Source organism: Candidatus Poribacteria bacterium (assembly GCA_026702755.1).
Lineage (GTDB): Bacteria > Poribacteria > WGA-4E > WGA-4E > WGA-3G > WGA-3G.
The window spans coordinates 1-57,671 of the sequence record JAPPBX010000031.1 but is presented as its reverse complement, the minus strand read 5'-3'; the positions used below and the strand labels follow the sequence as shown (position 1 = coordinate 57,671).

The following is a 57,671-nucleotide window of genomic DNA, read 5'->3' as shown; positions in this document are numbered from 1 at the left end:
TTTCATGACATTTGCGCAAAATACCATCATAGATATTATGGAAACGTAAGTAAATAACTCTATTATCACCATTTCTTCAAAGTCTTCCTACAATAAATAGTTAGGTAATACCCTCATCCTTGATCGACATGCCATTTCGCAAAGTCCGCCTCAATTTCCTCTGACCATTTGCGATCTATCTCGCCCGGCGTGTATACACTTTCCCGTAGTCGTTGATGCCCGAACCGATCTCGGGGAGCCACCTCCTCACCCTGTTCAACGACCTGTTGTGCGAAATGCGGCGAAATGAAAATAACGCCGCCACGTCTCCCTAAAACGATGTCTCCGGGTAGAACCGTCGCCTCAGCGATGCGAATAGGAATGTTAATACCGGTAAGCGTGACGTTCGCAATACTTGTCGGATCCACACCACGCACGAACGTAGCAAAATCTACCATTTTTCGCTTTTTTGACTTTTATTTCTTTTTATGGTATAATACCATTAACCCGTTTAAAGAGAAAGATAATTTGGTTCTGAGTCCTTAAGGAGACACTCATGGCGAATAACGCACCAATGACGCACGAAGACCATTGGAGTCGTCCAGTGGCTATGACACCCGATGGTCAATGGATTTCTTTACGAGAAGTGGTAGACGGAGCACCAACACAGGTTCCATTTAATTGCTTGTCCCTTGAGAAACAGTCAGAATTGGTCGCGGAACGCATTCGGCAAAGCCCCGAATTTGACGTAGGTATCCTGGGTCAGCGGATAGTGGACAAGAAGCACGCCATTGACGAAGTACAGAAACGAACATCTATAGGGCGCGCCTTAATTGACGTTGAGCAGCGCATGATTAGAATGTTACTCAAACGTGCGCTTGAAGGAAACCTTTAGTTCACAAAAAATAACAAAAGGTAAAACGTTGTCTCAAGCAAAAAACGACGCGTTGAATTGAACCTGATTTGAAAGTTCTCGCTATTGATTCCAGTTACGATAGGATTACACAAGCTTCCTACGACTATCGAAATCGGCATGTTTATCCTTATCTGGAAGCCAGAGGGTTTGAAATTGTACGTTGTCAGGGCAAATTGGCGTGTCGTTTTCACGTTAAACCGAAAGCATGTCAACAAGACATCATTTATATGACAGGCGTAGGACATGGGACTGAGACAACCTATATGGGAGAACATTACAACCCTATTTTTGATATAGGGAGTTATCAACCCCAGGAATCGGATGGCAAGGTTGTTCATTTTTTTGCCTGTCAAACTGCTGTTGGACTTGGTCCTGACTTTGTGACCCATGGATGCCTTGCCTACTTTGGGTACAATGAAGAGTTCATCGTTTTGATGCGTATTTCCGATGCTTTTTTTGACTGTGACTCTGAAATAGATCGGGCGTTTGCCGACGGTTTGACTGCAGAAGAAGTGTACAAACGCGTAATTGGGCACTATAATCAGAAAATACGCGAGTTGGAAAATGGAGGGCACTACCGTGAGGCAGCGGCTTTGGAACACAATCGTGACTGTCTTTGTGCCCCTTCAGTTGATCCAAAATGGGGAAATAAAAAAGCAAAACTCTTCTAACAGTAAATAGGTGAAAAGTCAAAAATGGACGTGTGAGATTTTGATATGGGGTGATCCATATCGTCTTCCCATCTTGAAGGTTGCCTCTCATCCTGAAAATCCTAAAATCCTGCAAATCCTGCTTCAGACATACTTCACTCCTGCTCCTCGCGCCATTTCGCAAAGTCCGCCTCAATTTCCTCTGACCACTTCCGATCTATCTCACCCGGCGTATACACACTCTCACGTAGCCGTTGATGCCCGAACCGATCACGGAGAGCCACCTCTTCGCCCTGTTCAACGACCTGTTGCGCGAAATACGGTGGAATGAAAATAACGCCACCGCGCCTCCCTAAAACGATGTCTCCCGGTAAAACTGTCGCTTCTGCAATTCTGATAGGGATATTAATACCGGTGAGTGTGACGTTCGCAATACCTGTCGGATCCACACCGCGCACGAATGTGGCAAAATCGGGCAACTCGTAGATACCATCAAGGTCCCGGATGCCACCCTCAATGACCATGCCAGTGCCTGTTTTCGCATAGATGGAATTGCCGAGGTTATCACCGGCGAAGGTGCCGTCCTTCACTTTGCCGAAGAGGTCGACGACGATGACATCATCTTGGACGAGCGTATCAATCACCCACGAGTTTTGACCGCCGACGCGTCCCTCCTTTTCGCCTTGTGTGGAGATGGCATCGTTGAAATCGGGGCGGACAGGCACAAACGCACACGTCACCGCTCTACCGACGAGAACTCGATCCGGGTGGAGGTTCATCCAATCGCCAGCGAATTGGAACTGATAGCCGTTGCCGTGGAGAACACCCCACGCCTGTTCAATACTGATCGCCTTCATCCGCTGAATGATATCATCGGGGACGCGGGGTCGTCCGTCAGGGAACCGGTCGCCTTCCCATAAGTGTGTCATCGCGAGGATGCTCTCTTTATCAATAAGTTGCACGTTAAGTCACACTCCTATACTTAGTAAAGTTTGCACTATTCGTGTCTATTTTCGTGGGCCGGTTCCTACTTCATCTGGCAACTTGAACCTCAGGCATTAGGCTTTTCCTTCTTTTTTATAGGGGCGACTGGTAAATCTACGTACTTGATGCCCTGCTTCATCTGCTTCTCCTGTTGCTTTGTCATAAATTCCATATACGTCTCCAAATCACCGAAAAGAGCGACGAGACGTTTTTTGGCCTCAAGGCATTCCTTCAAGATTTCGTCATACATGAGAGAGTTCCTCCAATATTGTCGCGGGGGTGTCGATGCAAGGCATTGCAAGACCTGCGTTGCGACAAACTTGTTCAATTTTCGGTCTTGTATGTGGGTTTGCAAGGTGCGCGAAATTCCACGTTGCTAAATATGGGATAGCGCGTATTGCCGAAACAGCTATATGGACAGCGTCGGTGAAGGCAATTTGCGGAAGAGCTCCCTGATCAACCAAATGTTGTGCAAAAGCTCGGTCAGAATTCTGTACAATCACAAGACTAAGCCCTTCAACCACTCTCTGCCTATGTAATGCTTGCTCGCTATCCCCCATTGATATTTCGGCAATAACATAGTTGGACAAAACGAATTCAAAACGGATGTCCTGCCAAAACTGCCGCGTGATTCTTTGCCGTTCCGCTGTCTTGACAGCACGACTGGGTCTAGAGACGAGGTAACTCGGAATCGTTGCGTCAATGTAAACCCGGGGGCCCTCTTTTTGAGAATTAGTTGTCATATTCTAAATGATAACACAAACTGTCTTGAAACACAAGAAGTAGACAGGATACTTACAGACCTGCGTTTTCCCACACCTGATCCAGTGATTCCGCAGTGGCTTTCGCCGCATCTGCGGGTTCCATACCGTTTACCTTTTGGCTGAAGGGTTCGGGTGTCACGGGTCCTTCATAACCGATGTCCGTCAGGATTTGCATCAATTCAGTGAGCGGGATCACGCCGGTTTCGGCGGGGAGACATCTGATGTTGTCAATCTGTTCGTCTGGGTCAATACCGGCGGGTGCATCGTTGATGTGGACGTAAACGACATCCGATACAGAGAGTTTGCGAACATCGTCGGTCGTGGAGCGACAGGTGTACCAGTGCCATGTATCGAACAGCAGTCCAACGTTCCCTGTGCCGACTGCAGCGGCAAGCCCTAACATCGCATCCATTGAATAGGCGAAGAGGTATTGGGAACCCTTGCGACTCGTCGCCGGTCCAATGAACTCAAGCCCGATGGAATGTCCGTGGTCTTTGAGAATCTCGGCGACAGCACGTAGCCGTTTGACGGAAAAATCCCAATTCTCCTGATACGTCATATCGTTTGAAGCAGGTCCTACAACGGTGGTTGTCCGGTAGCAGCCGAGTTCTGCGGCGAGTGCTGCACGTTCCGGCAGCTGCGCTAAACCGGCATAATAGTCGGCATCGGGACCGCGCCAATTGACACCGAATCCCCAACCTCCCATCGCAATGCCTGCCTCTGACCAGAGGTCTTTGACGTGTTGGACAGAGTGTTCTTGTGCGAGTTGGTTGGCTTCGTCGATGTTCAGGTCGAGACCTTCAAAACCGGCGTTTTTCGCGAGGTCTAAGCCTTCAGTCATATTTGCCCGGATGCCGATTGCACCGGTACTCAGGTTCTTAAACATAATTTCTCCTTGCTAGTTTTCCCGATCTAACATTACTCTGAGCTTTCTGAGACATCAGGAGTATCATAACTTTGGGCGGTTGCTTTTAGCTGTTCTGTGTACTGGTAAATATCGTCTATACTCCCAATTTCAATCCGTTCATGGTTTTTTCCCCCATCGAACAACCCCAAGTATTTTTTGGTACTGTTAAAATGAAGACGGCATATAGGTTTTCGCCTGTTATCATCTAGCAGGACTGACATATAACTCATTGTGTCCCGGTGTCCAATTCGATCTGGGGCAACCACTTCACGAATGATGGATTTAACGGTATAAAATCCCTCTAATTCTTCTTCGGTTGTTACAATACGAGACTCAACCTCTACCTCAATTGACTCATCGGATTCTTCAACTTCAACAGACTGTTCCGCAACTTCCCCTTTTGTGATTGCAGACTGCAAGCGTTGATTAATCTGTTCATTTAGAAACTGGTTCAAGGCACGCTTGACAATATCCGTGAACTGCTGAACCACTGCCTGCGTTTTTACACCGCTGTAGACAAAAGACAGGAAAAATCGAACAAAATCTTCGGAAGGCGTTTCCAATTGCTCAATCATCGTCTGCTTTATTTCTTTTGTATACTTCAAGTCGCTTGCAGCAGTAAGCGTTTCATTCAAATCAAAAGCGGGCTTGGTGAACCGCTTGAGCTCATTGACCAACGGCGGCTGAATATCAAGCATGTCGAATTCAAGGAAAGGCTTGGTATCCATTATGTTCGATTCTTCTAAATCGGTGTAAAATCGATACAGAACACCATCTGTCAATACAGCAATTCGAGCGTGAACCACTGAAAAGTAACGGTAAAGTTGTGAGGTATGAACATCAGACAAATCTTCACCGTACTTTTTGCACTCAATGAGCATGATAACTTCATCATCTTTGAAAATGGCGTAGTCAACCTTTTCACCCTGTTTTGTACCAACATCAGCAGTAAATTCGGGCACTACTTCTGTTGGGTTAAATACGTCATATCCCAAAAGGTTGATAAAAGGCATGACGAAAGCAGTTTTCGTCGCCTCCTCGGTCTGAATAACATCTTTTTGCTTTGTGATTCTCGCTGATAAATTACTGAGTGCTTCGATAAAATCCATTAATACCTCCTTTGGATTTTTTATTTTTCAGAATAAAACAAAAATTCTTGGTTAACACGATAGCCTCGCTGGCATACCTTAATCCTGACAATCTATCTATCCTGTGAATCCTGATTCAGACAGTTTCTCTCCGCGTAAAACTTTCGCAGCGACAGCCCACGGATAATCGGTATCCTCCGCCTTTGCGTCGCGGTACGTCGGAATCCAGACCCAGCGTTCTTCTCCAGAACGATTGGGATGACTGGAATGAAGCGTCAAATCGTGAAAAAAGACGGCACCACCTGCTTCAATCTCCGCTGTGACGGCAAGGTTCTCGTCAACCGCACCTGGACGGAGTCGATTCCCGAACCCATGTCCATCACTGGCATCGCCATCGTGGACAAGAGCGGATTTGTGAGAACCCGGAAAGAGTTTGAGGCACCCGTTTTCAACAGTCGCATCGTCAAGCGCAACCCAAATTGAGAGTTTATGTGCGCCGTACCAATAGGACCAATCTTGGTGCCAAGGGCTGGCGAAGGTCGTTGTCTCGCTTTTGAAAACTACCTTGTCGCTTAGAAATTCAATGTCCGGTGCATAAACGCTTTCTAAAATATCGAGTATCCGTTCATCACCGACTGCGGTTTGAAAGACAGGACTCCGCGCAGCTAAGCCGACATAAACACCGTGTCCAGCGACTGTGCCTGTTTCTGCTTTAACGGCTTCCAGAATGTCGATACATTCTAACTTGAGCCGTTGGACTTCACTTCGCGTGAACAGGTTCGGCGCGATAGCGAAACCGTCCCTTGAGAAATCGTTCCGAAGTGTTGTCGTGTCAAGGGTCATTTTTTATCCCTCATTCAGTTTCTGCAATCTGAACTTCGCGTCCTGTCTCAGCACTTGTGAGCAGACCTTCCATCATCTGTTGGACAATCAATCCATGGCGGAGGGGTGCCTTGCAGGTTACGTCATCTAAAATACATTCAATGAAATGATCAGCGATAGCATCCCACGACTTGCCATACTTACTCTTTGGAAGTTTCGCGTCTATGTTCTCAAATTCACCTTTTTTATCGGTTCGATAGAGTCGTAGGGGCTTCAGCGTCGCGCCTGCCTCTGTGCCGAAGAGTTCGATCTGAAATTCGTCGGGTTGGTGTGATGCCCAGAAACTTTCCACCTGCAAGCCGACACCACCTTCAAAAGTAATAAACCCACCAGCGTAATCATCAGAATCATATTTCTCGTAGATCTCTTTAGGGGCTTTCGTCCCTTTCCAGTAGCCGAGGCCTCGAGGTCCGAACTTCGCGCCAGCAGCACCGAGTACCGCAATTGGCTTTGGTAATCCGAGAATCCACCATGCCGAGTCAAGCACATGGACCCCCATGTCGCGAAATGCACCGCCGCCTTTCTGGATGAAACCGAGATTCCACGCCGGGATACCACTCCTACGCACGCTCCGTGCCCGCGCGTAATAGAGTTCTCCGAAATAATTATCGCGCGCAAGATTGCCGAGGTATTGGGTGTCATTCCCGAAGCGCGTAGAGAGCGACATCATATTAACGACACCTGCTGCCTCTGCTTCCGTGACCAGTTGTTGCGCTGCTTCCTCGGAATCGGCGAGCGGTTTCGTTACCATGACATGTTTGCCGTTCCGTACGGCTTCCAATGCTATTGGCACATGCCACTGATTCGGGGTGCCAACGAATACAGCGTCAATATCCTTCGCTTTACACATCTTTTTGTAATCTGTGTAGAATTTAACCTCGCCCGGTAGGTCCTTAGCGAAGTCTTTCATCCGGTCTTCGAGCAAATCGCAGAGTGCGACAACGTTGCCTCTCGGATTTCCGGCGAGTGCCGTTCCATTCGGTTTACCTATACCCATACCGACGACGGCAATTTGGACAGGTTTTTTTGCTGCCATGAAAAATGTCTCCAAATAATTTCGATAGATAGGAGTTTACGCAATATCCACGGATTCGTTTGTGGAATTTGCGGGGTGGACTGGAAAGTTGGAAGATTGGGGTCTATTCTTCCTTTCTTCCATCCTTCCACGCTTCCCACCTTTGCTCTCATCTCTCAATATCCGCTTTGTGTGTAAGTCCTGTCTAATTTTTAGTACGGCCTACCCCGTGAATTCAAGGGTGGACTCACTTCGTTTTTAACCGGCTTAATCGTCCGTAGATACGCCCAAATCGCTTTCAGATCCTCATCGTTCATTTGGGCATAGTGCTTCGTCGGCATCGGCGGAAAGATTTTCCGATTGCCCTCCACACCTTGATGAAGCCCAGTACGTATTGCTTGGATGAACATCTCCTCTGTCCAATCACCCAATCCGGTTTCTTTGTCCGGTGTCAAATTTGAGGAGAAACTTGTTCCAAACGGACCGGAGAAGGCACTCATTTGTGGTGACGTGAGGATAAAGATGCCTTGTTGCATCATACTGAAGTTGTAGCGCGGAGAAGGCGCGTTCGCTGGATGTCCGGCAAGGTACATGTCCATGTTATATTCGGCACCCGCACGCGGAGTATGACAATGCCCGCACGCGCCCACCGTGTCCACGAGGTATTTTCCTCGCTGCACCTTATCGTTCTGGCTTTCGACAGAGTTTATATTCAGCGCAATGATCGCACCGACAAAAAGCACTACCACAGAAAAGGTTAAGAGATTTCGCTGCATTCAATAGCTCTCCTTATAGATTCAAATCTCACCCTAATTTAGCATATTGCGCGAATGGGTGCAATAGAAAAATCTGAGTTGTAGGAGCGATCTCCTGATCGCGACATAAAAAAGCGCAGTCGAAAACAGTGCTTACATCTTTTGTAACAACTATTAAAAAACCATCTTAGAAACTATAAGATAACTTCACGTAGTAAAGTCCACCGTTGAAACCGAAGGGTGCAGCCGCCCGATCATACGTGAAAACTCCCGGCGAATCCGCAATCACTGTTCCAGTACTATCTATGAGGGTGCCACCACGTGCTTGACCGACCTCGTTTAAGTCAGGTACCTGATTGAGAAGATTGTTTGCGCCGAGCGTCAAGGTGAAGGATTCGTTGAGTTGATAGGCACTCTGAATATCGGCGAGCCATTTTCCACCGTAAGTTTGACGCTGGGCATTCTCTCCACTCCCTGCTTGCAGGGTATAACTCCCGAAGTAACGTAAAGCAGACCCAATTTTGAGGGATCCGATAGTGTAATCTGCTGTGAGGTTTATGCGTGTGTTCGGTTGCCATTCCTCAAGAATAGAGCGTTCTCGTTCTGGAAAGAGAATTTCCTCGAGACCGATTAGAATGGAACCCGGTGCTTCCACATCACCGATGACTTTGGTATCTGCCCACGTTAATGCAACTTTCAAATCGAGAAGAGATTCATCGTCAAAGGCGTGTACGTAACCTGTGGCTATATCAATGCCGCGAGTCCGCGTTTGCGCGACATTCGTAAAGACTTGTGCTTGACTGGCACCAGCTTGTGCTAAGGCAGGCACGGTATCTGCCCTGAAGCTGCCGCTTAGAACAATGCGGTCATCAAGGTCAATCTGGAAGGCATCAAGCGTCAACCATAGATTCTGAATCGGTTTGAGGACGATACCCCCTGAAACGTTGACTGAGGTTTCCTCTTTAAGTTCTGGGATGTTGAGTGCACGCGCAGTGTCGCTGTCATTGCGAAACGTCCCGACCTCGAAAGGTAGCAGTTCCGTCGTATTCCCATCGCCATCAGCGTCATTATTGTCAGCCTTGAATTGTGTGCTGATGTTGTTAAAATAAAGTTGTTGGAGTAAGGGTGCCCGGAAGCCTGTGCTACCGGCGGCACGCACCGCAATCTGTTCTGTTAAGTCGTAGCGAACCGTTGCTTTTCCTGTGACAGTAGCACCGAAGTCGCTATACTGCTCGCCCCGTACAGCAGCACCAACGAGCAGACCGGTTCCCGGTTGCCCGCTGAGATGGGATTCAAAGTCAGCGTAACCTGCAATATTTATCCGGCTTTCATCCACCTCGTTGGCTGGACGGAAGCCGGGAAAGACTTGGATACCACTGGCTGCACCTTCGGCACCGAGACCCGCGTTGAACCAAGAGACAGGTTCACCCGCTCGGATGCCGTAACTTTCCCGTCGAAATTCGGCACCACCGGCAAGGTTAATGAGGGAGGATTGATAGGTGAGAGGATAGGTAATATCTATATTGAAGGCAGTTTGATCGAGTCGAAATCCACCGGAATCGGCGGCAGTTGGACTCGCCGCCCCGTAGGAAGCGTTCAGTGAGTTGGAAATGAAAAAGTCAAACGTATTCAGACCGTGGTTCAGACTGAGATCAACATCTAAATCCGTTGAAGCGTGTTTCCACGCCATTCCCAATGCAACGGATACATCTTCAATGGCTGTGTTGATTTCCGGAAGAAATCCATCTGGATAAATCGCCTTCACGTTTCGACTGGTATCTTTGCTGTTGCGATAAAAGCCCGAGCTATTGTTTTGCCTTGTAGAATACCCACCGAATGAATAGAGCTCTAATGTTTCTGTCAGGGGTAGACCGAAATTGTAGACCCCAACTTTTTGTGAAGTGTCAGCATCCCCGACCCGAAAGTTTTTTCGATTGAAGTAATACTCACGCGGATCAAACCAGACCGGTTTTTTACCTGTTACATTTCCGTCCGCGTCTTTTACCTCAAGTTCGGCATCGGGCGGTCTACCTTGGTCTACTTCTACCCAATCGTACTGTCGCGTGCCGCTAATCCCAGCGCGGTTCGTGCGGTATCTGTCGCGCCACTCCACTGTTAGATTGAGGAAGCCGGAATCACCGACTTTCATCCCATAATTCCCATTTCCGTGCCACGTATCTCCGTCACCTTCGTAGGTCTGTCCCCAATAGAGGTTGACATCGCCTAAATCGACATCATCCTTTAAAATGATGTTGATGACACCGGCGATCGCATCGGAGCCGTATTGTGCTGCTGCGCCGTCACGGAGGACTTCGATCCGCTCTATCGCCGCGGATGGAATCGCGTTGAAGTCTGTCCCAGCGGTGCCGCGACCGACGGAACTATTTACGTGCAGCAGCGCACTTTTGTGGCGACGTTTGCCGTTGATGAGCACAAGCGTCTGATCAGGTCCTAAGCCTCGCAACGTCGCAGGACGCAACGCGTCGGTGCCATCGCTAATTGTTGAGCTTGGGAAGTTAAAGGAGGGAACTAACATCTGTAGGACGCGCCCCGTTTCGGATTGACCGGTGAGGCTAAGTTGTTCCCTGTTAACCACTTCTATCGGCACAGGTGCTTGCAAAACTTTCCTACCGATACTTCGGGTACCTACCACCACGACTGTGTCAACGATTTGGGTGGGAGCGAGTGTCACTGCCACTTCGGTTTGTCCTGCAGTAGTGTTGACCTGCTTACTCGAAAATCCGGTTGCTGTTACAGTGAGCGACTGCGCACCTGTCACGTCACTAAACGTGGCGACTCCAGAGTCATCTGTTGTCTGTTCTTGGTTTCCGGTTTGGACTTTTGCTGCTGAAATAGCGTTCCCGTTCTGCTCTTGAACGACTACCTTAAGTGCCGCGGCACTGGCAGTCATCGGTATTGCTGGGACGATGCTGAATAGCATAGCGACAACGCACCAGAAATACCGTTTATTTTCTGAAATTAACATCTCGTTTATTCTCGCTTATAGATAATAAAAATTGCAAAGTAAAGGATGTCTATAGTCCCAGTCGAGTTGTCATCCTAAAAATCCTTGAATCCTGAAAATCCTGATTCCGACAATTAATCCTCATACAGTTTGCGGTACAAAACCACTATGAGTAATCAATCTTCCTCAAAATAATATAGGCGCGGTTTGGGACCGCGCCTATATTGATTGAGAAACCATTTTAGAAACTATAGGAGAGCTTCGCGTAGTAAAGTCCACCGTTGAAACCGAACGGAGCAGACCGTCTCGAATACGTGAACACACCGGGTGAATCAACAATGACATGCCCCGTGCTGTCCGTTAGCGTTCCGGCGCGTGACTGTCCAATCTCGTTCAAGTCAGGTACCTGATCGAACAGGTTATTCGCACCGATTGTCAGTGAAAGTCCTTCGTTCAACTGGTAATTGCTCTGGATATCGGTGAGCCATTTTCCGCCGTAAGTCTGCCGTGCTGGATCGTCACCGCTTCCCTCTTGAACGGTGTAGCTGCCGAAGTAGCGCAAAGCACCACCAATCGTGAGGTCACCGATGATGTAATCCACACCGACGTTAATGCGAGTGTTCGGCTGCCACTCTTCAATCATGGAACGTTCCTGCGACGGGAAGAGAGTGTCCTCAAGTCCGACAAGAATTTCTGGCGCGTCCACGTCACCGATAACTTCGGTATCTGCCCATGTCAACGCAACCTTCAGATTAAGAAGAGATTCATTGTCGAAAGCGTGGAGATAACCTGCTGCGACATCAACGCCTTGCGTCCGTGTCTGTGCAACATTCGTGAACACCTGCGCGCTGCTCGCGCCTGCTGCAGCTAACGCTTTGACTTTATCGGCACTGAAACTACCACTCAGAACAATGCGATCATCGATTTGGATGAGGAATCCGTCTACGGTGAACCACAACTTCTCAAGTGGTTTCAACACAACACCACCAGAGACGTTGAAAGCGGTTTCCTCTTTCAGTTCAGGGATACCAAGTGCCCGTGCAGCATCGCTATCATTGCGGAACGTACCGACTTCAAGAGCAACCAGCTCAGTGGTGTTTCCATCGCCATCAATATCGTCAGCATCTACCTTGAATTGTGTACTGATGTTATTGAAGTAGAGCTGCTGTAGTGAAGGCGCACGGAAGCCTGTACTGCCGGCAGCACGGACTGCAACCTGTTTTGTCAAGTCATAGCGACCCGTCGCTTTTCCTGTGACAGTGGTGCCGAAATCGCTGTACTGCTCACCGCGCACCGCTGCACCAACAAGCAGACCGGTTCCGGGTTGCCCACTAAGATAGGATTCAAAGTCGGCATAACCTGCGATATTCGTCCGACTCTCGTCCACTTCATTATCGGGCCGGAAGCCGGGAAATACTTGTATACCACCAGAGGCACCGGGTACCCCAAGACCCGCATTAATCCATGAAAGCGGTTCACCCGCGCGGATACCGTAACCTTCCCTACGGAATTCGACACCACCGGCGAGGTTTACCAGTGAGGACTGGTAGTCGAGCGGGTAAGTAACATCTAAGTTAAACGCCGTTTGTGAGAGTTCAAAGCCACCAGCATCTGCGGAGGTTGGGCTGCTTGCACCGTAAGAGGCGTTCAAGGAGTTAGAAATGAGGAAGTCGAATGTATTCAACCCGTGATTGACGCTGACATCGACATTCAGGTCAGTTGCTTCATGTGTCCATGCCATACCTAAGGCGAGAGAAGTATCGCCAATATCTGTATTGATTTCTGGTAGGAACCCGTCCGGATAGATTTCAGTGACAGTTCGGGATGCCTGATTCGCTCTACGATAGAAACCCGCACTGTTGTTTTGGCGTGAGGAGTGTCCCCCGAAAGAATAGAGTTCCAACCCCTCGCCGAGCGGGAGTCCAAAGTTGTAAAATCCGATTTTTTGTGACGAATCGGAATCCCCGATGCGGAAGTTCTGTCTTTCAAAGGTATATTCGCGCGAATCGAACCAGACAGATTTCTCGGTTACAGTTCCATCATCGTTTTCAATTTCAAGTGTATTATCTGCAAGTCTACCTTGGTTAACTTCTGTCCAATCATATTGGCGTTCCCCTGTGAGACCTGCCCGGTTGGTGCGTGCTCTCTCGCGCCATTCAGCGGTGAGATTGAGGAAACCGGAGTCACCGACTTTCATACCGTAGTTGGCGTTTCCGTTCCATGTGTCACCATCGCCTTGGTATGTTTGCCCCCAATAAACATCGGCATCACCTGTGTCAACGTCGTTTTTGAGTACAATGTTGATAACACCGGCGATCGCATCGGAACCGTATTGTGCTGCTGCGCCATCACGTAGCACTTCAATCCGCTCTATCGCCGCAGACGGAATCGCGTTGAAGTCTGTTCCGGCAGTCCCACGACCTACAGATGTATTTACGTGCAACAATGCGCTTTTGTGGCGACGTTTGCCATTGACGAGCACAAGCGTCTGGTCGGGCCCCAAGCCACGCAATGTTGCCGGACGCAATGCGTCTGTACCATCACTAATTGTTGAACTTGAGAAGTTAAAGGAGGGGACTAACATCTGCAGAACACGTCCCGTTTCGGATTGACCTGTAATACTAAGCTGCTCTCTGTTAACAACTTCTATCGGGACGGGTGCCTGCAAGGCTCTTCTGCCGATACTGCGAGTACCTACCACCACAACGGATTCAATCGTTTGGATGGGAGCAAGCGTGGCTGTCACTTCGGTTTGTCCCGCAGTGGTATTGATCCGTTTGCTCGAAAATCCGATTGCTATTATTGTTAGCGACGCTGAACCTGTTACATCGCTGAACATAGCGATTCCAGAATCATCTGTTGTTTGTTCTTGGTTCCCGATTTGCACTTTTGCTTCCGGGATAGCGTTCCCATTCTGGTCTTGAACGACTACCTTAAGTGCTTCGGCACTGGCAGTCATCGGTATTGCTGATATGATGCCGAGTAGGATGGCGACGACACACCAGAGATGCCGTTTATTATCTGAAATTGACATTTCGTTTATCCTCGTTGTAAGTTGATGATAATGAGAAATACAGCGCATAAACAATGGTTTAATTATGATTTATTTTTATAGTGAAATGCAAATTAAAATTCCGAAAATGTAAAATATCAGTTTTTTTACCAATAAACTTTGTTTTTATGCTAAAATCATAAAAAGTTTGTACGATTTTTAGCGATAGGACACGGCGGAACATGCACGGCTTGATGATGAACTATCCATTGACGCTTGCGCAGATTTTGGAGCATGCACATCGTATACACGGCGATAAACGGATCACCACGCGCCTGTCCCATCAGATGTTCCATCGTTATAGTTATACTGCATTATACGAGCGTGTGAAGCAATTAGCAAACGCTATCACGCAATTGGGCATCGTGCAGCCGGGCGATAGGGTAGCAACCTATGCATCCAATACGTATCAACATCTGGAACTTTACTATGCGATTCCGTGCCTTGGTGCCGTGCTGCATCCGCTCAATGTTCGCCTCTCCGCTGCACAATTGGCTCACATTACGCATGAAGCAGAAGACAAAGTCATTTTTGTAGATGGAGCGTTTGCTGGGCAGTTTGAGGAACTACGGAATGAGATTAAATGTGAACAGGTTGTCTATTTTAATCAGATGCCTACACCTTCCGCTGTCTTTTATGAGCAGTTCCTCTCTGAAGCCGACCCAGCGTATACATGGGATATTCCAGACGAAAACTGGGCGATGGGTCTCTGCTATACCAGCGGAACGCAAGGCGAGCCGCGGGGTGTTCTCTACACGCACCGCTCCATGTTCCTTCACACGCTCGCTGTAAATCAAGCCGATGTCTTTGGACTGACCGAGGCAGACGTTGTTCTGCCGCTTGTCCCAATGTTCCATGCGATGGCGTGGGGACTGCCTTACGCCAGCATGTTTGCCGGGGCGGATCTCGTACTACCCGGTCCTACATCTCTTTGCCTCGCTGACCTCATTGCAAAAACAGGTGTCACCGTCGCTGCAGGCGTGCCAACGGTATGGGCGGCGGCTTATCCCGAATTCCGCAAAAGGCGGCGAGACATATATTCATTGAGGCGATTGATAGTTGGCGGCGAAGCGATGCCGCCGACACTCATTGAGGCTTACGAAAAGGAACTTGGGATTGAGATTTGTCACGCGTGGGGAATGACAGAGATGTCCCCGACTGGTACCTTCTCAAAACTGCGTAGGCGGCATCAAAATTTGTCCGATGCTGAAAAATGGCGGGTTAAAGCGAAACAGGGTAGACCGGTCCCAGGCGTTGAACTTCGCATTGTAGCTGAAACATCTAACCAACTCACCGAACTCCCTTGGGATGGTAAAACAGCTGGAGAACTACAAGTACGGAGTCCGTGGACAGCAAGCACCTACTATGGGAGTAAACCGACAGACGAACACTTCACCCCCGATGGATGGTTAAGGACTGGTGATATTGCGACGATTGACGCGCAAGGCTACATGCAGATTGTGGACCGCGCGAAGGCACTCATCCGAAGCGGTGGAGAATCTATTTCAAGTGTTGCCTTGGAGACTGCCCTCCTGAAACATCCTTATGTCCTTGACGCAGCGGTTATCGGGATGCCTAACGAAAAGTGGGGTGAACGTCCACTCGCTGTCGTCGCCCTTACCCCGGTAAGTGCGGTTTCTAACCGCACCGATGCGGACATTGCCCTTACCCCGGTAGGTGCGGTTTCTAACTGCACCGATGCGGACATTGCCCTTACCCCGGTAGGTGCGGTTTCTAACCGCACCGATGCGGACATCTCAAACACCCTCAAGCAGCATCTCGCCCTTGAGTTCCCGAAGTTCTGGATCCCTGACCACTTTGTCTTTGTTGATGAAATCCCAAAAACGGGTGTCGGAAAATCTGATAAGCAAACACTCCGTAAACGACTGCTAAGTGCAGAAACAAAGGAGAAACTGCCATGAGAATGAAAGCCGCTATCTACACAGGCATTGAAGAAATTGAGGTTCGTGAGGTTGAACGTGATGAACCCCCTCCAGGGTTTGTCCTCGTTGATACAAAGCAGACCGGTATCTGCGGAAGCGATCTGCATAGTTATTTCGGGAATTGGGGGCAATCGCATGAGCACGCCGCCGGGCATGAAACGTGTGGTGTGGTCGTGGCACTCGGTGACGGTGTAACGAAGTTCGACATCGGGGATAGAGTCGCTGTAGAGTGTTTTTCGCACTGCGGTACCTGCACGTACTGCGAAACCGGGCAGTACAATCTTTGTCTCAATAGAGGCGGGATCTCTCCGAAGATGCACGGCGGGTTTGCTGAATACACGTCAACACACCAATCTGGGTTGTTTAAATTGCCGGAACGAATGACCTTTGAACAGGGCGCGCTCGTTGAACCACTCGCTGTCTCACACCGTGCGATAGCGCGCTCGGGTGCCAATTCCCGGGACACCGTCGCGATTATCGGTGGTGGGACTATCGGTCAATTCTGCTTAGCGGATGCGGTTGCTGCGGGTGTTAAAGAGACGTTGATTACCGTCAAATACGAACAACAGGCAGAGTTGGCAAAAGCACTTGGGGCAGATCACATCGTCAATGTTGGAGACACCGATGTGCAAGAATACGTCAAGGATGTCACAAATGGCATCGGTTTTGATGCGGTCATCGAAACGGTAGGTGGTGCGGAAAACTTCAACATTGCCACAACGATTGTTCGGAAGCAAGGGTCAGTCGTTCTCGTCGCGGGGTACTACAAACCGCTTGAGGTGAATCTCTCCACTATCGTTTGGTCCGAGGCATCCATTACGGGTTCTAACTGCTACGGTTATAGCGGCATGGAGACCGACTTTGAAGCGGCAATTGAGTTGATAGATTCCGGCAAGGTCGATGCCACGAAATTGGTGACGCACTACTATCCGCTTGAGGAAATCCGAGAGGCATTCCGCGTATCTGCTGATAAGACCTCTGGCGCGATTAAAGTCCATGTCTGTCAAGATTAACATCTCCTTCGCTGGCGAGTGTTTTTGCTTGGGTGTTTCTTCTGGAAACCTCGCCTTTCCTAATGTCTCCTTCGCTGGCGAGGTTTTCAACCTCGCCTTTCCTAATCGTAAAAAGGTTTAACACAATGCAGAACGGAAATCATACGTTGAGCACCGAAGAAAGGGAACAGTTTTGGCGGCAGGGTTACCTCGGTCCTTACAAACTCTGTAGTCCTGAAGATATGCTTGACATGCAACCAGAAATTGAGAAAATTCTTGAAACGCCACCACCGGATCATAACCAAGTGGTGCATAACCGCCATCTTGATTCTCCGTTGATTCATCAACTTGCCACGCACCCGACTATCGTCAAACGGATGGCGGCACTCTATGGTCCAGATCTGCTCCTCTGGCGGACGAACTTTTTCGTCAAGGAACCGGGTGCAAAAGAGATTCCATGGCACCAAGATTTCAACTATTGGCCCCTTGAACCACCCATCATTATTTCGGCGTGGATCGCTGTTGATTCAGCGACGTTAGAGAATAGTTGTCTCCAGATCGTCCCTGGTTCACACCGAAAGGTAGTCCCACATGTGAAGGCGACTTCAGACATGGCGTTCAATCAGATGGGTGATCTCGAATTCATTGATACCAGCACTATCGTCAACCTTGAGATGCAACCCGGCGAATTTGTGCTCTTTAATGAGCGTACCTTGCATCACTCGGAAGCGAATCGTTCTGACAAGCGGCGTATCGGTTTGGCTGTCCGAGTCATCCTCCCTATTGTCAAAGTTTTCGATTGGGATGCCCCTGAACACAAACTCATTGTCGTTCACGGTGAGGATCCAGTGCAATTTAATAATAGGCAATAGACACCGAATAGCACATCTACTAATCTGTATAAGATTAATACTACTACACGCCGCTGGCGAGGTTTAAAACCTCGCCAGCGAGGAAGTTGTGTAAGTCCTGTGAATAAAGGAGAAATGTTAAAATGAATCGTCAAATTACCCTCGCTTCCCGGCCTGTAGGGTATCCCAAGGAATCGGATTTCAACTTAGTTGAGGTGCCTATTCCAGCACCCGAAGATGGGGAAGTATTGGTAAAGACCATCTACCTCTCGGTTGATCCGTATATGCGGGGACGGATTAATGCCGCGAAATCTTACGCCGCGAATGTAGAAATTGATGAGATCATGATCGGCAGTGTTATCGCTCAGGTTATGGCATCGAAGCATCCAAATTTCGAGGAAGGCGATATCGTGAATGCTGGCATCGGGTGGCAGGAATACGGCATCGCTGCTGGGGATGGGCTGCGGAAGATTGATTCGACAATCGCACCTATCTCAACAGGTGCTGGAATTCTCGGTATGCCGGGGTTGACAGCCTACTTCGGCTTGCTTAAGATTGGAAAACTTCAAGAACGAGAGACCGTATTTGTCTCTGGTGCTGCTGGCGCAGTCGGTTCCGTCGTCGGGCAGATCGCAAAAATCAAAGGGTGTCGGGTTGTCGGTTCTGCGGGAACTGATGAAAAGGTTGCATACATCGTTGATGAACTCGGTTTTGATGCAGCGTTTAACTATAAGGAGGTCGACGATTACGAAACAGAACTCCAAACACTTCTTCCTGATGGTATTGATGTCTATTTTGACAACGTCGGTGGCGTTATCACAGATGCCGTTTTCCCCAATTTAAGGATCAAGGGACGCGTCGTAATCTGTGGACAGATTTCGCAATATAACTTGGAGAAACCGGAAACAGGACCGCGTTTCCTCTGGAATATGATCACCAAGCGTGCGAGAATTGAAGGCTTCCTCGTTTCTGAGTTTGCGGATCAACATGCGGAAGCACTTATTGAGATGTCAGAGTGGTTACGGCAGGGTAGGTTGAAATATCGTGAGACGATCGAAGAAGGTGGAATTGAAAACGCGCCCGCAGCGTTTATTAGCATGCTGAAAGGTGGCAATATCGGCAAACAGCTCGTTAAAATCGCTGACATAGACTAAAGTTGAAACGAGGACTTCCTCATGAACACGCGTCGTTTGGTGCTACTGTTTTCGCTCATAATTCTGTTGAGTTTTTGTACAGGTCTGTTCTGTTGGGCAGAAGGTGTGATTGTCTACGCCTATCGTAGTACGACCTATATGATGCGTCCGAATGATACCATACCTACGCGCATTGCGGAAGAGGGTATTTCTACGCCTTCACCGGATGGTCGTTTTTTGGCAGCGGTAGACAGCGACCCCGATCGCCGTAATGTTCTCCATATCCGAGACCTCCGCACGGGTAAGAAAATTCGTTCCATCATATTGCAAGTCCATTCTTACGTGGATATTTCTTGGTCCCCGGATGGACGTTGGATTGTGTATGCTGGCAGCCCACAAAGGATAAGAGGGGGGCGTGGCGTGGACACCGAAATTTTTCTAATTTCACCGGATGGACGACGGAAGCGAAAGTTACCGCACCCAATTGGTGAGAATCCAATAGGCTTTGTCTGGGCACCAGATGCGCAATCTGTGTTTTACAATCTCTCGGCACCAGACAGGCGGCAGGAAATCTGGGAGTCAAAAATCAATGGTCAGGAAAAAGCCAAGAAACATTTGCTGTTCCATGAAGGGGCGGGTTTCTTAAGCCGTTATCCGTTCTATAGTTTCTCACCAAACGGCAAAAAGATAGCCTACACATCGGTTCATGAGGGTGTATTTGTTGCGGATGTTAATGGAAAGAACCACCAAAAAGTAACCGATCGCGCTCATGAAGGCATATTTGTTGCAGCGAATGTTGATGAGATAAACATTCAAAAAATAGCAAATAAAATAGCAGATCTTGACTCGCTACAGTTCTATCAAGTAGATTGGTCACCGAATGGCAAGTATCTTGTATTCTCCACTGATATGATTTTTAGTGATTATGGGATCTACATCTACTCGTTTGCAACTCAGAGAGTTCGGCATTTGGTTTCTTTACAGGACAGGCTCCCTATTTTGCCGCGCTGGGTTGGTGATTCGTTGCCAGTACAACCACTAAATAAGATGGCTGTGACGTGGGGAGCGATCAAGCGTTCAAAGAACTAATCTGAACGAGTTACGCCCACGTGCACAGCCTAAATTCGCTTCTAATAGCCTTTTTCTTTATCAATTATGCTGAGAAGCGGTTTGCCAACGAGAAGTCGTTCTAAGTTATCACAGAAAAGCCCAACCGATCGATCCAAGCGGATGGGTGAACCACCGGCGACGTGTGGTGTAATAATCACATTCGGCAGATCCCATAACGGACTGTCCGTAGGCAGCGGTTCTTCAGGCGTGACATCCAATCCCGCACCGCCGATGCTTCCCGAAGTGAGCGCGCGAAGTAGTGCAGGTCCATCTACAATTTTGCCGCGTGTGACGTTGATAAGCAACGCGTGTGATTTCATCTGTTCAAACGCCGCATCGTCGAACATGCCGTGCGTCTCCGGTGTCAGCGGCGCGCAGATAGCGACAACATCTGATTCTGACAGAAGGTCATGGAACCGATCCATTTTCCAAACTTCGTGGACAAACGACGGAGCCTCAATCGTCTCTGGGTCAACAGCGATGACGCGCATATCGAATCCTTGTGCGCGGCGCGCAACGTCGATACCTGTGCCGCCGAGTCCGACGATACCCAGTGTCCGTTCGCTTAACTCCCACGTTGCCAAACGGATCGACATCCGATTGTCCCATGTCCGCTCGCGTACTGAACGTCCGATACCGCGGAGGAGACCTAAAAGTAAAGCCCACGTCTGATCTGCCAAATGGGGTCCCACAAACCCTTTCGCGCTCGTTAGGATAACATCGCTCTCAACAAATTCGGGAAACAGCAAGCCGTCAACGCCAGCGGAGAGTACTTGCACCCATTTGAGTTGTTGCGCATTCTCAAAAAGAGAGCGATTGAACCCACCCAACACAATGTCGGTATCCACAATTTCGCGCAATGCCTCTTCCGAATTCTGTGGACGCACAAGCGAAAGTTCCTCAGAAACGGATTCAATCTGCTGCTGTTGTTCCGAGGTAATATCAGTGTTAATCAGAATTTTCATTTGACATCTCCTCCGTATCGTGGTATTCTATATACAAAATGACGAAATCTTTAGTAAAAAACACATTTCTCAGAAAAGGAGAATCCTATCGTGATCGATTCATTTTCTATACGTATGCGTAACCGACACACACTCACTATCCCTGTGTTTGCTATCAGTCTCTTTCTCGCTACAATTTTCATCGCCAGCTGCGGTGACGAGGGCGATGTGACGGAAGACACTGGTATGGCAGATGTCCTTCAACCGACAACAACGCCTCCCTCTACACAAACCCCAGTGCCTGAACCACCGGTTGGTGATCCACCGCCTGTCGAAGAACCTGTTGTAGAGGGTGTCTCTTTTAAGGACGACATTCAACCCATTCTTGCTGAGCGATGCGCCGTTGCAGGGTGCCACGCCGCCCCCGGTGTTGCTGGACTCGACCTCAGCAAATACGATACCTTCAAAAAAGGTGGCGGGAACGGTCCCGGGTTTGTCGCTGGCGATGGCAAGGGAAGTCTCGTCGTCAAACGCATTGATGGTGGCGGCATGCCCCCCGGTGGTCCTCCATTAGACGGTGACCAGATTCAACTTTTCATTGACTGGATTGACGAAGGTGCCGAGAATAACTAAAACTTAGCGACAGCATAGCAGTTCTGCTCCGTTCTGTCAAGTGAAAAAATATCGGAACCAACGTTACCAACCTACCTCCAAGCGTATGTTGTAGAATGTTAGAAAGGCGCGTTCGTTACGCGCCTTTTCTGGTGTACGCTCCCTTTCCATCTCCGTGAGATGCCCTTTTTCGTGCATTTAAGAATAACAGTTGCCCCTTTCCGGGCAGAATTCTACACAGGCAGACCTCTGGCACTGGCACAGAAATTGCTTATTTGTCTTGAAAATCGTATTTTATGCAACCTTTCAGTCTCATAGACGCGTTATTAACCTATGAAAGCACTATTTTTTGTTTTTATGGTAAAGTCTAAAAGTATATAGGATTTACGCATTCCCTCTTAAAGTCCCCCTGATAAGGGGATTTAGGGGGTTTAAAGGATAGAAATTACCGCTTTTTGCGTCTAAACATCCGATATTTACTCAATGTGCGTAAGTCCTGAGTATATAGGCATTTACCTACCGAAAAATCACATTGATCGTAATTGTAGGTTTCACTATATTTTCGGGAGGAGAGTCATGGAGAGAAGCGATGTTGACCTGATTCGACGGACTTTAGAGGGTGACCAACGCGCATTTACAGCACTCGTGAACAAATACCAAAAGCAGATTCACACTTTGGTCTGGCGAAAAATAGGGGATTTCCATATCGCCGAGGAAATCACACAGGATATTTTTTTGAAGGTGTACAAAAAGTTATCGACGTTGAAACCACCGGATCGTTTTCCAGGGTGGCTCTATGTAATTGCGACGCGGCACTGTATCACATGGCTCCGAAAGAAGAGGGTATCAACGACCTCCCTGGATGCGATGCCTACAACCGAGTTAGAGGAGTTATGTTATGCACGATATGAGGCAGCACATAACGAAGAAGCATCTGTTGAACACCAGCGCGGCATCGTCAAACGCCTGCTCCAAAAACTCCCAGAGAGCGAGCGCACTGTTGTAACACTGTTTTATCTGGCAGAAATGTCTTGCGAAAACATTAGCGAATTCTTGGGGGTATCCCCAAACACTATTAAGAGTCGTCTCCACCGCGCCCGCAAGCGGTTGGAGAAGCAAGAACATCTGCTCCACGATGCCCCAAGCATTTTCCAATTGCCGCAAACCCTAACCGAGAAGGTCATGCGTGAAATTGCCCGTATCAAGCCGACATCGCCTTCTGTGGGTAAACCTTGGGTGCCGTGGGCACTCTCCTTTTCTTCAACGCTTTTGGTTATCCTGATGATGGGATTCGGTCCCCAGACGTTATCTCGCTTCCAGCAACCCTACGACTTGGATGCAACCTCGGAGATGACAGTTGAATTGGTTGACGCACCCGTTGTGTTTGAACTGAAACGAGAACTGGATGTGAGAAATCAGTTTGGAAAGGGTAATGCTCCGGGAAAAGACGGTAGTGGTACCGTTTCAAAAGCCGATGCTGGACTGTTGACAGTAGCAGCGGATACAACAAAGATACGAAAGACAGAACCACAATGGATGCCAACAAGGGGACCGGAGGGGGGCGGTGTCGGGAACTTATTTGCCACATCTCAAAAAGAGGTCTATGCGATTGGAGGCACTCGGCTCTACCAGTTAGCAGCTGACAACACTGAATGGACACTCATTAACGCCGCACTTCCCGTTACACCTTATAGGATGCCGATGGCAGAAGGGAAAGATACGCTCTATATTGTTACTGAGACCGATCTGCTCGCGTCAACGGATCACGGCGTGACATTGCATTTCCTCGGTCCACGGCCACGCGGACGTGCCATCGCACTACTTATCCCCAGCAAGTTACGCTGGTCGCAGGATGCCCAGATTGAAATGTACCTCGTTCTTGCAGACGGTGTGTTTCGTTCGACAGATACTGGTAAAGCATGGAACGCCTTTAACGATGGCTTGACCGCACCAGAGATACATACTGCCGTTACCGTTGGGAACATCCCCTTTTTAGGGACAAAGCAGGGTCTCTATCGGCTTAATTCAGGTGTATGGGAGAAATTATCTGTTGCACAGGCACAATCTATTGACGCGTTAGCAGTCGCTGACGATAGAATCTACATCAGTGCCCCAAGGCAGGGAGATCAGAAATCTGGTTCGCTCTTTGCTTCAAGCGACTTTGGGGCATCTTGGACTGATATAACGCCCATGAATCTAAAAGTAGGAATGTCACCATTGACGATCGGATCTGTCAAGCTTGTAGCGGCAGGTGAAACCCTTTTGGTATTGGGTGCTGGCGTGTTAGGTTCAAGAGATGCTGGCGACACATGGGAATACCTCGGTTTCCACAAGCACGCGCTTGCGCTCGGTTTTGCTCCAGCGATCGCTTTAGATGAGAATACTTTTTTCGTCGCACTCGGGAGTAGTCTCGGACGTTCAACTGATGGCGGCAGTAGTTGGCATTCGTTCACAACGGGTATAGCAGAACCCCAAATTCTCGATCTTGCACAGGTTAACAACGTGCTCTACGCTGTAACGAATAAAGGTGTCGCTAAATCTATCGATGGTGGAAATCAGTGGACGCAGATGGACACGAATTTACCACTCTCGCCAAATAAATCGCTCGGTGAGTTGAAATTGTCGAATATGACAGTCGTGGGAGATTCGCTTTACGTCAGAACAAAGCAGGGCGGCAGCACAAACTGCCTGCTCCATTTACCCGCCAATACTGATACGCTGATCCATATTGAGGGAATGCCTGTTTATGTGGATCCGAGCCACGGCGAATGGTTGGAGGGGCTGGTAAACACCGCCGATACACTCGCCGAGCGCGGCTTAGGTTTATCAAATGATGAATCTGACTATCGACTCGGCATCAAGGAGGCCATCGTCCGAACAACAGGCGAGTTCGCTGTCAGCGAAAACGCGTTCTACATTGAATACGAACGGAAACTCTACCGATGGGCACGTGGAGATCGTGAATGGCACGACACAGGGGTCCAAGATGCACCCGTATTCGGGGACTTCTATGCGACTGACGGGTTCCAATTCGCTGTCTCAGGAAAGATCATGTATCTCGGAAAAAGTGACGGCAGCCTCTTCCAATCCTTGGATGGCGGAGACACTTGGAGAGATATTACCGCAGACTTCCCCTTTCAGCTTAATAGAGCAGAATCGCAAGACCAACTCCTAAAAAAATTGCCACACTTCAGAGAAATACGCTTTGTGGATAACACGGTATACGTTTCAACAAAAGACGGTGTTGCCGTGTCAAGCGATGGCGAAAACTGGCATACACTCACCGATTCAAAATATACTCCGATTGCCATGCGCCAATTGGCAGTTGATGGCACAACCCTCTACGGTGTTTCCCAAACAGGTGTTTACCGACTGAACAACAGCACAGGCATCTGGGAGCAGATTACCTCAGAAGTTCTTGGACGAGTAACGTCTCTCGTTGTTGTGGGGAATGTTCTCTATGTTGGCACTGAACACCGTGGGCTTTTAAGTTTGCCCTTGTCCAACTTGTAGTTTATCGGTGGGTGGGATTTTTACCCGCTTTCCCATTAAGGAGAAATCCATGATTGAAAAAATACGCAGCGTTGAAAGCAAATCTTCGCTTGCAAGATTCAGGTGCCAAATCTCCCCATATCTGACTATGAACGTCATGCGGGAAACCCTCCCCATCAAGTCTGCTTTTCTTTCGGTGAGTAAGCCGTGGGTATTCACTTTCGCATTGGTACTTCTGGTGAGTTTGACGCTCAATTTCGGTGCGCGAACGTTACACGCAGATAAGGCAGACGTTTTGGTAACAGAGTCACAGTGGATCCAGACGAAGGGATTGGGAGGCGTTTCAAGACCGGGACTCTTTCTGGCATCTGACCGAACCCTTTACCTTATTGCAAAGACGGGTCTCTACCGATTTACAGAAGAAGCAGACGAATGGACGCTTATTAATTCCGGCGGTCCGAATCGGCAGTTTGACCAGATTATGGCAGAACGTGGCAATACCCTTTATCTTCTCACAACGGATAAACTCTTAGCATCAACCGATCGCGGTGAAACATGGGATACTCTCGGTAACCGTCCCGAAGGAAGTGCCGTCGCCTTGGTTGTTACGGATGCCCCTCGAGAACGCAGCCCCCAGAGCGTTGATATGACAATGTTTCTTGTTCTCAGCACAGAGGTATTTCGTTCTGAAGATGGAGGTAAGCAGTGGATCGCTATAGGCGAGAGTTTGCGAGCCGATATCGCCCCAGAGGAAGCAGACATTGAATTAAGAATTCATGACGCTGCTGCCATTGATGACATCATCTATGCTGGAACGAACCGAATCCTCTTTGTGGGAACGAGTCGCGGACTTTTTCGGTTTACCGGCGATTGGAATAAAGTAACGCTACCGACCCTTGCAGGTGTCAATTCGTTGGCAGCTACCGAAGATAGACTCTATGTCGCAACGATTTCAGATCAGCCGGATGCCCCTCATTGTTCACTCTTCTATTCAACCGACTTCGGAGATTCATGGACCGACATCACCCCAAGCACCGCTGAACATCCAGTTAAATTAATCGGCACAGTTAAGATCGTTTCCGTTGGAGACACACTTATGGTGATAGGTCCCGGTGGGGCTCTGCTTTCTTATGATCATGGCAGGACATGGGAGGATCCAGGACGCGCCCCGCATGCCTTTACGGGTGGCTTCTTGCCTGTTGTAGCCTTGGATGAAAATAATTTTTTCAAATCTCAACTCTCTGGGGTAACACGCTCAACAGATGGCGGTCGCTCGTGGCATCCCTTTGTAAAGGGACTCGTGAGTGCCGATGTACAGAATCTGATTGCAGACAAAAACATGCTCTATGTAGTTAGCGGTGGTAAGGTTGCTAAATCGGCGAACAGAGGTGAATCTTGGGAGGCTATTAACGTGAGTGGCGGAGGTAAACTCCTGATTCCGAGGATTGAAACAACCGATGAAACCCTCTATGTAAGCAGCATTGCCAGTCATCGAACGCAACTTTTGCACCTTCCTGTCGAAAGTAATGAACTGGTACCTGTGCAAGGCATACCGGATTTCAAGGAAGATAATCTGTATGTTGAATGGAAGAAAAGGCTTAGGGAAGCCAGAGAAACCAACGTCAATGTTCGTGAAACAGAGCGGCAGTGGCGAGAGAGTTTACTCTTTATCGCTGAAGAGGACACAAGAAATGGAGGGTTTGTCCTCGCTGGGGAAACTGTGTTTATGGAGCACCGACGGAAACTTTTCAGATGGCGACCCGGCGAAACAGCGTGGCACTACACCGGTTTGGAAGATCAAGGAGAATTCCCACCTATTGACGGAAAAGGATTCACCCTTGCGGTTTCGAGGAACATTGTCTATGCAGGTAAGCGAGAGGGCGAACTTTTCCAATCCTTGGACAACGGAGATACTTGGAACGACATCACCGAAAATCTCGCTTTTCCATTTGAATACTTCAAGGACATCGTATTTGCGGGTTCAACGGTCTATATTTCAACGGATATGGGAGTCATGCGTTCGCTTAATAGCGAGGTCTGGCAGACACTCACCGATAGTGACGGAGATCCGCTCCTTATGGATTGGATTGCAGCTGAGGACGCAATCCTTTACGGCGTGCGTGATAATGGCGTTTATCAGGTTGATGATCAGATGGATACATGGAGACGGATCGCCTCGGAAGCACCTTATGCGGCAACTTCTCTCGCTATTGCTGACGAAGTGCTTTACATCGGTACAAAACACAGCGGCATACTCCGTTTTCAGCGGGATAGTCGATAAATATTTTCTCCGCTTTTCCATTTATGTGTCCTTGATTTTCCTTTTGCTGGGCGAGGTTTGCAACCTCGCCTTTGCATCTTTAAACAGGCATTCTTCCGAAAATTGCATTTTATGCACCATTTCGGTCTCCAAAGTGCGTTACTATATTATGAAGCCTTATTATTTATTTTTTCGGAGGGAGACTGATGAAAGAGAATGATGTTGCATTAATTCAACGGACTTTAGATGGAGACGAGGGTGCATTTACCACGCTCGTCAAGAAATACCAGAAATGGGTTCATACCCTTGTCTGGCGGAAGATAGGTGATTTCCATACCGCCGAAGAAATCACACAGGATATTTTCCTGAAAGTGTATAAAAAGTTATCGACGCTGAAACCGCCAGATCATTTTCCGGGATGGCTCTATGTAATCACCACGCGGCACTGTATCTCATGGCTCCGAAAGAAGCAGGTATCAACGACATCCCTGGATGCGATGCCCACAACCGAGTTAGAGGAGTTATGTTATGCTCGATATACAGCAGCGCGTGACGAAGAAGCCTCTATTGACCACCAGCGCGAACTCGTCAAACGCCTGCTCCAAAAGCTGCCTGAAAGCGAGCGCACTGTTGTCACACTGTTTTATCTGGCAGAAATGACAAGCGAGGAGGTTAGCGCGTTTTTGGGTGTATCGCCGAACACAATTAGAAGCCGACTTCGCCGTGCCCGCAAGCGATTGAAAGAGCAAGAGCATTTGCTCCATACTTTCTCAGGTATCTTTCGATTACCACCGACCTTAACTGAGAACATCATGCGTGAAATCGCTCGTATTAAACCAGCATCTCCTTCCGTAAGCAAACCTTGGATGCCGTGGGGATTTTCATTCGCCTCGACCTTTTTGGTTATCTTGATGGTCGGGATGGGACCTCGTGCGTTGTCGCGTTTCCAGCAGCCCTACAACTTGGATGCCGCATCGGAAATGACAATAGAATTGGTTGAGGCACCTGTTGTTCGAGCGTTGGAACACAAATCTGACCGACTGACCCAATTTGGAAGAGCCGATATACCGGGTAAAAACGGTAGGGCTGGATTCCAAATGGAATCGTTTCTCATTGCAGCCGCGCAGACGGATGAAGTGGACGTTTCGATAGCAGAACCGCAATGGGTCCAAACGAGGGGACCCGGAGGCGTTTCAGCAGCTGAACTCTTTCTTGCGTCCGACCAAACCCTCTACACTATTACAAAAACAGGGCTTTATAAACTCGCCGAAAAAACGGACGCGTGGACGTTTGTTAGTTCTGCCGGTCCGAATCGGGAATTTGCGGGAGTTATGGCGGAACACGGCGATACTCTCTATCTCCTCACGACCGATGAAGTCTTAACTTCAATTGATGATGGCAGAACATGGGAGGTCCTCAGTGACCGTCCCAAAGGACGTGCCGTCGCTTTGGTTATCACAGATGCACCTCAAGAACGCAGCGCACAGAGTGTTGATATAACGATGTACCTCATTCTCAGAACGGAGGTGTTTCGTTCTCAGGATGCTGGGAAGCAGTGGGAATCCATAGGGCATGTCTTGCGATCCGATGTCGTACCGGAGGCAGGGGATCCTAATTTCCGCATTTACGACGCGCTCGCCGTTAATAATATCCTCTTTGTTGGGGCGAGTGCCGGACTTTTCCGGTTTACCGATAATTGGAAAAAATTGACGGTGCCGACACAATCGAAACAAGGTGTCAAATCGTTGGCAGTTGCTGAAGATAAGCTTTACATCGGAACAATCATCGGTCCACGAGGGATGCCGGGGTGGACCCCTCATGCCTCAGTTCTCTTTTCTACCGACCTCGGCGATTCTTGGACCGATATTACGCCCCCTTCTCACCAACATCCTGTCAAGTTAATAGCCGCTGTTGAAGTTGTGCCAGTTGGAGGGACACTTATGGTAGTGGGTACCGGTGGTGCTCTACTCTCATACGACCATGGTAAGACGTGGGTGGATCCGGGACGCGACCGGCATACGTCTGGTACGTCTGGTGCGTCTCCTGTTGTCGCATTGGATGAAAACAATTTTTACAAAACGGATTACCATCCTTCTGAGATAATACGTTCAACGGATGGCGGTTTCACGTGGCACCCCTTTATGAGCGGACTTGTGAGTTCCCATGTTCAGAGTCTGGTTACGGTCGAAAATGTTCTCTACGCGCTAACACCTACCGGAATGCTCAAGTCTACAGATGGCGGTGAGTCGTGGGAATCCATTGGCTTGAGTCCTGACGAAAATGCTTCATTGGAGGGAGCGAAAGCGAAAGTCGCAACAGCCAATGGTGTACTCTATGCAAGTAATAGTGAACTTACGGACGTTACACTCTTTCAACTCTCTGACGCTGGCGATCTGTTTCTACCGGTTGAAGGTGTCCCAGATTTTGAAGAGAACACCTTACACACGGAATTAGAGAAAAAGGTCATAAAAATGGGAGAGAATGATGCCGATCTTGATAAAGCACAAGAGTTGTGGTCAGCCGGCGGGGACCGTATCGTTGAAGAATGGAGGACGAACGGAACGTTTACATTGGCTGACGATACCGTCTTCATGGAATATAGACATAAACTTTACAGGTGGCGGCGCGGCGAAACAGCGTGGCACTATACAGGTTTAGAAGATAGCGGGTTCCTCACTTTACCTGATGAGTCTGCTAAAGGACTCACGCTTGGCGTTTCGGGGGACGTTGTCTATGCTGGTAAACGGGAGGGTGAACTCTTTCAGTCTCTGGACAATGGAGACACTTGGAACGACATCACCGAAAGCCTTCCCTTTCCATTTGTGTATTTCAAAGAGATCGTATTTGCGGGTTCAACCGTCTATATCTTAACGGATGCAGGAGTCATGCGTTCGCTCAACGGCGAGGTCTGGCACGCGCTCACTGATACTAACGGGAAAATGCTCCTTATGGATCGGATTGTCGCTGACGGCTTAACCCTTTACGGTATCTGTGATAGCGGTGTTTATCAGGTGGATAACCAAACGGGCACATGGAAACACATTGCGCCAGTCCCACCGCACACGGTGACTTCTCTCGCTGTTGATGGCGATACATTCTACATCGGCACAAAGCACAATGGTGTATTCCGCTTACAGCGTGCGAATCAGTAGGTTTCCACTTTTCCGATTAATCCTTCCAATTTTCCTTCACTGGCGAGGTTTCCTAACCTCGCCTCCTTCCGTAGACGCACCATTTTCGCTGGCGAGGTTTCCCAACCTCGCTCCTCCTCTTCCCTCGGTGTTTGATTCGTTGGGTTTCGCTATATCTGTTTTCTACAAGTAGGTTACCAAGAAACAAGATCTCCATTGAACATGATATAATTTTTTTACTGCTCAACCCAACCTACGGGAACTAATAGTTTGTGCTACCACACACTTCTGCTTTCAGTGTTTGTGTGCTTTATAGTAGAATCCGAAAATATGTTTATAGTTCGTCAGGAAACAAGCACCCACCACCGCTGGCGAGGATTGTATCCTCGCCCTTGCGTTGGTGTATAGGTAATTGCGGGTTTTACTATAAAAGCCGTGTCACCTGTATAATCCGCGTAATCTGTGATTCAAACAATAAACCTTCATTTTTAACACATGAAATGTTTTAAGTGAAACTTGCGTTAAAAAAATAAGGATTCTGTCTTTTTTGTTTCTTGACAGAAAAATGCATTTTTGCTAAAGTGTTAAACATCGATTTCGTTAAGAAATCGTCCTATCTATGAAAGTCTGTTTTGCCAGACGAAAATGACTTTAGCACAGATTACTTCACTTGTGGAAAATCAATCAATAAAGGAGTAGAAAATGAAAAGAACACACTTTCTGATGCTCATCGCGCTTTTTTCAGTCATGCTGATAAGTACCGCGAGTGCACAGATAATTTTCTTTGCTGATTTTGAAGCAGGTTCCTCTGACGCAGTCCCGGATGCCAGCGTCAACGACCCGGCAAATTACGTACCGGAAAACGCAGGAACGGTTTGGGTGGAGTCAACTGACTTCCCCGATGGTGGAACTGCTTTACATCAAAGTGCCGAAGGGTGCGGCATCTCCGGGGACACACCACTCCCCGGTGTTGATGACTTCTCCGACGGTATCATCCAGGCGGTTTTTTCGTGGAACGACGATGACAGTGTTGGATTCATGTTACGTCGCGTCGGCGATGATAGCGGCTATCTCGTCGTATTTGGCTATAACGAAACCCCTCAGGTTATCATCGGGAGCCTTGCAGATGGATGCTGCCCCTCAGGACAATGTCTCAGCGAGTGTAGCTGCGAAAACGGCGGGAATGAACTCGTCGGTGTTGACCACGGCTTAGGTGCGGACCTCACCCAAGACAACAGTGTTGCCTATTTTGCGCGCGTTCAAGTCAGTGGAAGCCTCATTGAGGTTTGGTATATGCCACTCGATGATGTGCCGGATATCTTTGCGGATTCAAGTGAACTCGGCGATCCGATTGCTGAATACGATGGCGCGGATGATTTAGGACCCGGCACCGTCGGGCTCTGGCATGAAAGTTGGGGCAATGGAAGAGTTGGTAGCCTTCTCGTTACTGGTCCAGGCGGCACCGTAGCAGTCGACCCACACGCTAAGCTTTCCACGACGTGGGCGGACGTTAAAAGCAGCTATTAGTCTCCTTCCCTGATATAGGCTCATACCCTAAATTCAACTGGCATTGCAGGGCGGGGTTCCCAAACCCTGTTCGCCCTGCATCGCATGATTCATCTTTGTCGGGTGAGGTCAATGCCTCACCCAACACCACTTTAGTTTTACGACGGGGCTTCTTTAGGGATATGCGTATCTAAGCAGTGCCCTAATGCTTCGTTGCCGTACTGTTGCTTGCGGATAAACGGCAACACAACCATGAAAATGGAGGAGATATTGCTATGAAAACACGTTTTTTTCTTTTGATCCTCACTTTGAGTCTATTTGTTTCCTTCCACGCCAGCGGACAAGTTGTGTTTTATGCCGATTTTGAGCCTGGTTCCAAGGAGGCAAAACCGAACGCTAATGTGAACAACGTTAAAAGTTACAAATCAGAAAATGCTGGCACTATCTGGGCTGAGGGAGATTTCAACGGCGGCAAAATCGGCGGTAAAAAATCTATGACACAAACCGCTGAAGGATGTGGCATTTCCGGGAACACTGAACTGCCTGGGGTGGATGACTTCACTGACGGTATTGTTCAGGTCGTTTTCTCCTTTGGGGATGACGATAGTTTCGGTGTGCAGTTCCGCAGAAAAGGCGACGATAAAGGTTATCTCGTCGTCTTCGGTTATAATGAAACACCGCAAGTCATCCTCGGCGATCTTGCAGATGGATGCTGTCCTTCCGGACAATGTCTCAGCGAGTGTGGCTGTGAAAATGGTGGTAAGGAATTAGAAGGTGTGCCACACGGCTTGGGTGGTGGACTTGACCAAACAAATGCTGTCGCTTATTTCGGACGCGTTGAAGTCCAAGGCAACAACGTTAAAATCTGGTATATGCTACTTGAGGAAGTCAACGACCTGTTCGCATCCTCCGCGGACCTCGGAGATCCTATCCTTGAATCCGATGAAGCCACCTACAAAGGTGCAGGCACCGTCGGGGTCTGGCACGAAAGTTGGGGGATGGGACGGATTGACAGCATTATCGTTACAAGTGCCGGTGGCTTTGATGTTGATGCCAAAGGCAAAATCTCTACCACTTGGGGTGAGATTAAATCTTCGTATTAATGTCCTATAGGGCGAGGTGAATGGTTTCAATCAAATCCTCGCCCTTTTTTTTTAACAAGTGCGTTCCAAAGTCTCTATACCTCCATCCTCCTATTGATCTAAGGAGTCTACTATGAAAGTCACAAACGTTGAACGTGTAATTGTAGATGTCCCTTTCACCCCGCGTCAACAACAGATTACGACGCAGAGTGTGTCAACCGTTTACAACTGGTCGCTCCTTGAGTTGTGCAAGGTCACCACCGATACAGGACATGTCGGTTGGGGCGAGACGGTTATTCACTATACCTATTCCCGCGTCAGCGACGCCAGCGTCGAACGTGTGCTCGGTCAAAGTCCTGCCTTATTCATGAATGACGACTCATTGGGTGCTGGCTTGCAGATGGCGCTCTTCGATGTCGTCGGCAAAATTTTAGAGGTGCCGGTCTACCAACTCCTCGGCACGCAGTGTCGTGAGGCGGTCCCAATTTCATGGTGGTCTATTGATTCGTCGCCTGAAAACTGGGCAGCAGAAGCCGCGGATGCAGTGGAAAACGGATATACCAGTTTTAAAAACAAGCCGCGTCCGTGGTGGGATATCAACGATCAGGTGGAGGCTGTTGCGGAAGCCGTGCCATCAGATTTCAAACTCGACCTCGATCCAAACGGTTCTTGGCGCGATGCGGAAACCGCTATCCCTGTCCTGCAAAAACTCGCTGGACATCCAAACGTCGCAATGTTTGAGACCCCCATTCCGCAAGGCGACGTTGAAGGAAACAAGCAGATCCGCCAAGAGGTTGGTTGCCAAATCGCAATGCACTTCGGCTCACCACCCTATACGACTTGTGTATGTGAGGACGTAAATACTGGATTTGTTATCGGTGGTGGTAAGTCGCAGGTGATGCGTGAGGGGCAGCTCAGCGCGGCAGCCGATATGCCGTTTTGGCTCCAAATCGTCGGCAACGGCTTGACAACAACCTGGGCAGGGCATCTCGGAAGTGTGCTTACCCATGCGACATGGCCCGCAATTACCTGTATCAATCTCTATAGTGAACATCTACTCACACAACCGGTGCAAGTAACGGATGGCTGCCACAAGGTTCCTGATGCACCTGGGTTAGGTGTTGAGGTTGATGAGGACGCGGTTGAACGTTGCCGTGTGCCTGATGAAGCGTTAGACGCTGATGGCTACACGATTCATCCCGTGCCACGCATCATCAAAACCGCTGTCTATCCTGACGGCAGTTGTATCCACATGTCGGGTGATGGTTTGAGCTATTTCAATGCTGGTAACGGCGAGGCACAAGTAGAGGGCGCGCGTCTGGAACTAACCTTCGACGACGGCTCTGACGAATGGGCAGACCTCTTTGAAAAAGCACGCGAGACCCCTGTGCATGGATAGTGGTAGAAGTTTTACCATGCTTAAGGGACGGTCGGGTCTGGTTTTCTTCATCTCTGTTGGCGGGGTGTTTTGCTTGGGTATTTTTGCGGATTTCCCCTAAGCAACCCCGCCTACTGACGACTGACAACCGATACCTAAATGCCTCTGTGGAGTTTCATACCCTCCTTGAAACAGAGTTGAAAAATGTGATATACTTGCACATGGCATCAAAAAAATTAAAGCAAAAAATTTATGATTCGCTTAAATCTGGATACTTCAATGAAGCAACAGACCTTGTTGATGTCTCCGACGGTTTTGACGACCTTGTCCATGTTGTTATTGTCAGTCGAAAATTTGATGGAAAACTCGCGCGCGAGCGGCATAATCTGATCTGGTCGGAGTTGACTAAGCAACTTTCAAACGAAGAATGGGGACATGTATCCCTATCTATTGGCGCGAGCCCAGAGGACGTTAAGACCTTATAGCAAACCCACATCTCTTTCCGAACGCGGAGTAACGAATAATAGTCGCTGCAAACCTCACAGAAATTAATGCCTATACCTAACGCTTTTCACAAAGGCGAAACAAAATTGACTTCCCCGCAGCAACAACGCGCCCTCACGTGGCGCGTCCTATTTATCTTCGCCATTACTGCACCGATTAACTGCTATTTCCTCATCCAGATGGAAATAGTGCGTTATACCTTTCCAACGTGGGTGGTCCCCCTGTCCAATGTCATTTTCATCCTCACTGCGGTGATGCTAATAAACAGTGTCATCCGTCTCCTAAGCAGTAATGTTGCGCTTGGACAGGGCGAACTCTTACTCCTCTATGTAACACTCAGTTTCGCCACAACACTCGCTGGATGCGATGTCTTACAAGCGATCCTGTCTGTGCTTGGACATAGTTTCTGGTTTGCAACGGAAGAGAACGAATGGCGCACTCTGTTTTGGCACCACCTCCCGCAATGGCTCACTGTTTCAGATAGAGATGCACTCCGTGGTTACTATCTTGGGGAATCAAGCCTGTATCGTTCGCTTCACTTGCGGGTTTGGTTGCCGGTGATGGGAGCGTGGTTACTGCTGTTTGTAGTTATAGCCTTCATCTTTCTCTGCCTCAACACAATTCTCCGTCGGCAGTGGGCGCAGCGGGAACGCCTCACCTTCCCGATTATCCAACTCCCGCTTATGATGACGGATCCAAAATCCGGTTTCTTCCGAAACAAACGGATGTGGATCGGCTTCTCGATTGCCGCGGGCATCAGTCTTTTCAACGGATTGAGCCATCTCTACCCTGTGATACCGCATATTCCGGTGACACGCCGTTTCTTCAGTTTCCACGAACCGCCACTGAGCCTCTACGGCACCATCATCACCGCCTTCTATCCGTTCGCTATCGGGATTATGTTCCTCATGCCGTTGGATGTCCTCTTTTCGACGACCCTGTTCTATTTTCTCTATCGGAACGAGGTCGCTTTAGCGAAAGCGGTCGGGTGGAGTAGCATCCCGCGCTTCCCCTATCTTAACGAACAGACGATCGGTGCCTTCGTGGGACTCTGTTTCTTCTTCGGTTGGACGGGTAAACGGCATTTCAGTGCCGTTTTGCGGAGCGCGCTGCCGTCCCGCGGACGAGAACCACCACCGCCACAGCACGATGAACCGATGCCGTATCGGGTGGCTGTCTGGGGCTTTGTTATCGGTATCCTCCTATTTGCGTTTCTGCTCTACAAGGCGGGCATGGCAGCTTGGCTCGCGCTCACTTTTGCCGTCCTATTTCTCATAACACCGTTGGTAACAACGCGTATCCGTGCCGAGTCCGGTATCTTTGTCCACGCCTATCATTGGCAGGCACCCCGATACATCTTAAACACAATCTTGGGAACGCACCGCCTCGGTGCACGGAACTTGACGGCACTCTCCGTCTGCTTTTTCAACCGAGATTACCGTCCGCAGCAGATGCCACATCAGTTGGAGGCGTTTAAAATCGCTGAGCTTGCCAATATCAACCAACGTCGGATGCTCCTGACCATCGTCATCGCCACTATTTTCGGTGTGTTCGTCGCTTTCTGGGTACAACTCCATCTTTATTACCAATTCGGTGCGGATTCCGGCTATTTTGGACCCTGGGCACTCGGCTACGGTAGACAATACTTCAGCCGATTGACAAACTGGATTACGTATCCGCTCGACACGGACTGGCTCGGCGTGATATTCATGGGCATCGGATTTTCTGTGATGATGGTACTGACATATCTCCGTGTCAAATTCTTCTGGTTGCCGCTGCATCCGCTCGGTTATGTGATGGCGAGTAACCAAGAGATGTCCGACCTTTGGATTCCCTTGCTCATTGCATTGTCCCTAAAATGGCTCATCCTTCGGCACGGTGGCATTCAAAGTTATCGGCGCGCCATTCCCTTCTTTTTAGGATTAGTGCTCGGTGATTATCTCATGGGAAGCACGTGGAGCCTCCTAAACGTCCTTTTGAACACCACAATGTATCAGTTCTATCCGTAATCGTTATCTCTGTAGCATAGCCTGTTAGGCTGTGCAGAGGAGTTATCAGTTAAGAGAAATTCTGTGGCGGTTACCTGTAAAACGACTGCCACAAGAGAATAACTGACAACCGACGATCAATTACAGATCAAAAATAACCTGCGCGAACCAACTCCCATCAGGCTTTTGCACAACCTGCAACTGATGATACGTGACACTCTTAATCTCAGTATAGACTTCGTGTTTATCGAAATTTGCCGGTTCGCCGTAAACCGTCGCTGATACCTCCGTTTCGCTGCACTGCTGAACCGCTGCGCGCTTAAAGAAAATCTCCTTCGTCTCGTGTTGAAAGATGAGTTCATCGAGCCACGCCACAAACAGGTCTTCCACAGATTCAGCCGTGAGGCGAATTTGGATAGACGCTATCTCATCAACTGTCTCCACAACCGCTATCGTCTCAAAGAGTCCTTGTGCCGCATTCGTCAGGAGTTCAGACAGGTTTTTTCCCCTAACCTGTAGTCCCATATCAGCCGTATGTTCGATGTATTCGTAAGGTTTCATACTGTTCTCCATCGTCCCGATTTTTCTTCTCACCCGCAACATCATATCCTGAAAACCCGCCGTTGTCAACACCCAAAATCTCCTTGTGGGAGCAAGACGAAAGTAGTAGGCACACGCCGTGTGCCGTAACCCCAGAGCCGGTAAAATCGGTTTCTAACCCCGATTTCCTCTGCTAAAACTTTGGCATTTTCACTTGACTTATCTCCCGTTTATATGTTATTATATCAGCGCAACTCAACGAAATTGCTGTTAAAGACTCAAGTCAATAATAAGCGGGTTTCCTTGCGAAAAAATAGGGTATTTCTATGAACCGACAACAACGTAGGGCTTTAGAACGTAAAAATCGAAAAGAATCAAATCCCGTACGTGCTGAGTGTCTCAAAAAATTAGATGGGATTTTAGGCAAGCGTAGAACATTCAGGGACGATGATGGAGACCTCGCATTTTCTTGGGAGCGTGAAAACGGGGACAGGTTAGAAATTCACTTTCACAATAACAATCGCGTTGGCTATACGGTTTTCACCGATTCAGAAATAGCTGGCGGTGGCACCGAACCCGAGAAAATCACCATTGTAGCAGAAGCATTCAAAGCCGGAGCATCCGGGCTAGACCTCGTGAAGCTTGGCTAATCTATTGGAAAAAATACCGGTTAGACACCGAAACCTCTGTGAGAACAATTATGTACATCGTGACGGATGACTTGGAAATCATAAATTTCTATCAGTACAAAAATTTGAGTGTAGAAGGAGAGGACCCTGGCAAAGGTCAACTCGTCTTAACAGCGCAGGATGGATCCAAACGCGTCATTGCTGAATTTGCTGAATTTGAGGAAGCCTACAATCTCTTTGCAGACATCCGTGATGCCCTTGCGGCAGGAGAAACATACTATAGTTTAGAGACATACCAATAAACAAACTCTATTTTGGTGATAACCTCAAAATCCTACGCGAGATCGATGGTCGATATGTCCGTCTCGTCTAAACCAAACCCACATATCTATGAGCCATTATCGGAATGCCACTTTGGTAAACAATCAGCGGGGCAAAATAGCGTGAATTTTAGAAGAGGAGCGTGTCATGTCAGACGCTAACAATCATAATACATCTAACATAGAAGAAATCATTCGACTCAAAACAAAAATGGACGGAGTTGATAAAGAACTTGGTCATGTAAAATCACGTCTGGATGATCGGATAAACGAAGTCAAGGACGACCTCAAAGATGACATCAGAGATGTTAAGAGTGATCTCAAGGATGACCTCCAAGGAATCAAAAACGATCTTAAAGGTGACCTCCAGAGTGTCAAAGACGACCTCCATAACAGAATAACCCGATTAGAAGCACGCTTGCGGTCGAATGTAACTATAGCCGTTGCCATTGGCAGCGTCGTTACAAGTGCCATCGTTGCCCTGATTGTTGCATTTCTTAATTGATAAGGGAGATTGAAAATGCCAAAGAAAGCACCAGGATTAGAAGGATACACACCTACCCGTTTGGACTGGCTTACAGTCATGTTAAATTCTCAATTTCGGCACGATAGCACGGTATCCGATAGGTTTACTTTGTCTTATCTACCCGGGTTAGATGGGAAAAGTCTCCATGTGATCGTCAAACATTATGGTGATGTGGATAAAGAACGCATGAATGAAAGGATTAACCTCGCGAAAAAGGCTGTTTCAGCGGTTTCTGAAATGTATAAATGGGATACATGGCTCGAAGTTAAAGTAGATGTTGAGGAACTCAAACTTTAGTCGAGTACAAGAAGGACAGTACACCTTGTTTGAACTCGCCTTTAAAGTGTTTACCCGCGGAGAGAATAGAGTAAGCAAACGCTACTCCGACGATAACCTCAAAATCCTAATTGTAGGAGCGATCTCATGATCGCGACAACTGACAACCAATCATGAACAAACTCTACTTCGGCGATAACCTCGAAATCCTACGCGAGATGGATGACGAACGCGTTCACCTGATATGCACCGACCCACCCTTCAACAGCGGACGCGACTACAACGCCTTCATCGGTGATTCCCTCGCACAGAAGAAAGCGTTTACCGATACATGGACGTATGACACCGCTGCACAGGATGCGCGCACCGACATTGAATCACGAGCCATTACCAGCGACACTTATAAAGCACTTGACAACTGCCTCAAGGGTTACGACTTAGTGCTGCAAAACGCCGTATCCGGCAATAGTGGTGCAATGCGTGCCTACCTCGCCTTCATGGGACCCAGACTTGCCGAGATGCACCGAGTCCTCACACCCACCGGCAGCATCTACCTCCACTGCGACCCGACTGCAAGCCACTATCTCAAAGGCGTAATGGACGCTATCTTTGGCGTGGATAATTTCAGGAACGAGATTATCTGGCAACGCACGAATGCACATAACGACGGTAAGCAGTATGGCAGAGTCCACGACACGATTCTATTCTATAGCAAAAGTAGCAAAACGGTATGGAACCCTGTCTATATGGAGCATGATCCGGAGTACGTAAAAAGGGCTTATCGCTATAAGGACCAAAGAGGTCTCTACCAAGTAGGGGATCTGAACGCATCTGGAATTAGGCATGGTGAATCTGGAAAACCTTGGCGGAGCGTAGATCCGAATGCCGTAGGTAATCACTGGCGAGCACCGCGTAGAGAAGCCTGGCCCGAAGGTGTTGAACCACCTGACAATTATGAATCCCTTTCTGTTCACGAAAAACTGGATGCGTTGGATGCGAACGGTTTAATTTACTGGCCCCCGAAGGGAAATATCCCAAGGTTTAAGCGGTATTTGTCTACCTCAAAGGGAAGAAGAGTGCACGATATTATTACAGACATAAACCCCCTCACAAGCAAATCTAAGGAGCACCAAGGTTACCCGACGCAAAAGCCACTTGCACTTTATGAACGCCTGATAACTGCCTCCAGCAACGAAGGTGATATCATCCTCGATCCGTTCTGTGGCTGCGGCACGACAATTGATGCCGCCCATGCCCTCAAACGGCAGTGGTTGGGCATAGACTTAACAATCCTCGCACTTGATCCGATGCGGCAACGGTTGGCAGATCGGCACGGGTTAGAGCCGTCCGTTGACTACCAAATCGAAGGCTATCCGACGAACATGCAGGAGGTCCACAGACTCTTAAAAGAGGGAGACAAACGGAAATATCACGACTTCTCGAATTGGGCGGTGACACGGCTTGGACTGAGACCGACGAAAGATGTCGGTGATGGCGGACTCGACGGCGTTGGACACGTCACGCTCTGGAATCCGCAGCAGATGAAAGAGACGGATGCGCGCATTCTCGCTGAGGTCAAGACCGGTAAACCTACCATTACCCAAGTCCGCGCCTTCTGCCGTGTGATGGATAAGAACAACGCTGAGGTCGGTATCTTTATCACCATTGAACCCGTCACCGCGAAAATGCGGCAAGAAGCACAGGATATGGGCAGTTTTGAACACAACAAGAAATCCTACCCTCGCCTCCAATTCTGGCGGATAGATGATACCTACTTCGAGAACCCGGATATTATCAATACCCTCGTCCGCTTACCAGACGCATGGCGAATCCGCCCCACCCAGAAATCGGAACGCCACTTCGATAGCCAGCAGATACGATTCCTACAGGGATAACTGAAAACCGAATGCCTCCGTTCCAAACCAAATCCGTTGACAGAAAACGATTTTTGGGGTATAATTATAAAGGCTTGGGCGTGACTTACAGTGCCTGCCTGAGTTTCGGAATAGCATTCTGCTATGCTATTTTTAGGACAAAACTGAACTTACGCGCGCATCGCGGACAGTGGTTAACAGCAAGTTTGACTTGCAAGCTGCACCAAAAAAGCGAGGGATGACAATGTCAGCAGCAAATTTGAAACAGCGGATACATAACGGAGAACACGTCTATGGCGCTAACGTCTCTATGGCAACAACCGCCGACGCGCTCGTCTCCAAAGTCGAAGACGAGGGTTACGATTTTGTTGCCGTAGATAGCCAGCACTCTCCATACAACGAAGATCGGCTTGTCGCCTTTTGTAATATGGCGAATGAATTAGGGATTCCGGTTAACTTTCGGATTAAGCATACCCGAAACGCCTACCTCATCGGCAACTACCTTGATTTGGGCCCCTCTGGCATTGAGGTGCCGCAAGTTGAATTGGACGAAACAGTAAACGAGGCCGTTGCCGCGTTCTACTATCCACAGCAGGGTATCCGAAGTTGGGGTGGTGCCCCACGGGTCAATTCCGCAGGCAAAGAGCGGCTCGAATACGCCGACTGGTGGAATTCCAATGGTATCCTCTGGATGCAAATCGAATCTATAGAAGCTGTCACACATGCACGATATCTCGCGAAACCGGGTGTTGATTGCCTCTCCTTCGGTCCCGCTGATTTGACATTTAGCATTGAGAGTCATCCGAATCATGCGCTCCAAACCGTGGATGCCTGCGTTGAATACGTCGCTCGCGCCTTGGAAGGAACGACAACTGCTGTCTGCTTTAGAAATGGCAACCCCAGCACACGTCAAAAGTATGCGGACATGGGCGTTACCGTCTTTTTGGAATAGTTGTCGGTTCGGTTTTTCTGCGAAAAACCTTTCAGTCTTCAGTTAAAAGAGGCGTTGTGGCAGTAATAAATAAAGCAACCACCACAAGAAATTAACTGACAACTGATAACTGGTAACTGGTAACTATTAAGAACATGTTGAATTACGGATTGGTAAGCACAGCAATAGGGGAAGACCGAGAACGATTGCTTGAGGGCATCCGACTATTAGCCGAAATCGCGCACAAACACAGTATACCCATAACATGGGCGATCGACACGCAGTCTGCGCCAGGCGTTGCGAAGTTGCTCACCACACTGCACACCGACTTTGAACAGTGTGGGGGCGACGCTTCGTTGCTAATGCTCGATGTCAAACCGATCTGGGACACAAACTGGGAGGAAGAAAGAAACGCTAATCCAGGTGCCAGCACAGAAGCCATGGCGACGCATCTCGTCAAGATGCGAGAGCGATTACCGGAGTACATAACCAAGGAATCCGAAAAACTGAAGAGCACAATGCCTTGGGCAGAGCCTAATGTCGCAGGCGCAATCTTCAAGAATGATGTTTTTCTGCGCGCGCTTGAACAGACCGGATTCCGAGGGCTCTGGGGCTATCATTGGAATCCACAAGATATTGATGAGACCGATCCGAACGCACCGGAAGTGGAAATGGACCGTGGGGGGTTCGGGTGCTTTTATCCACTTGAGGCACCAACGTCCGCTGATGCTATTGCAATGCGAGGGACGGCTGATGAGAACGGCGCGCAATCGTTTGAGAAAATTGTTGGTGTCCCCTACCATACCGCCGGTCATCTTGCTCAGGATACACATAATCTTCGCGCAGCCCTCTTAAATGGAACGGCACAGCAGCATTACGATACCTATTTGGAGAACACGGCGTGGAATCAGTGGCTCGGTTATGTAGAGCATATTCATCCGCTCACCGTCGCGCATCTCGGACAAGATGGACTTGACCGACTGGATGCATACTTCGCACACGTCGTGAGTGTTGAAGACACGAAGCCGCTACTGCTTTCTCAGATGGTTGACGATTACATAGCGCATTGTAAACTAACCGAACCGGTGGCTGTTGTCGGTACAAGTACGGAGGTACAAGAGGAAACCGCTGATCCGAAGTCTACGTTAAAGATGTTTTACTGTGACGCGGCGTGCGAATTCGCCTTTATTGAAGGTGCTATGGACCCCGTTGAAATCAAAAATTATGCAAGCGAACGGGTGTTGCAATCTGAGGCGACGAAACCTGTTCTAATAGGCTTTTCGCCAACTCGACATCGAACGCAACTACGCATCGCTATCACAGTAGAATCAACGAAAGCGATGCCTTATGGGATAGCAGTGTGGGGGGACCACAACGGTTTACGACTCACCGAGTCTAACGCCCATGATGTCAGATGGGTCGGAGAACATTTGCTTTTTATACGTCTTACATTGCAACCCGGAAAAAACGAATTTAGCGTTAAATTGACAATCTAATCATTTACCGATCACCTCCGCTGGCGGGGTTTCATGAGGATTAAAAAATTAATTCGGTAATTTATTGGTGAAGTCCGGTGCGATTGCAAACCGCACCTACCGGGCCTAGGGGCGAATTAGAATTACCGATTTAAATAATTAAACTTCATCTAACCCCGCCAATCTTTTGGTGTATAGGTGATTGTAGATTAACAATAAACGCGGACGGACTAAAAGGAAATTCTTGGAATCTATTCGTTCACCGTGATGGTGTTCAAATTCATTGAAAACCAATCGTTAGAAATCGAAAAGGAAAGAAACAATGGAAAAAGTATTAGGGCTCAAATGCCGCGAATGTGGTGAGCAATATCCCAAAGAGCCGCTTCACGTTTGCGAATTCTGTTTTGGGCCTCTGGAAGTAGACTATGACTATGAAGTGATACAAAAATCTATCTCAAGGCGTTCAATAGAGAGCGGTCCCGAAAGTATGTGGCGATATGCAGATCTGCTGCCGATAGACGGTGAACCGACGGATGGTGAGCACACTGGGTTTACACCCCTCGTTCGTGCGAAAAATCTCGCAGACGCGCTCGGGGTCAACGAGATCTATATCAAAGACGACACCGTCTGTCATCCGACGTTTTCCTTCAAAGATCGGGTTGTCGCAGTCGCTTTGAGCAAAGCGAAGGAATTCGACTTTGACACTGTCTCCTGTGCGTCCACTGGCAATCTCGCCAACGCTGTTGCCGCACACGCCGCCATCGCGAAACTGAACTGCTTTCTCTTTATCCCCGCGGATCTTGAGGTCGGCAAAGTCGTCGCATCTCTCGTTTATGGTCCCACAGTCGTAGGCATCACTGGTACTTACGACGATGTCAACCGACTTTGTAGTGAAATTGGTGGGGTCTATCCATGGGCATTTGTGAACATCAACATCCGACCTTTCTATGCTGAAGGCTCGAAAACCCTCTGCTTTGAACTGCTCGAACAACTCGGTTGGAAGGCGCCCGCACATATCGTCGCACCTGCCGCTGGTGGTTCTCTCATCACAAAGATTGGCAAGGCATTAAAAGAATTCCACACTTTGGATTTAATAGACAAACCGAACACTAAAATCCACGTCGCCCAAGCGGAAGGTTGTGGTCCCATCGTCAACACATATAAAGAAAACGGCGACTTTGTAAAGCCTGTCAGACCGAACACAATCGCTAAATCCCTTGCTATTGGAAATCCAGCAGATGGTATCTATGCTGTTGATACAGTCCGAAACTCCGGTGGTGTCGGCGAACACGCCACTGATGGTGAGATCGTGGAGGCGATAAAACTGCTCGCTTCTACAGAAGGTATCTTCACCGAAACTGCTGGCGGTGTTACGCTCGCCGCTGCGCAAAAATTGATAGAGAGCGGCCACATTGGACGGGATGAGTCGATAGTTCTCGCCATCACGGGTAATGGACTCAAAACCGTTGAGGCACTCCAAGATAAAACCGATAAGCCGCATACCATTCCACCGCAGCTCAATGCTTTTCGGAAATTGATGACGGAAGTTGGATAGATCTCATTCAGCGACTTCAGTTGGGGAAAGTTTCAAAGTCCATAAAATGTTCTAAAGTCCGTAAAGTGGTTTCCAGAGGCTTCTGGTTCATCTGCAAACTTTAGCACACTTGCAAACTTTCTATTCGGAGGGATTAAAAGCATGAAGTTACAAGAAATCCACGAAGTTGAGCAAGGAATACGTCCACCAGAAAGCCTCAAGATGACATTGGAAGAGTTTCTCGAGCATGATGTAGAGGGATATGAATACATAGACGGCAAATTAGTCCCAAAATCACCGCCACTTCCTCCAGAGATGCGCTCAATACCTACCACAATGACGTTGGAGGAATTTCTTGAGCATGATGTAGAGGGGTATGAATATGTTAAGGGAGAATTAGTACCAATGGTGCCGCCGTCGAGAGAACATGGTGAAATTAGTGTCAATGTCATTCATTATTTGTATATGCATGTTTATCAACAGAAATTAGGACGCTTGTATACGGCGGAGACGACATTTCAGATTGGGGAACGTACAGCAAAACCTGATGTCGCGTTTGTTTCAACCGCCCGATTGACTGGCGACAAGACTAAGGGGTTTTCCATACCGCCCGATCTGGCAATTGAGGTTGTTTCTCCTGCAGATGTCCAGTCTCGTGTTGCTGCAAAAGCACTTGCCTATCTGAAAGCAGGAACACATCTCGTTTGGGTTCTTGAACCTGTTTCTAAAACGGTGACGGTATATCGCTCCGAGACAGATATTGAGACACTAACACACAACAATACACTCACCGGTGAGGATGTCGTGCCAGGGTTTTCTTGTCCAATCGCACACCTATTTGATAGTTTGCTCTATTTGTAATTCTAATAAAGTTGTCCGAAACGCATCGCGTGTCCTTTCAATGCCGATGTGTCCTAACAGCCCCCGTTAGGGCAAAATTAAAAAGATGGAAACATTGCAGGGTATACTTGAACGCATCGTCTATGAGAACCCTGATACCGGCTATACAGTCGGACGACTTTCCGCGCGCGCCCAGTCCGAACTTATCACTGTCGTCGGCAATTTGGCATCCATCAACCCCGGTGAAAGCCTCCTCCTCCAAGGCGAGTGGGTAGACAATCCCAGATACGGCAGACAGTTCCAAATTGAGAAATATGAAACCATCCTACCCGCAAACGTCGTCGGCTTAAGAAAATACCTCGGCTCAGGTCTCATCAAGGGTATCGGTCCGAAGATGGCAGCACTCATCGTCCGGAAGTTCGGCATGGATACGATGGATGTCATTGAGTACGAACCTGACAAACTGACGCGCGTCCCCGGCATCGGGCGGAAGCGTGTAGAGATGATCAAAGAAGCGTGGGAAGCACAGCGCGAGATTAAAAACGTCATGATCTTCCTGCAATCGCACGATGTAAGTACGGCACACGCCGCAAAGATTTACAAGACTTATGAAAGCCATGCAATCCCAATCGTCACAGAAAACCCATATCGTCTCGCCGACGACATTTACGGCATCGGATTCGTAACCGCGGACACAATCGCGCAGAAACTCGGCATAGATAAGGACGCACCACAACGGGTGCAAGCCGGAATCAAATATGTTCTCAGCCAAAAGGCAGATGAAGGCCACGTTTTTCAACACCGCTCCGAATTGATTGAGGCGTGTGAGACGATGCTTGAGCAGGAACTGGAAGCGATTGAAGAGGGTATCTTTGCCCTCATTGAAAAAGAGGAAATTATTAATCCCGGTTTTACAGACTTCCCAGACACTGACGAACAAACCAACATAGACGAGACACAGGGCGACTACGAGGTTAGCGATCAATCATCAGCAGATGGCGATCAGGAAGAGATTACCGATGCACATCAAGCATCTCTTTCCGATAGCCGACAGCCGACAGCCGACAGCCATTCAGCTATCTACCTTGCTCCTTTTTTCTATGCAGAACTCGGTGTCGCAAATCAGTTTTTGAGACTCCTGAATTCTAATGAGAGACACGGCACCAGTCACGTTCAAACCGAGGCGGCATCGCTCTCCGAATTGGAGAGCGAGATGCATATCCGTTTCGCACCGCAGCAACGTGAGGCGATCCATACGGCGATGACAGCGCGTGCTCTGATTCTTACGGGCGGACCCGGCACTGGCAAAACGACAACCACGGTCGGCATGATTCGTCTGTTTGAGGCACAAGGCAGACACATCACTTTGGCAGCACCCACAGGGCGCGCCGCCAAACGCCTCAGCGAGACAACCGGTGGTGAAGCCAAAACCATCCATCGACTCCTTGAATTCTCGCCACAAATTAACGCCTTTAAACGGGATCGACACAACCCTTTGAACACAGATGTCGTTATTATTGACGAGACATCCATGGTAGACCTCGTCCTGATGAACCGTTTGATGCAGGCAATCCGTCCGAGTACCACCGTCATCCTCATCGGTGACACCGATCAACTCCCCTCTGTCGGTGCAGGCAATGTCCTGAAGGAGCTCATCGATTCCCGAAGGATACCCGTCATTCAACTGACCGAGATATTCCGCCAAGCGCAGGAAAGCATGATCGTCACAAATGCCCATCGTATTAACAAAGGCGATTTTCCTGAACTCACCGGCGACACTGACCGAAACTTTTTCTTCATAGAGGAGGACGATCCCGAAGAAATTACCGAAGTGATATGTTCGCTCATCGCGGATCGGTTACCACAGCACTACGATTATCATCCAGTAGACGACATCCAACTCCTATGTCCGATGAGACGCGGAACGCTTGGTACTGAAAACCTCAACAAACGGCTTCAAGAGGTGTTGAATCCGGAATATACTGCGCCGGTCTACCGCCATCCCTTAGAAAAATCACGGTTCGGAGCCGAACCTTATGCACAAGTATCTCGCTTGAAAGACCAATCCGTCACAGCGGGTGGTTTCCGTGTCGGCGATAAAGTGATGCAGATCCGCAACAACTACGACTATGACGTGTTCAACGGTGATATCGGGAGAGTTGTCGCGATTGAGCACATCGACAAGAAAATCTATATCCAGTTTCCCGATAAACAGGTCGCTTACGATACGGCGGACCTGGGAGAACTCGTCTTAGCGTATGCCACGACAATCCATAAAGCACAGGGCAGTGAATATCCGGCTGTTGTTATCCCCTTGCACACACAACACTATCTGATGTTACAGCGGAATCTTCTTTACACCGGTATCACCCGCGCGAGGGAGCGCGTCGTGGTCGTCGGCACCAAACAGGCACTCGGCATTTGTATCCGTAACAATCAAGTCATGCAACGCAACAGCTACCTCGCCGAACGCCTGAATAACAGCCAGTAATCGGCTTTCAGCAATCAGAAAAAGTTTATCCCGACTCAGTAGATGTGATTTGGAACCGCACCATGGGGGTCAATTTTAGGGAAAACAACCGTCGCGGACCCAGACCGGTAGGTTCGGTTTTGCGGCGTACTCGCCCAAATGCGACCTGCATTCCTAACCGAACCGTGTTTTACGCAGAAACCTTGAAACTTTCAAAAACCTCTTGAATCCCGTAGGGATGGTATCTGTGTAGAAAAACGGTACCTCACAGACCTAAGCCCCGTAGGGGCGGTATCTGTAGAGATCTACAGCGAAAAATTAACGGAAAAATCGCTAAATTGACACCTATGATGCGGTTTGATGAAGACTAAAAAATTAATTCGGTAATACGCGATGTTTATTGTCTGAAGCAGGATTTACAAGATTCAAGGATTTTCAGGAGTGATCAATCCTTTTGACTGAAACTGCTTTTTATGGAATTACCGAAATATTCTCTTAAAGTTCATGGAACCGCACTACATCACTCACTCAATATGGAGGGAGTAGGAGTATGACACTGAAGGAGCACATTGATGACATACGCAACGAATTAGTAAACCAGCAGTTCACAAATGAAACTGCCGTACGTTCCGGTATTATAGATCCACTGCTTAAGGAGTTAGGATGGCCGATGTTGAAGACTCAGGTTGTTTTTCCGGAATACCCAGTTGAGGGACAGAGAGTTGACTATGCTCTGTATCATCCACTCGCAACACCACGCATTTTCATTGAAGCGAAGCAAGTTGGGAAGCTTGATGGAGCAGAAAGACAACTTTTTAAATACGCTGTTCATCAAGGTGTCCGTGTTGCTATTCTCACCGATGGGCGGAAATGGATCTTTTTTTACCCGCTGGGTGAGGGAACTTACGAAGAACGCAAGGTAGTCGAATTGGATCTCATTACTAGAAATAGTGAGGAAAATGCCAATCTTCTAAACAGATACTTAAACTACGAGTCAGTACAAACGGGTGATGCATTTGTTGCAATCGAAGAAGACTATCGAAACTTTTCGCGACAACGCGAGTTGGCACGGCATTTGCCCGAAGTATGGCACAAGCTCTTGGAAGAAAAGAATCGGGTATTGCTACAACTTCTAATAGCAGATATGAAAAAGGTTTGTAGATATTTACCAACAGAAGAGGAGGTACTTGCTTTTCTGGAAAGTTTAACAACAGAATCTGAGGAAGCGCGTGTTCCTCTTGCGGATAGTCAAATCCAAGGTCTTGACCAAGAAGAGCACGTTCCCCCAATGCATGTTTCGACTCCAGAACCGAAACGGTCTCAGCGACGGACAAGACTGGTTGTTACGATGCCTGATGGTGAAATAATTGAATGTCCGAAAATAAAAGACACTTTTTTTGAGGTGATTGAAAAGTTAGGAGTTGAAAAAGTGGCGGCACTTGACATAGTCCGGCGAAAGATTCCTCGTGTCACAGCATCTGAATACTCGGGCCGCTCCCAAACGAAATCAGGGGAATATTACATCTATACAGGCGGGACGACGATAGATAAGAAACGGGATCTTATGAAAATTGCCAAAGGTTTAGGGGTTGAACTAAAAGTGGAAATTATTCCGAAAGAGTGATAAATCATTGACAATCCATCTCTAACGACTTGATAACTTGAAACTGGAGAGTTTACACCACTAACTATCTAATTGGAGGAACGACGACATGAAACGAATTACACTATTTCTCATTGGTTTACTACTGTTCCTTACACAACCTCTCGTCCATGCCGAAGTTACGTTGCCACGCGTCATCGGTAGTAATATGGTGCTGCAACGCGACATGCAAGTTCCTATCTGGGGGTGGGCATCCGCAGGCGAAGAAATTACCGTAACCCTCACTACCGAAGAGGAAAGTACCGAACTCGTCTTCTCAACCACTGTGACTGCCGACGCGGAGGGCAATTGGCAGATCAAACTTCCTGCTATGCAATCTGGGGGTCCCTATACACTCCGTGTCACCGGCGAGAACACAGTTGAATTGACCAACGTGCTTTTCGGTGAAGTCTGGGTTTGCTCTGGACAATCAAACATGCAGTGGTCCGTGAGTGCCTCGAAGGACAGCGAGGCAGAAATCGCTGCTGCAAACTATCCAACGATCCGATTGTTCTATGTACCGAGAAGACCTTCAGGATTGCTTCAGAAAGACGTGGAAGCGGATTGGTACGAAACCACACCAGAGACAATTGCCAATTTCTCTGCTGTCGCTTACTATTTCGGTCGGAAACTGTATAAGAACCTTGATATACCGATCGGGTTAATCAACACTTCATGGGGGGGCACGCGTATTGAACCCTGGACACCCCCTGCAGGCTTTGCAACCGTGCCTGCCCTTGAATCTATATCCAAAGAGATTCAAGAGGCGGACACGAACTATCGCGGGCAACTTCCCGAAAAAATGAAGGAAATTGAGGCATGGATAGCCGAAACACGCGAGGCATTAGAAAAAGACACACCGCTTACACAGATGCCTGACAATAGACACCCCTTAAGGCATCAAGCCAGACCAACCGGACTTTACAACGGCATGGTGCATCCAATTGTTCCGTATGCAATACGTGGCGCGCTCTGGTATCAGGGCGAATCAAATCTTCGAGACGGTATGCTCTACCACGAGAAAATGAAGGCACTCATTAATGGATGGCGCGGAGTCTGGGGACAAGGTGATTTTCCGTTCTATTTCGTCCAACTTGCTCCCTTCAATTACGGCGGACAGAACGCGAATCTGTTCACCCTACCGAAAATCTGGGAGGCACAAGCAGCGACGTTATCTGTTCCAAATACCGGCATGGCTGTGACAACAGACATCGGTAACCTCAAGGACATCCACCCTCGAAACAAACAGGAAGTCGGCAGACGATTGGCGTTGTGGGCACTGGCGAAAACCTACGGTAGAGATGACGTAACGCACTCTGGTCCACTTTACAAATCAATGGAAGTAGAAGGGAACACAATCCGACTCACTTTTAACGCTATCGGTAGCGGCTTGATGGCACGGGATGAGAAACCGCTCACGTGGTTTGAGATTGCAGGTGAAGATAAACAGTTTGTGGAAGCGAAAGCAACGATTGATGGCGACACAATCGTCGTCTCCAATGATGCCGTTGCGAATCCGGTCGCAGTCCGATTCGGTTGGCATCAGAGCGCGGAACCGAATTTCGTGAACAAGGAAGGATTACCTGCATCCCCATTCCGTACAGATTCATGGTAAAATAGCCGAAGGACTTGACTTATGCGTTCCGCGACTATCTAATTGAAGGAGCAAAGATATGGAACTAATTCTGCTGTTTTTCATCGGTTTTCTACCACTTCTCATCGGAAGTATCGCTTACGCCGAGGTCACATTGCCGCGTGTCTTCGGCAGCAACATGGTGCTGCAGCGTAACATGCAGGCACCTATCTGGGGGTGGGCACCCCCAGGCGAAGAGATTACGATAACACTCAGTGCTGAAGCCGAAGATGTCGAACCGATTGCAACAACAACCACAGTTGTCGACGCTAATGGCAATTGGCAAGCTAAACTCCCCGCTATGGCAGCTGGGGGTCCCTACACACTCCGAATCACAGGTAGTAACACCCTCGAACTGACGAACGTGCTTTTCGGTGAAGTCTGGGTCTGTTCCGGGCAGTCAAACATGGAATGGCCCGTAAGTGCCTCAAATGATAGCGAGGAAGAGATCGCCGCGGCGATGTATCCGAAGGTCCGACTGTTCCATATCCCACGAGTCCCGTCAGGCTTACCTCAGCAAGATGTAGAGGCGGATTGGTACGAAACTACACCAGAGACGATCCCGAATTTTTCCGCTGTCGCCTACTATTTCGGGCGGAAACTCTATAAGAATCTTGATGTTCCGATCGGGCTAATTAACACGTCGTGGGGCGGGACCCTCATCGAACCGTGGACACCGCCTGTGGGTCTCGCTGGTGTGCCTGCACTTACGTCTATAAACAAGGAAGTCGAAAACATACAGGCGAACTATCGCTCACAACTCCCAGAGAAAATAAACACGATAGAAGCGTGGATAGCCGAGACCCGTAAAGCGTTAGAAACCGAGGCACAGCTTAAACCGATGCCTGACAATACGCATCCGTTAATGGATCAAGGGAGACCGACGGCACTCTACAATGGTATGGTGCATCCGATCGTTCCTTACGCCATACGCGGTGCGCTCTGGTATCAAGGCGAATCGAACCATCAGGACGGTATGATCTATCACGAGAAGATGAAGGCACTCATCAACGGGTGGCGCGAGATCTGGGGACAAGGAGATTTCCCTTTCTATTTCGTGCAACTCGCGCCGTTCAATTACGGTAATCAAGACGGCAGCCAGTTTTTCCTGCCGCAAATCTGGGAAGCACAAACCGCAACATTAGCACTCCCAAATACCGGTATGGCTGTGACAACCGACATCGGTAATCCGAGAGATGTTCATCCCCGAAATAAACAGGGAGTCGGTAGACGGCTGGCGTTGTGGGCACTTGCAAAGGACTACGGCAGAGATGATGTGACATATTCCGGCCCGCTCTACAAATCAATGGTGGTCGAAGGAAACACAATCCGACTTACTTTTGATCATGTCGGTAGTGGTTTAACCTCGCGAGATGAAAAACCGCTCACATGGTTCCAAATCGCCGGTGAAGATAAGGAATTCGTCGAGGCGCAAGCAACAATTGATGGCGATACGGTTGTCGTCTCCAGCGATGCCATCGCAAATCCGGTCGCAGTCCGATTCGGATGGCATCAGAGCGCGGAACCGAATTTCGTGAACAAAGAAGGGTTACCCGCATCACCGTTTCGTACACATCCGTGGTAATTGGCTTTCAGTTGTCAGGGCGCAATGACTTCGTCATTGCTTTCAGCGGTCAGTAAAGAGATGTTTCTTTTAATCAGAAACCTCTTACCGACTGCTGAAAGTGAGCGTAGCGAACGTACTGACAGCCGATTACTATAAAGAACGGAGGTCCATAGTTAAGAAAATGAAAATCACTGCTATCAAAACCTTTATGGCACGCTTCGGCAATCGACCCCGCGGCCTCATCAAAGTCGAAACAGATGAAGGTCTCTACGGGTGGGGTGAAGCCTACTCTACGGGTCCCGACCTCTCTGTTGAACCGATTGCTGATTACATCTTTGAGATGATTCAAGGCGACGATCCGAGACGGATTGAGTATATTATGATGAAACTGCATCAGCAGTTCCGTTTCCCCGCGGGCGGTGCCGGGCTTGCTGTCATTTCTGCTGTTGATCATGCGTTGTGGGACATCAGTGGAAAGGCAGCGGGTGTGCCAGTCTATATGCTCCTCGGTGGACACGCTCGTGACCGTATCCGTATCTATCGCGGCATCGGTGGCAGAGACGGTATCGAAGCCGCCGATCAGGCACACAAACTTCATGAAGAGTGGGGCTTCACCGCTTTCAAGACGAGTCCTTATCAACTCGATCCTGATGCAGATCGGTGGGGACGTGTCTGTGATGCTGCCACTACCTATTTTGAGCAAATTCGGAATAACACCCCGACAGATTGGGAATTCGCCTTCGATCCGCACGCCAAAATCTTCGAGCCGATTCGCGCACTCCAACTCGCAAACGCACTCGCACCTTACGACCCGTATTTCTACGAGGAACCGCTCCGACCTGAGCATATACCTGCCTGGGCGCGCCTACGTGCCCAGATGCAAGTGCCGCTTGCAACAGGGGAGTCCCTCTATACACGTTTCGAGTTTCTGGATCTCATCGCAGCGCAGGGTGCTGACATCATTCAGCCGGACGTTTGTGTCTGTGGTGGGTTGCTGGAAATGCGGAAAATCGCCGCAATCGCCGAGGCACACTATGTCAGTGTTGCCCCCCACAACCCGATGGGACCGCTCGCAACGGCTGTTAATGTCCACTTCGCCGCCGCAACCCCAAATTTCAAGATACTTGAATATCTGCTGCCCACTGAAACCGAATGGAACGATTGGGTAGACGAACCTTATCTACCAAAAGATGGGTATTTGGAATTGCGAGACCGTCCCGGCTTGGGTGTAGAGGTCAACGAAGCGGCGATCACGGACAATGAATACATCCACTGGCAGCGCACCTGTCCCATCCGTCCCGATGGTTCAACTGGCTACATTTAATTGGTTGTTAGTTATCGGAAACCATCAGCCGTCAGTAATCAGCAGTCAAACAGTCTCTAAGTGCGGATTGCTGACTGTCGATAACAAGTGCTATCCCCGATGACTCTCCGCAACATACGCTTGCAGGTGCTTCAATGCGCTTCCGTTATCCATCACCGACTGTGTGCGCGCAAGTGCGTCTTTAGGGGTTGAACAAATCCCTAACAGATGGTCTACCATCGCTGTGTTCAATAGGATCCTATCGTAGATAGGTCCTTTTTCGCCTGAGAGTGCCGCGACACCCACTTCTGCAAACGCTGCCGCGCTCACAACCTCTGGACGTGGACTCCGAGTATAGTCAAACCCGTAACCTGCTGGATCTATGTCCAACACGAAATCTTCGCGTACACCATTGACACGACGGAACCCTTGCGAATAGTTGATTGCCATTCTATCGCTTGTTGAAGGCTTTCCGAGGCGGAGCGCGTAATGGCTTGTCCCTTCCTCTCCCTTCACAGCGACTGCGGCATCAAACCCTCTCTCCCACGCCAGTTGGAGGAGCGGTTTCTCATAACCGATGTGATAGTAGCCGAGCACCATATAGTTTGCTTCCCGTGCCGAGAAGAACTGTTGTGCTTTCTCTGTTGCTGCCCAAGGCGGACGTTTCTTGATGTGCACTCGCAGTTCGCGTAAGTTATAGGCAGCGGGGCAATACTCGCGTTGGCTGACGTATCCAAACCCCACCGATTCGTTTGTGATGAGTGAAGCGGTTTGCGCAAGCGATAGTTGTGTATTCGCGCCGAGTGCCTTCAAGATAGCCTCTTCTGTCACACCGTTCTTCGGGGGCATTACATCCACACTGTGCAGCAGCGATGCTTCACCGAGTGCAGCGCGCACGGCAGCGACAAATAGCGTCGGACGGAAATAGCGCGTTGCGCCATCGTAGGGTTGCCCGAAATGCGTTAGCGTTGCAACATCAATAGGCTGGACCTCTTCCGGTCCGAAGAACGCATCGAGGTAACCGCGCACCTCTTTGTAGGTTTCACGGTTCATTCTTTGCCCGATGAGTGCAGCACCTTTGAGGGCAGGGTTGACATCATCGCTGAGGATAGCTTCGCACATCTCGCGGGTTTCAGTGTAACTTAAATGTTTTGCGCGTAAAATCTTTTCCAATGCGTTCACGACGATTGCCTCTGTCGGATTCGCTGGTACATAGCCGTCCTCTGGATTCATGAGGTATTGAATTTCGGGTGGGAGCTGTGTCGTGAGTGCTGGACGGTATTTGCGGAATGCTGCTTCTTCCGCAGGACTCCATTGTGTGGATTTTGGGAAATAGGCGCGGAGCGTCATTGCCGCGAAGAACGCCCCCATCTGTGCCGCTGATGCAGCATCCGATTCAGGCAATTCACCCGTTATAGATTTTAGGAGCGTTTCAAGGAGCGGTTCCGGTTGCGGGAAATCTGAGGCGTTTACACCTAACGGTCGTGTCTGATGCGGCCCTGTGCAAACGCGTGCCTGTGCTTCGAGCAGATCGTCGTTCGGACCGGGATATACCGGTGTGTATGGATGAGAATTAGCAGCTGCCATTGCGCCATGTCCTCCGATTAAAACTGAATCAAATTTATTCGTATCATGCTTATGTTATTGACGGGCATGCCTTTTTAACTTCACTTGCAAGATGATAGTCCATTTTGTCATGTTCAACAAAAAGCGCGTCAGCAATTTCTGTGAGTCCCTCATCTGTTAGAGGCGGGAAATCCAACAGAACCATCTGTTTTATGATTTCAGAGGCGATCGCATGTTTTTCTATCTCAGGAAGTTGGTTAAATGCTTCCAATATGTTTTCTGAGGTTGCGTGCATCTGGAACCTCCGTGTGGTAAGAACATATAGTTTATCCAAATTATACACGATGCCTTGGCGAAATTCAAGGCTTTTTTAGCGGTCTATAGGGGCATTTAGTTTTCCGAAATTTTAGGCTTTCGGTTCTGTATTCCTTGCTGTAGGAGTGACCTTCCGGTCGCGAATTTTTCGACTACATTGGACAAAAATTCTAAAGCTAAATAGCCCTAATACACTAACAAAAGACTTGACGGAATACGGAAAAGAAAATACAATGTAATGTATGTGAGCACAACTGCTGAGATGTCCAATCCAAGTTATCGTCAGATATCGTTATATTTTTTACCACCTCGTTATGCTATTAACAATATCAACCACATATTCTCCTGCGACCGATCTTGGTTATTTGTTACATAAACACCCCGCGCGAATTCAATCCTTTGGGCTTGCCTTTGGTCAGGCACATGTCTTTTACCCGGAGGCGTGTGCCGAAACGTGCACGGCAGCCCTGCTTCTTGATGTTGATCCGGTTGGACTTGTTCGCCGTCCGCACGGGCAATTTTCGGAAAATTTCGCGTTGGCGGAGTACGTTAGTGATCGTCCTTATGTTGCTTCGTCGTTTTTGAGTGTAGCGATCGCACGGGTATTTAGTAGTGCGTTATCGGGCAAGTGCAAAGAACGTCCAGAACTTGTGGAAACAGAGATCCCTTTAAAGGCAAAATTATCCATCTTGCCATGCCGCGGTGGCGAAAAATTATTGCGCCGACTTTTTGAACCTCTGGGTTATACAGTAGGCGCAGAACGATATATGTTAGACCCACAATTCCCAGATTGGGGACAGAGCCGTTATTTTACGGTAACGCTGGAAAACACCTGTCAATTGAGCGAACTCCTCACGCATCTTTATGTTTTGATGCCAGTGCTTGACGACGAAAAGCACTACTGGGTGGGTGAGGCAGAGATCGAAAAACTCTTAAAGCATGGCAATGATTGGCTCGCTGGGCATCCGGAACAGGAATCGATTGTTCGTCGTTACTTGAAACATCAACGTCGATTGACGCATGAGGCACTCGCCCAATTGCGCGAGGAAGATGCTCAAGAGACTGACGAGGCAAGTCAAGCACATAAAGAGGAACAGATTGAAGAACGTATCTCTCTGAACGAAGTCCGTTTGGCTGCGGTCACCGAAGTCCTTAAGACGTGTGGTGCGAAACGCGTTCTTGATTTAGGATGCGGTGAGGGAAAACTTCTTCGTAAATTATTGGCTGAAAAGCAATTTGAAGAGATCTTTGGAATGGACGTTTCACATCACGTCCTGAAAATCGCACAAGATCGGCTCCATTACGATCGATTACCGGAAAAGCAGAAAAAACGCCTTCATCTATTCC

General features: G+C 48.7%; 46 protein-coding genes and 1 pseudogene (1 of these 47 running past the window's edge). 31 read left to right on the top strand and 16 right to left on the bottom strand.

Annotation, left to right across the window (positions count from 1 at the left end; all coding sequences use genetic code 11):
• Together OXH39_05820 and OXH39_05815 are read right to left on the bottom strand one after the other, a co-directional pair.
• Window positions 1-6, bottom strand: the beginning of a protein-coding gene (locus OXH39_05820; GenBank protein MCY3549960.1) for a hypothetical protein. The gene continues 864 nt to the left of window position 1, outside the view; 6 of the gene's 870 nt are visible here — the first part of the coding sequence; the start codon lies at window positions 4-6; the stop codon falls past the left edge of the window.
• A gap of 107 nt (window positions 7-113) precedes the next feature.
• A pseudogene (locus OXH39_05815) lies at window positions 114-419 on the bottom strand (RraA family protein).
• 116 nt (window positions 420-535) lie between these two features.
• On the opposite strand from OXH39_05815, the gene OXH39_05810 reads away from it, so the two are divergent.
• Both OXH39_05810 and OXH39_05805 read left to right on the top strand, forming a co-directional pair.
• Window positions 536-874 (top strand): hypothetical protein, encoded by a 339-nt coding sequence (locus OXH39_05810; protein ID MCY3549959.1) that lies wholly within the window; start codon window positions 536-538, stop codon window positions 872-874.
• Between the two features lie 68 nt (window positions 875-942).
• Window positions 943-1,566, top strand: a complete 624-nt coding sequence (locus OXH39_05805) for a hypothetical protein (protein ID MCY3549958.1) — start codon at window positions 943-945, stop codon at window positions 1,564-1,566.
• Between the two features lie 134 nt (window positions 1,567-1,700).
• Here OXH39_05805 and OXH39_05800 read toward each other — a convergent pair whose 3' ends face one another.
• The 10 genes from OXH39_05800 to OXH39_05755 all read right to left on the bottom strand — a co-directional run bounded on the left by OXH39_05800 (window position 1,701) and on the right by OXH39_05755 (window position 13,939).
• Window positions 1,701-2,507 carry an RraA family protein gene (locus OXH39_05800; GenBank protein ID MCY3549957.1) on the bottom strand — a complete coding sequence of 269 codons (807 nt, stop codon included), beginning with the start codon at window positions 2,505-2,507 and terminating at the stop codon, window positions 1,701-1,703.
• A gap of 89 nt (window positions 2,508-2,596) precedes the next feature.
• Window positions 2,597-2,779, bottom strand: coding sequence for a hypothetical protein (locus tag OXH39_05795; protein MCY3549956.1), 183 nt, complete (start codon window positions 2,777-2,779; stop codon window positions 2,597-2,599).
• Window positions 2,772-3,272, bottom strand: coding sequence for a type II toxin-antitoxin system VapC family toxin (locus OXH39_05790; GenBank protein MCY3549955.1), 501 nt, complete (start codon window positions 3,270-3,272; stop codon window positions 2,772-2,774). The genes OXH39_05795 and OXH39_05790 overlap by 8 nt, the downstream gene beginning before the upstream one ends.
• A gap of 52 nt (window positions 3,273-3,324) precedes the next feature.
• On the bottom strand, window positions 3,325-4,179 hold the full coding sequence (locus OXH39_05785; protein ID MCY3549954.1) for a sugar phosphate isomerase/epimerase: 855 nt from the start codon (window positions 4,177-4,179) through the stop codon (window positions 3,325-3,327).
• Between the two features lie 32 nt (window positions 4,180-4,211).
• Window positions 4,212-5,309 (bottom strand): type I restriction endonuclease, encoded by a 1,098-nt coding sequence (locus OXH39_05780; protein ID MCY3549953.1) that lies wholly within the window; start codon window positions 5,307-5,309, stop codon window positions 4,212-4,214.
• 96 nt (window positions 5,310-5,405) lie between these two features.
• Window positions 5,406-6,131, bottom strand: coding sequence for a phytanoyl-CoA dioxygenase family protein (locus tag OXH39_05775; GenBank protein ID MCY3549952.1), 726 nt, complete (start codon window positions 6,129-6,131; stop codon window positions 5,406-5,408).
• A gap of 10 nt (window positions 6,132-6,141) precedes the next feature.
• Window positions 6,142-7,206, bottom strand: coding sequence for a Gfo/Idh/MocA family oxidoreductase (locus OXH39_05770; protein ID MCY3549951.1), 1,065 nt, complete (start codon window positions 7,204-7,206; stop codon window positions 6,142-6,144).
• A 191-nt stretch (window positions 7,207-7,397) separates the two neighbouring features.
• A complete protein-coding gene (locus OXH39_05765; protein ID MCY3549950.1) occupies window positions 7,398-7,961 on the bottom strand; it encodes a c-type cytochrome in 564 nt (187 codons plus the stop codon).
• A 166-nt stretch (window positions 7,962-8,127) separates the two neighbouring features.
• On the bottom strand, window positions 8,128-10,926 hold the full coding sequence (locus OXH39_05760; GenBank protein ID MCY3549949.1) for a TonB-dependent receptor: 2,799 nt from the start codon (window positions 10,924-10,926) through the stop codon (window positions 8,128-8,130).
• 220 nt (window positions 10,927-11,146) lie between these two features.
• On the bottom strand, window positions 11,147-13,939 hold the full coding sequence (locus OXH39_05755; GenBank protein MCY3549948.1) for a TonB-dependent receptor: 2,793 nt from the start codon (window positions 13,937-13,939) through the stop codon (window positions 11,147-11,149).
• A 200-nt stretch (window positions 13,940-14,139) separates the two neighbouring features.
• Between OXH39_05755 and OXH39_05750 the strand changes: the two genes are divergently transcribed.
• The 5 genes from OXH39_05750 to OXH39_05730 all read left to right on the top strand — a co-directional run bounded on the left by OXH39_05750 (window position 14,140) and on the right by OXH39_05730 (window position 19,965).
• Entirely contained in the window at window positions 14,140-15,879 is a 1,740-nt protein-coding gene (locus tag OXH39_05750; protein ID MCY3549947.1) for a long-chain fatty acid--CoA ligase, read from the top strand.
• Window positions 15,876-16,913, top strand: coding sequence for an alcohol dehydrogenase catalytic domain-containing protein (locus OXH39_05745; protein ID MCY3549946.1), 1,038 nt, complete (start codon window positions 15,876-15,878; stop codon window positions 16,911-16,913). The genes OXH39_05750 and OXH39_05745 overlap by 4 nt, the downstream gene beginning before the upstream one ends.
• A gap of 125 nt (window positions 16,914-17,038) precedes the next feature.
• Window positions 17,039-17,764, top strand: a complete 726-nt coding sequence (locus tag OXH39_05740) for a phytanoyl-CoA dioxygenase family protein (protein ID MCY3549945.1) — start codon at window positions 17,039-17,041, stop codon at window positions 17,762-17,764.
• Between the two features lie 122 nt (window positions 17,765-17,886).
• Complete coding sequence (locus OXH39_05735) at window positions 17,887-18,897, top strand: NADP-dependent oxidoreductase (protein MCY3549944.1); 1,011 nt, start codon at window positions 17,887-17,889, stop codon at window positions 18,895-18,897.
• Between the two features lie 21 nt (window positions 18,898-18,918).
• A complete protein-coding gene (locus OXH39_05730) occupies window positions 18,919-19,965 on the top strand; it encodes a hypothetical protein (GenBank protein MCY3549943.1) in 1,047 nt (348 codons plus the stop codon).
• A 41-nt stretch (window positions 19,966-20,006) separates the two neighbouring features.
• On the opposite strand, the gene OXH39_05725 is transcribed toward OXH39_05730, so the two are convergent.
• Entirely contained in the window at window positions 20,007-20,951 is a 945-nt protein-coding gene (locus OXH39_05725) for a D-2-hydroxyacid dehydrogenase (GenBank protein ID MCY3549942.1), read from the bottom strand.
• Window positions 20,952-21,041: 90 nt separating this feature from the next.
• Here OXH39_05725 and OXH39_05720 point away from each other — a divergent pair, with 90 nt between their 5' ends.
• The 9 genes from OXH39_05720 to OXH39_05680 all read left to right on the top strand — a co-directional run bounded on the left by OXH39_05720 (window position 21,042) and on the right by OXH39_05680 (window position 36,904).
• Window positions 21,042-21,563, top strand: coding sequence for a hypothetical protein (locus OXH39_05720; protein ID MCY3549941.1), 522 nt, complete (start codon window positions 21,042-21,044; stop codon window positions 21,561-21,563).
• Between the two features lie 555 nt (window positions 21,564-22,118).
• Window positions 22,119-25,055 (top strand): sigma-70 family RNA polymerase sigma factor, encoded by a 2,937-nt coding sequence (locus tag OXH39_05715; protein MCY3549940.1) that lies wholly within the window; start codon window positions 22,119-22,121, stop codon window positions 25,053-25,055.
• A gap of 49 nt (window positions 25,056-25,104) precedes the next feature.
• Complete coding sequence (locus OXH39_05710; GenBank protein MCY3549939.1) at window positions 25,105-27,315, top strand: hypothetical protein; 2,211 nt, start codon at window positions 25,105-25,107, stop codon at window positions 27,313-27,315.
• 185 nt (window positions 27,316-27,500) lie between these two features.
• Window positions 27,501-30,446: a sigma-70 family RNA polymerase sigma factor gene (locus tag OXH39_05705; GenBank protein MCY3549938.1), complete on the top strand. Its 2,946-nt coding sequence runs from the start codon at window positions 27,501-27,503 to the stop codon at window positions 30,444-30,446.
• Between the two features lie 681 nt (window positions 30,447-31,127).
• Window positions 31,128-31,952 (top strand): hypothetical protein, encoded by an 825-nt coding sequence (locus tag OXH39_05700; GenBank protein ID MCY3549937.1) that lies wholly within the window; start codon window positions 31,128-31,130, stop codon window positions 31,950-31,952.
• A 254-nt stretch (window positions 31,953-32,206) separates the two neighbouring features.
• Window positions 32,207-33,034 carry a hypothetical protein gene (locus OXH39_05695; protein ID MCY3549936.1) on the top strand — a complete coding sequence of 276 codons (828 nt, stop codon included), beginning with the start codon at window positions 32,207-32,209 and terminating at the stop codon, window positions 33,032-33,034.
• A 112-nt stretch (window positions 33,035-33,146) separates the two neighbouring features.
• Complete coding sequence (locus OXH39_05690) at window positions 33,147-34,412, top strand: enolase (protein MCY3549935.1); 1,266 nt, start codon at window positions 33,147-33,149, stop codon at window positions 34,410-34,412.
• A gap of 200 nt (window positions 34,413-34,612) precedes the next feature.
• Window positions 34,613-34,876, top strand: a complete 264-nt coding sequence (locus tag OXH39_05685) for a hypothetical protein (GenBank protein MCY3549934.1) — start codon at window positions 34,613-34,615, stop codon at window positions 34,874-34,876.
• A gap of 105 nt (window positions 34,877-34,981) precedes the next feature.
• A complete protein-coding gene (locus tag OXH39_05680; protein ID MCY3549933.1) occupies window positions 34,982-36,904 on the top strand; it encodes a hypothetical protein in 1,923 nt (640 codons plus the stop codon).
• 120 nt (window positions 36,905-37,024) lie between these two features.
• Here the strand turns inward: OXH39_05680 and OXH39_05675 are convergent, their stop codons facing one another.
• Complete coding sequence (locus tag OXH39_05675) at window positions 37,025-37,444, bottom strand: archease (protein MCY3549932.1); 420 nt, start codon at window positions 37,442-37,444, stop codon at window positions 37,025-37,027.
• Between the two features lie 305 nt (window positions 37,445-37,749).
• Here OXH39_05675 and OXH39_05670 point away from each other — a divergent pair, with 305 nt between their 5' ends.
• The 14 genes from OXH39_05670 to OXH39_05605 all read left to right on the top strand — a co-directional run bounded on the left by OXH39_05670 (window position 37,750) and on the right by OXH39_05605 (window position 54,464).
• Complete coding sequence (locus tag OXH39_05670; GenBank protein ID MCY3549931.1) at window positions 37,750-38,073, top strand: hypothetical protein; 324 nt, start codon at window positions 37,750-37,752, stop codon at window positions 38,071-38,073.
• Between the two features lie 38 nt (window positions 38,074-38,111).
• Entirely contained in the window at window positions 38,112-38,354 is a 243-nt protein-coding gene (locus OXH39_05665; GenBank protein ID MCY3549930.1) for a hypothetical protein, read from the top strand.
• A 166-nt stretch (window positions 38,355-38,520) separates the two neighbouring features.
• The gene (locus OXH39_05660) at window positions 38,521-38,877 is read left to right on the top strand and encodes a hypothetical protein (protein ID MCY3549929.1); all 357 of its coding nucleotides are present in this window, start codon (window positions 38,521-38,523) and stop codon (window positions 38,875-38,877) included.
• Window positions 38,878-38,892: 15 nt separating this feature from the next.
• Window positions 38,893-39,195, top strand: coding sequence for a hypothetical protein (locus OXH39_05655; protein MCY3549928.1), 303 nt, complete (start codon window positions 38,893-38,895; stop codon window positions 39,193-39,195).
• A gap of 152 nt (window positions 39,196-39,347) precedes the next feature.
• Window positions 39,348-41,069 (top strand): DNA methyltransferase, encoded by a 1,722-nt coding sequence (locus tag OXH39_05650; protein MCY3549927.1) that lies wholly within the window; start codon window positions 39,348-39,350, stop codon window positions 41,067-41,069.
• 223 nt (window positions 41,070-41,292) lie between these two features.
• Entirely contained in the window at window positions 41,293-42,000 is a 708-nt protein-coding gene (locus OXH39_05645) for an aldolase/citrate lyase family protein (protein ID MCY3549926.1), read from the top strand.
• A gap of 134 nt (window positions 42,001-42,134) precedes the next feature.
• On the top strand, window positions 42,135-43,475 hold the full coding sequence (locus OXH39_05640; protein MCY3549925.1) for a hypothetical protein: 1,341 nt from the start codon (window positions 42,135-42,137) through the stop codon (window positions 43,473-43,475).
• Window positions 43,476-43,776: 301 nt separating this feature from the next.
• Complete coding sequence (gene thrC, locus OXH39_05635; GenBank protein ID MCY3549924.1) at window positions 43,777-45,009, top strand: threonine synthase; 1,233 nt, start codon at window positions 43,777-43,779, stop codon at window positions 45,007-45,009.
• 141 nt (window positions 45,010-45,150) lie between these two features.
• Window positions 45,151-45,849 (top strand): Uma2 family endonuclease, encoded by a 699-nt coding sequence (locus tag OXH39_05630; protein MCY3549923.1) that lies wholly within the window; start codon window positions 45,151-45,153, stop codon window positions 45,847-45,849.
• Between the two features lie 85 nt (window positions 45,850-45,934).
• Window positions 45,935-48,319: an AAA family ATPase gene (locus tag OXH39_05625; GenBank protein MCY3549922.1), complete on the top strand. Its 2,385-nt coding sequence runs from the start codon at window positions 45,935-45,937 to the stop codon at window positions 48,317-48,319.
• A 529-nt stretch (window positions 48,320-48,848) separates the two neighbouring features.
• Window positions 48,849-49,922 (top strand): type I restriction enzyme HsdR N-terminal domain-containing protein, encoded by a 1,074-nt coding sequence (locus tag OXH39_05620; protein ID MCY3549921.1) that lies wholly within the window; start codon window positions 48,849-48,851, stop codon window positions 49,920-49,922.
• A gap of 88 nt (window positions 49,923-50,010) precedes the next feature.
• Entirely contained in the window at window positions 50,011-51,555 is a 1,545-nt protein-coding gene (locus tag OXH39_05615; protein MCY3549920.1) for a 9-O-acetylesterase, read from the top strand.
• Between the two features lie 58 nt (window positions 51,556-51,613).
• Window positions 51,614-53,158 (top strand): sialate O-acetylesterase, encoded by a 1,545-nt coding sequence (locus OXH39_05610; protein MCY3549919.1) that lies wholly within the window; start codon window positions 51,614-51,616, stop codon window positions 53,156-53,158.
• 163 nt (window positions 53,159-53,321) lie between these two features.
• Entirely contained in the window at window positions 53,322-54,464 is a 1,143-nt protein-coding gene (locus tag OXH39_05605; GenBank protein ID MCY3549918.1) for a mandelate racemase/muconate lactonizing enzyme family protein, read from the top strand.
• Window positions 54,465-54,554: 90 nt separating this feature from the next.
• Here the strand turns inward: OXH39_05605 and OXH39_05600 are convergent, their stop codons facing one another.
• Both OXH39_05600 and OXH39_05595 read right to left on the bottom strand, forming a co-directional pair.
• Window positions 54,555-56,030: a hypothetical protein gene (locus tag OXH39_05600; GenBank protein MCY3549917.1), complete on the bottom strand. Its 1,476-nt coding sequence runs from the start codon at window positions 56,028-56,030 to the stop codon at window positions 54,555-54,557.
• Window positions 56,031-56,079: 49 nt separating this feature from the next.
• Window positions 56,080-56,304, bottom strand: a complete 225-nt coding sequence (locus OXH39_05595; GenBank protein ID MCY3549916.1) for a hypothetical protein — start codon at window positions 56,302-56,304, stop codon at window positions 56,080-56,082.
• A gap of 334 nt (window positions 56,305-56,638) precedes the next feature.
• On the opposite strand from OXH39_05595, the gene OXH39_05590 reads away from it, so the two are divergent.
• On the top strand, window positions 56,639-57,671 hold a 1,033-nt coding region (locus OXH39_05590; protein MCY3549915.1), incomplete at its 3' end, for a 3' terminal RNA ribose 2'-O-methyltransferase Hen1.

Excerpts from the sequence above, each read along its gene's own strand:
- thrC (MCY3549924.1), top strand. The coding sequence starts at position 43,777 with ATGGAAAAAGTATTAGGGCTCAAATGCCGCGAATGTGGTGAGCAATAT.
- OXH39_05795 (MCY3549956.1), bottom strand. The coding sequence starts at position 2,779 with ATGTATGACGAAATCTTGAAGGAATGCCTTGAGGCCAAAAAACGTCTC.
- OXH39_05640 (MCY3549925.1), top strand. The coding sequence starts at position 42,135 with ATGTTGAATTACGGATTGGTAAGCACAGCAATAGGGGAAGACCGAGAA.
- OXH39_05710 (MCY3549939.1), top strand. The coding sequence starts at position 25,105 with ATGATTGAAAAAATACGCAGCGTTGAAAGCAAATCTTCGCTTGCAAGA.
- OXH39_05700 (MCY3549937.1), top strand. The coding sequence starts at position 31,128 with ATGAAAAGAACACACTTTCTGATGCTCATCGCGCTTTTTTCAGTCATG.
- OXH39_05605 (MCY3549918.1), top strand. The coding sequence starts at position 53,322 with ATGAAAATCACTGCTATCAAAACCTTTATGGCACGCTTCGGCAATCGA.
- OXH39_05770 (MCY3549951.1), bottom strand. The coding sequence starts at position 7,206 with ATGGCAGCAAAAAAACCTGTCCAAATTGCCGTCGTCGGTATGGGTATA.
- OXH39_05695 (MCY3549936.1), top strand. The coding sequence starts at position 32,207 with ATGAAAACACGTTTTTTTCTTTTGATCCTCACTTTGAGTCTATTTGTT.
- OXH39_05600 (MCY3549917.1), bottom strand. The coding sequence starts at position 56,030 with ATGGCAGCTGCTAATTCTCATCCATACACACCGGTATATCCCGGTCCG.
- OXH39_05675 (MCY3549932.1), bottom strand. The coding sequence starts at position 37,444 with ATGAAACCTTACGAATACATCGAACATACGGCTGATATGGGACTACAG.
- OXH39_05620 (MCY3549921.1), top strand. The coding sequence starts at position 48,849 with ATGACACTGAAGGAGCACATTGATGACATACGCAACGAATTAGTAAAC.
- OXH39_05725 (MCY3549942.1), bottom strand. The coding sequence starts at position 20,951 with ATGAAAATTCTGATTAACACTGATATTACCTCGGAACAACAGCAGCAG.
- OXH39_05685 (MCY3549934.1), top strand. The coding sequence starts at position 34,613 with ATGGCATCAAAAAAATTAAAGCAAAAAATTTATGATTCGCTTAAATCT.
- OXH39_05740 (MCY3549945.1), top strand. The coding sequence starts at position 17,039 with ATGCAGAACGGAAATCATACGTTGAGCACCGAAGAAAGGGAACAGTTT.
- OXH39_05625 (MCY3549922.1), top strand. The coding sequence starts at position 45,935 with ATGGAAACATTGCAGGGTATACTTGAACGCATCGTCTATGAGAACCCT.
- OXH39_05755 (MCY3549948.1), bottom strand. The coding sequence starts at position 13,939 with ATGTCAATTTCAGATAATAAACGGCATCTCTGGTGTGTCGTCGCCATC.
- OXH39_05780 (MCY3549953.1), bottom strand. The coding sequence starts at position 5,309 with ATGGATTTTATCGAAGCACTCAGTAATTTATCAGCGAGAATCACAAAG.
- OXH39_05785 (MCY3549954.1), bottom strand. The coding sequence starts at position 4,179 with ATGTTTAAGAACCTGAGTACCGGTGCAATCGGCATCCGGGCAAATATG.
- OXH39_05615 (MCY3549920.1), top strand. The coding sequence starts at position 50,011 with ATGAAACGAATTACACTATTTCTCATTGGTTTACTACTGTTCCTTACA.
- OXH39_05765 (MCY3549950.1), bottom strand. The coding sequence starts at position 7,961 with ATGCAGCGAAATCTCTTAACCTTTTCTGTGGTAGTGCTTTTTGTCGGT.
- OXH39_05790 (MCY3549955.1), bottom strand. The coding sequence starts at position 3,272 with ATGACAACTAATTCTCAAAAAGAGGGCCCCCGGGTTTACATTGACGCA.
- OXH39_05730 (MCY3549943.1), top strand. The coding sequence starts at position 18,919 with ATGAACACGCGTCGTTTGGTGCTACTGTTTTCGCTCATAATTCTGTTG.
- OXH39_05775 (MCY3549952.1), bottom strand. The coding sequence starts at position 6,131 with ATGACCCTTGACACGACAACACTTCGGAACGATTTCTCAAGGGACGGT.
- OXH39_05745 (MCY3549946.1), top strand. The coding sequence starts at position 15,876 with ATGAGAATGAAAGCCGCTATCTACACAGGCATTGAAGAAATTGAGGTT.
- OXH39_05705 (MCY3549938.1), top strand. The coding sequence starts at position 27,501 with ATGAAAGAGAATGATGTTGCATTAATTCAACGGACTTTAGATGGAGAC.
- OXH39_05760 (MCY3549949.1), bottom strand. The coding sequence starts at position 10,926 with ATGTTAATTTCAGAAAATAAACGGTATTTCTGGTGCGTTGTCGCTATG.
- OXH39_05660 (MCY3549929.1), top strand. The coding sequence starts at position 38,521 with ATGTCAGACGCTAACAATCATAATACATCTAACATAGAAGAAATCATT.
- OXH39_05715 (MCY3549940.1), top strand. The coding sequence starts at position 22,119 with ATGGAGAGAAGCGATGTTGACCTGATTCGACGGACTTTAGAGGGTGAC.
- OXH39_05690 (MCY3549935.1), top strand. The coding sequence starts at position 33,147 with ATGAAAGTCACAAACGTTGAACGTGTAATTGTAGATGTCCCTTTCACC.
- OXH39_05630 (MCY3549923.1), top strand. The coding sequence starts at position 45,151 with ATGAAGTTACAAGAAATCCACGAAGTTGAGCAAGGAATACGTCCACCA.
- OXH39_05750 (MCY3549947.1), top strand. The coding sequence starts at position 14,140 with ATGCACGGCTTGATGATGAACTATCCATTGACGCTTGCGCAGATTTTG.
- OXH39_05810 (MCY3549959.1), top strand. The coding sequence starts at position 536 with ATGGCGAATAACGCACCAATGACGCACGAAGACCATTGGAGTCGTCCA.
- OXH39_05610 (MCY3549919.1), top strand. The coding sequence starts at position 51,614 with ATGGAACTAATTCTGCTGTTTTTCATCGGTTTTCTACCACTTCTCATC.
- OXH39_05670 (MCY3549931.1), top strand. The coding sequence starts at position 37,750 with ATGAACCGACAACAACGTAGGGCTTTAGAACGTAAAAATCGAAAAGAA.
- OXH39_05650 (MCY3549927.1), top strand. The coding sequence starts at position 39,348 with ATGAACAAACTCTACTTCGGCGATAACCTCGAAATCCTACGCGAGATG.
- OXH39_05655 (MCY3549928.1), top strand. The coding sequence starts at position 38,893 with ATGCCAAAGAAAGCACCAGGATTAGAAGGATACACACCTACCCGTTTG.
- OXH39_05735 (MCY3549944.1), top strand. The coding sequence starts at position 17,887 with ATGAATCGTCAAATTACCCTCGCTTCCCGGCCTGTAGGGTATCCCAAG.
- OXH39_05595 (MCY3549916.1), bottom strand. The coding sequence starts at position 56,304 with ATGCACGCAACCTCAGAAAACATATTGGAAGCATTTAACCAACTTCCT.
- OXH39_05645 (MCY3549926.1), top strand. The coding sequence starts at position 41,293 with ATGTCAGCAGCAAATTTGAAACAGCGGATACATAACGGAGAACACGTC.